45 protein-coding genes, 5 pseudogenes and 1 riboswitch are annotated in these 52,633 nt (G+C 40.4%); of the genes and pseudogenes, 32 read left to right on the top strand and 18 right to left on the bottom strand.

Annotated features, from left to right (window positions below):
• The 5 genes and pseudogenes from ACYTR8_RS05420 to ACYTR8_RS05400 all read right to left on the bottom strand — a co-directional run.
• Positions 1 to 812, bottom strand: a pseudogene (locus ACYTR8_RS05420) (IS3 family transposase); the annotation flags it as partial.
• Positions 813 to 932: 120 nt separating this feature from the next.
• Positions 933 to 1,580: an amino acid ABC transporter permease gene (locus ACYTR8_RS05415; protein WP_269760470.1), complete on the bottom strand. Its 648-nt coding sequence runs from the start codon at positions 1,578 to 1,580 to the stop codon at positions 933 to 935.
• Between the two features lie 14 nt (positions 1,581 to 1,594).
• On the bottom strand, positions 1,595 to 2,296 hold the full coding sequence (locus ACYTR8_RS05410) for an amino acid ABC transporter permease (protein WP_111715704.1): 702 nt from the start codon (positions 2,294 to 2,296) through the stop codon (positions 1,595 to 1,597).
• Between the two features lie 13 nt (positions 2,297 to 2,309).
• Complete coding sequence (locus ACYTR8_RS05405; protein WP_269760471.1) at positions 2,310 to 3,110, bottom strand: transporter substrate-binding domain-containing protein; 801 nt, start codon at positions 3,108 to 3,110, stop codon at positions 2,310 to 2,312.
• Entirely contained in the window at positions 3,110 to 3,904 is a 795-nt protein-coding gene (locus tag ACYTR8_RS05400) for an amino acid ABC transporter ATP-binding protein (RefSeq protein ID WP_479641797.1), read from the bottom strand. The genes ACYTR8_RS05405 and ACYTR8_RS05400 overlap by 1 nt, the downstream gene beginning before the upstream one ends.
• A 259-nt stretch (positions 3,905 to 4,163) precedes the next feature.
• On the opposite strand from ACYTR8_RS05400, the gene yycF reads away from it, so the two are divergent.
• The 9 genes and pseudogenes from yycF (at position 4,164) to ftsY (ending at position 20,443) form a co-directional block, all read left to right on the top strand.
• Positions 4,164 to 4,874: a response regulator YycF gene (gene yycF / locus ACYTR8_RS05395; protein WP_003049952.1), complete on the top strand. Its 711-nt coding sequence runs from the start codon at positions 4,164 to 4,166 to the stop codon at positions 4,872 to 4,874.
• Positions 4,867 to 6,219 carry a cell wall metabolism sensor histidine kinase VicK gene (gene vicK / locus ACYTR8_RS05390; protein ID WP_003049953.1) on the top strand — a complete coding sequence of 451 codons (1,353 nt, stop codon included), beginning with the start codon at positions 4,867 to 4,869 and terminating at the stop codon, positions 6,217 to 6,219. The genes yycF and vicK overlap by 8 nt, the downstream gene beginning before the upstream one ends.
• A 3-nt stretch (positions 6,220 to 6,222) precedes the next feature.
• Complete coding sequence (locus tag ACYTR8_RS05385) at positions 6,223 to 7,032, top strand: MBL fold metallo-hydrolase (protein WP_479640633.1); 810 nt, start codon at positions 6,223 to 6,225, stop codon at positions 7,030 to 7,032.
• Positions 7,033 to 7,789: 757 nt separating this feature from the next.
• The gene (gene rnc / locus ACYTR8_RS05380) at positions 7,790 to 8,482 is read left to right on the top strand and encodes a ribonuclease III (RefSeq protein ID WP_003057240.1); all 693 of its coding nucleotides are present in this window, start codon (positions 7,790 to 7,792) and stop codon (positions 8,480 to 8,482) included.
• Positions 8,483 to 12,028, top strand: a complete 3,546-nt coding sequence (gene smc / locus ACYTR8_RS05375; protein WP_479641796.1) for a chromosome segregation protein SMC — start codon at positions 8,483 to 8,485, stop codon at positions 12,026 to 12,028.
• 368 nt (positions 12,029 to 12,396) lie between these two features.
• A pseudogene (locus ACYTR8_RS05370) lies at positions 12,397 to 17,028 on the top strand (S8 family serine peptidase).
• Positions 17,029 to 17,267: 239 nt separating this feature from the next.
• A complete protein-coding gene (locus ACYTR8_RS05365) occupies positions 17,268 to 18,065 on the top strand; it encodes a Cof-type HAD-IIB family hydrolase (protein ID WP_111715712.1) in 798 nt (265 codons plus the stop codon).
• A 3-nt stretch (positions 18,066 to 18,068) separates the two neighbouring features.
• Positions 18,069 to 18,893, top strand: coding sequence for a Cof-type HAD-IIB family hydrolase (locus ACYTR8_RS05360; RefSeq protein ID WP_443597377.1), 825 nt, complete (start codon positions 18,069 to 18,071; stop codon positions 18,891 to 18,893).
• Complete coding sequence (gene ftsY, locus ACYTR8_RS05355; protein WP_111715718.1) at positions 18,893 to 20,443, top strand: signal recognition particle-docking protein FtsY; 1,551 nt, start codon at positions 18,893 to 18,895, stop codon at positions 20,441 to 20,443. Before ACYTR8_RS05360 ends, ftsY begins: the two co-directional genes overlap by 1 nt.
• 53 nt (positions 20,444 to 20,496) lie before the next feature.
• On the opposite strand, the pseudogene ACYTR8_RS05350 reads toward ftsY, so the two are convergent.
• Positions 20,497 to 21,769: pseudogene (locus ACYTR8_RS05350) on the bottom strand (MFS transporter).
• A 330-nt stretch (positions 21,770 to 22,099) separates the two neighbouring features.
• Between ACYTR8_RS05350 and licT the strand changes: the two are divergent.
• The 3 genes from licT to ACYTR8_RS05335 are packed head-to-tail and all read left to right on the top strand — an operon-like array spanning position 22,100 to position 26,249.
• Positions 22,100 to 22,942 carry a BglG family transcription antiterminator LicT gene (gene licT / locus ACYTR8_RS05345; RefSeq protein ID WP_479641795.1) on the top strand — a complete coding sequence of 281 codons (843 nt, stop codon included), beginning with the start codon at positions 22,100 to 22,102 and terminating at the stop codon, positions 22,940 to 22,942.
• Between the two features lies 1 nt (position 22,943).
• Entirely contained in the window at positions 22,944 to 24,806 is a 1,863-nt protein-coding gene (locus ACYTR8_RS05340; protein ID WP_479641794.1) for a PTS beta-glucoside transporter subunit IIBCA, read from the top strand.
• A gap of 18 nt (positions 24,807 to 24,824) precedes the next feature.
• Complete coding sequence (locus tag ACYTR8_RS05335) at positions 24,825 to 26,249, top strand: glycoside hydrolase family 1 protein (RefSeq protein WP_269760477.1); 1,425 nt, start codon at positions 24,825 to 24,827, stop codon at positions 26,247 to 26,249.
• A 99-nt stretch (positions 26,250 to 26,348) separates the two neighbouring features.
• Here the strand turns inward: ACYTR8_RS05335 and ACYTR8_RS05330 are convergent, their stop codons facing one another.
• The 3 genes from ACYTR8_RS05330 to ACYTR8_RS05320 all read right to left on the bottom strand — a co-directional run bounded on the left by ACYTR8_RS05330 (position 26,349) and on the right by ACYTR8_RS05320 (position 28,368).
• The gene (locus tag ACYTR8_RS05330; protein WP_115252720.1) at positions 26,349 to 27,164 is read right to left on the bottom strand and encodes a TIGR03943 family putative permease subunit; all 816 of its coding nucleotides are present in this window, start codon (positions 27,162 to 27,164) and stop codon (positions 26,349 to 26,351) included.
• Complete coding sequence (locus ACYTR8_RS05325; protein ID WP_003049962.1) at positions 27,164 to 28,066, bottom strand: permease; 903 nt, start codon at positions 28,064 to 28,066, stop codon at positions 27,164 to 27,166. The genes ACYTR8_RS05330 and ACYTR8_RS05325 overlap by 1 nt, the downstream gene beginning before the upstream one ends.
• 152 nt (positions 28,067 to 28,218) lie before the next feature.
• Positions 28,219 to 28,368: an SPJ_0845 family protein gene (locus ACYTR8_RS05320; RefSeq protein WP_164714918.1), complete on the bottom strand. Its 150-nt coding sequence runs from the start codon at positions 28,366 to 28,368 to the stop codon at positions 28,219 to 28,221.
• 174 nt (positions 28,369 to 28,542) lie between these two features.
• Here ACYTR8_RS05320 and ACYTR8_RS05315 point away from each other — a divergent pair.
• From ACYTR8_RS05315 to ACYTR8_RS05245, 15 genes and pseudogenes are all read left to right on the top strand, one after another.
• Positions 28,543 to 29,029: pseudogene (locus ACYTR8_RS05315) on the top strand (cupin domain-containing protein).
• Positions 29,030 to 29,115: 86 nt separating this feature from the next.
• Positions 29,116 to 29,823, top strand: coding sequence for a response regulator transcription factor (locus tag ACYTR8_RS05310; protein WP_111715731.1), 708 nt, complete (start codon positions 29,116 to 29,118; stop codon positions 29,821 to 29,823).
• Entirely contained in the window at positions 29,824 to 31,152 is a 1,329-nt protein-coding gene (gene pnpS, locus ACYTR8_RS05305) for a two-component system histidine kinase PnpS (RefSeq protein ID WP_479641793.1), read from the top strand.
• Positions 31,153 to 31,318: 166 nt separating this feature from the next.
• Positions 31,319 to 32,194 (top strand): substrate-binding domain-containing protein, encoded by an 876-nt coding sequence (locus ACYTR8_RS05300; protein WP_479641792.1) that lies wholly within the window; start codon positions 31,319 to 31,321, stop codon positions 32,192 to 32,194.
• Between the two features lie 117 nt (positions 32,195 to 32,311).
• Complete coding sequence (gene pstC, locus ACYTR8_RS05295) at positions 32,312 to 33,175, top strand: phosphate ABC transporter permease subunit PstC (RefSeq protein WP_479641791.1); 864 nt, start codon at positions 32,312 to 32,314, stop codon at positions 33,173 to 33,175.
• Positions 33,168 to 33,983: a phosphate ABC transporter permease PstA gene (pstA, locus tag ACYTR8_RS05290; protein WP_003060853.1), complete on the top strand. Its 816-nt coding sequence runs from the start codon at positions 33,168 to 33,170 to the stop codon at positions 33,981 to 33,983. The genes pstC and pstA overlap by 8 nt, the downstream gene beginning before the upstream one ends.
• 1 nt (position 33,984) lies before the next feature.
• On the top strand, positions 33,985 to 34,737 hold the full coding sequence (pstB, locus tag ACYTR8_RS05285) for a phosphate ABC transporter ATP-binding protein PstB (protein ID WP_111715740.1): 753 nt from the start codon (positions 33,985 to 33,987) through the stop codon (positions 34,735 to 34,737).
• A gap of 17 nt (positions 34,738 to 34,754) precedes the next feature.
• Positions 34,755 to 35,405 carry a phosphate signaling complex protein PhoU gene (gene phoU / locus ACYTR8_RS05280; protein ID WP_269760481.1) on the top strand — a complete coding sequence of 217 codons (651 nt, stop codon included), beginning with the start codon at positions 34,755 to 34,757 and terminating at the stop codon, positions 35,403 to 35,405.
• Between the two features lie 155 nt (positions 35,406 to 35,560).
• The gene (locus ACYTR8_RS05275; protein WP_479641790.1) at positions 35,561 to 37,693 is read left to right on the top strand and encodes a Tex family protein; all 2,133 of its coding nucleotides are present in this window, start codon (positions 35,561 to 35,563) and stop codon (positions 37,691 to 37,693) included.
• Positions 37,680 to 38,117 (top strand): SprT family protein, encoded by a 438-nt coding sequence (locus ACYTR8_RS05270; protein WP_111715747.1) that lies wholly within the window; start codon positions 37,680 to 37,682, stop codon positions 38,115 to 38,117. The genes ACYTR8_RS05275 and ACYTR8_RS05270 overlap by 14 nt, the downstream gene beginning before the upstream one ends.
• A gap of 63 nt (positions 38,118 to 38,180) precedes the next feature.
• On the top strand, positions 38,181 to 38,453 hold the full coding sequence (locus tag ACYTR8_RS05265; RefSeq protein ID WP_269760483.1) for a PspC domain-containing protein: 273 nt from the start codon (positions 38,181 to 38,183) through the stop codon (positions 38,451 to 38,453).
• A gap of 280 nt (positions 38,454 to 38,733) precedes the next feature.
• Complete coding sequence (hprK, locus tag ACYTR8_RS05260; protein WP_111715753.1) at positions 38,734 to 39,666, top strand: HPr(Ser) kinase/phosphatase; 933 nt, start codon at positions 38,734 to 38,736, stop codon at positions 39,664 to 39,666.
• Positions 39,663 to 40,442: a prolipoprotein diacylglyceryl transferase gene (gene lgt, locus ACYTR8_RS05255; RefSeq protein WP_111715755.1), complete on the top strand. Its 780-nt coding sequence runs from the start codon at positions 39,663 to 39,665 to the stop codon at positions 40,440 to 40,442. Before hprK ends, lgt begins: the two co-directional genes overlap by 4 nt.
• Positions 40,443 to 40,463: 21 nt before the next feature.
• On the top strand, positions 40,464 to 40,868 hold the full coding sequence (locus tag ACYTR8_RS05250; protein WP_111715758.1) for a DUF948 domain-containing protein: 405 nt from the start codon (positions 40,464 to 40,466) through the stop codon (positions 40,866 to 40,868).
• A complete protein-coding gene (locus ACYTR8_RS05245) occupies positions 40,865 to 41,302 on the top strand; it encodes a YtxH domain-containing protein (RefSeq protein WP_479641789.1) in 438 nt (145 codons plus the stop codon). The genes ACYTR8_RS05250 and ACYTR8_RS05245 overlap by 4 nt, the downstream gene beginning before the upstream one ends.
• A 163-nt stretch (positions 41,303 to 41,465) precedes the next feature.
• Here ACYTR8_RS05245 and ACYTR8_RS05240 read toward each other — a convergent pair whose 3' ends face one another.
• Positions 41,466 to 41,750, bottom strand: a complete 285-nt coding sequence (locus ACYTR8_RS05240) for a DUF3270 domain-containing protein (protein ID WP_003049989.1) — start codon at positions 41,748 to 41,750, stop codon at positions 41,466 to 41,468.
• A gap of 198 nt (positions 41,751 to 41,948) precedes the next feature.
• Between ACYTR8_RS05240 and ACYTR8_RS05235 the strand changes: the two genes are divergently transcribed.
• The 3 genes from ACYTR8_RS05235 to ACYTR8_RS05225 all read left to right on the top strand — a co-directional run bounded on the left by ACYTR8_RS05235 (position 41,949) and on the right by ACYTR8_RS05225 (position 44,683).
• The gene (locus tag ACYTR8_RS05235; RefSeq protein ID WP_479641788.1) at positions 41,949 to 42,875 is read left to right on the top strand and encodes a peptidase U32 family protein; all 927 of its coding nucleotides are present in this window, start codon (positions 41,949 to 41,951) and stop codon (positions 42,873 to 42,875) included.
• Between the two features lie 105 nt (positions 42,876 to 42,980).
• The gene (locus ACYTR8_RS05230; protein ID WP_111715765.1) at positions 42,981 to 44,267 is read left to right on the top strand and encodes a peptidase U32 family protein; all 1,287 of its coding nucleotides are present in this window, start codon (positions 42,981 to 42,983) and stop codon (positions 44,265 to 44,267) included.
• 203 nt (positions 44,268 to 44,470) lie between these two features.
• Positions 44,471 to 44,683 (top strand): YdbC family protein, encoded by a 213-nt coding sequence (locus tag ACYTR8_RS05225; protein WP_003049995.1) that lies wholly within the window; start codon positions 44,471 to 44,473, stop codon positions 44,681 to 44,683.
• A gap of 102 nt (positions 44,684 to 44,785) precedes the next feature.
• On the opposite strand, the gene ACYTR8_RS05220 is transcribed toward ACYTR8_RS05225, so the two are convergent.
• Together ACYTR8_RS05220 and ACYTR8_RS05215 are read right to left on the bottom strand one after the other, a co-directional pair.
• The gene (locus ACYTR8_RS05220) at positions 44,786 to 44,926 is read right to left on the bottom strand and encodes a hypothetical protein (RefSeq protein WP_003049996.1); all 141 of its coding nucleotides are present in this window, start codon (positions 44,924 to 44,926) and stop codon (positions 44,786 to 44,788) included.
• Positions 44,927 to 44,977: 51 nt separating this feature from the next.
• A complete protein-coding gene (locus ACYTR8_RS05215) occupies positions 44,978 to 46,105 on the bottom strand; it encodes an NAD(P)/FAD-dependent oxidoreductase (protein WP_479641787.1) in 1,128 nt (375 codons plus the stop codon).
• A 103-nt stretch (positions 46,106 to 46,208) separates the two neighbouring features.
• On the opposite strand from ACYTR8_RS05215, the gene ACYTR8_RS05210 reads away from it, so the two are divergent.
• The gene (locus ACYTR8_RS05210; protein ID WP_269760487.1) at positions 46,209 to 47,246 is read left to right on the top strand and encodes an ammonium transporter family protein; all 1,038 of its coding nucleotides are present in this window, start codon (positions 46,209 to 46,211) and stop codon (positions 47,244 to 47,246) included.
• Between the two features lie 76 nt (positions 47,247 to 47,322).
• Here ACYTR8_RS05210 and lysS read toward each other — a convergent pair whose 3' ends face one another.
• On the bottom strand, positions 47,323 to 48,816 hold the full coding sequence (gene lysS / locus ACYTR8_RS05205) for a lysine--tRNA ligase (protein WP_443597387.1): 1,494 nt from the start codon (positions 48,814 to 48,816) through the stop codon (positions 47,323 to 47,325).
• 173 nt (positions 48,817 to 48,989) lie between these two features.
• Here lysS and ACYTR8_RS05200 point away from each other — a divergent pair, with 173 nt between their 5' ends.
• Positions 48,990 to 49,892 carry an HAD family hydrolase gene (locus ACYTR8_RS05200; protein WP_111715824.1) on the top strand — a complete coding sequence of 301 codons (903 nt, stop codon included), beginning with the start codon at positions 48,990 to 48,992 and terminating at the stop codon, positions 49,890 to 49,892.
• 180 nt (positions 49,893 to 50,072) lie between these two features.
• Here the strand turns inward: ACYTR8_RS05200 and ACYTR8_RS05195 are convergent, their stop codons facing one another.
• The 5 genes and pseudogenes from ACYTR8_RS05195 to ACYTR8_RS05175 all read right to left on the bottom strand — a co-directional run.
• Complete coding sequence (locus ACYTR8_RS05195; protein WP_479641786.1) at positions 50,073 to 50,693, bottom strand: histidine phosphatase family protein; 621 nt, start codon at positions 50,691 to 50,693, stop codon at positions 50,073 to 50,075.
• 12 nt (positions 50,694 to 50,705) lie between these two features.
• Positions 50,706 to 51,071 (bottom strand): YccF domain-containing protein, encoded by a 366-nt coding sequence (locus ACYTR8_RS05190; protein WP_111715827.1) that lies wholly within the window; start codon positions 51,069 to 51,071, stop codon positions 50,706 to 50,708.
• Complete coding sequence (locus tag ACYTR8_RS05185) at positions 51,068 to 51,547, bottom strand: aminoacyl-tRNA deacylase (protein ID WP_111715829.1); 480 nt, start codon at positions 51,545 to 51,547, stop codon at positions 51,068 to 51,070. The genes ACYTR8_RS05190 and ACYTR8_RS05185 overlap by 4 nt, the downstream gene beginning before the upstream one ends.
• 91 nt (positions 51,548 to 51,638) lie before the next feature.
• Positions 51,639 to 52,202: an energy-coupled thiamine transporter ThiT gene (thiT, locus tag ACYTR8_RS05180; protein ID WP_111715831.1), complete on the bottom strand. Its 564-nt coding sequence runs from the start codon at positions 52,200 to 52,202 to the stop codon at positions 51,639 to 51,641.
• A gap of 47 nt (positions 52,203 to 52,249) precedes the next feature.
• Positions 52,250 to 52,346, bottom strand: a riboswitch (TPP riboswitch).
• Positions 52,347 to 52,406: 60 nt separating this feature from the next.
• Positions 52,407 to 52,633: pseudogene (locus tag ACYTR8_RS05175) on the bottom strand (hypothetical protein); the annotation flags it as partial.

Genomic DNA, 52,633 nt, shown 5'->3' with positions numbered 1-52,633 from the left:
AGCCTCTGTTACCAACTTGTCTTGCATACGTCGGCCCATTGCCCAACCAACAATCTTTCTACTATAAACGTCTATAAAGACAGATAAATAAAGTATTCCTTCTTGTGTAGGGATATAGGTTAAGTCTCCTAGACATAATTTATTCTTACCAGTCGCTTGGAAACATTGATTAACAAGATTGGGACGAGTTAATGAAGAACGTCGACGGTTATAGTATTTATATTTATATCGACTTCCTTTAGCATAGAGACCTAACTGATGAAGGAGTCTACCAACACGTTTATGATTGACATGCATGCCACGTCTACGAAGTTCTTGGGTAATTCGTACACTTCCGTAACGCTCTTTATGTTCATAGAAAATGGCTTTAATCATTTCCTTCAAAGCTTCATTCTCAACATGCCTTGAAGATGGACGACGTTTTAAATAAGCATAGAAACCTGAATGGGAAACTTGAAGAGTTTGACAGGCGTGATGAATATTCAAGCTAACACTATTTTCCTTCAGAAACCGAAATTTTATTTCCGGTTTGGCTTCAAGAAGACCTGGAACTTTTTTAGAAGAGCTAATTCCTCCTGTAGCAGTTTGTTCTCTTTTTCAAGTTTTTTTATCTCAAATTGAGCATGACGAAGTGCGCTCCCGTGTCCTGTGAACGCACTTTCTCCATATTTTTCATATTCTTGAATCCATCGATAAAGACTATTGGGATGAATTTCTAAAGTTGAACTAACCATTTTTACAGACTGCTCTTCCTCAAGGTTGAGTTTTACAGCAGAGAGTTTGAAGGCTTTATCAAAGGTTTTTCTTGGCATAATGACTTTTCCTCGTTTCCACTTAATTTTGTGTCTACTTTATTATACCAAGTCCACCCCAAAAGTTAGATTTGTTGTCAAACTTTTGGGGTGCAGTTCATTATCTCTTCTATTTTATATTTAGTTGGCTTGAGCCCATTTTTTAGCCAGGGTTCTAGAGAACTGGGAAATAGACATATTAATTAGAAAATAAAGCCCGGCTACTATGCCATAGAGAAGAAAAACGTCCTTTGGTTCAAAATAGCGGCCCATTAAAATTTGACTATTGCCAAAGAGCTCTTGAATAGCAAGAACAGAGTAGAGCAAGGAAGTGTCTTTAATAACAGTGACAAACTGGGAAATAATCGCTGGGAGCATTTTCCGGAAAGCTTGGGGAAAAATAATTAAGCGGAACACCTGAAAATGGGTAAATCCTTGAGATAAACCAGCTTCCGTCTGCCCATGATTAACGGCATTTAACCCTCCTCGAATGATTTCAGCTAGGGCAGCAGACGTAAAGACTGTAAAGGCAGTGATTCCCGCAGAGATGGATTCCATTTTAAACACTAAAAAAATGATAAAAATCCACAACAAATTGGGCACATTTCTGACAAATTCAATATAAATGCTAGCAATCAGACCAAGTGGCTTGGAGTGGCTATTACGCATCACCGCTAGAAGTGTTCCAAACAAGGTTGATAAGATAATAACGACTAGAGAAATAAAGAGAGTTAAGCCCAACCCTTCTAGCAAGAAAAGGAGATTGGAGTAAGTTAATAAGGGTGACATACATGGTCTCCTTTCTAAAGAGAATAAGTTTCTTTGTTACGCTCTTCTTGCCGACGTCCAAAGATGGCGATAGGAAAGCAGAGAATAAAGTATAAAAAGGCAGCTCCTGCAAACGCGGATACATAATAAGTCGTGTCATAAGCCCATACTTTAGCAGTAAACATAAGGTCTGCTCCTGAGATAATAGCAACGATAGAAGTGTTTTTGATTAGGTTAACCACTTGGTTTGTTAAAGGCGGTAAAATAGTTCTCACCGCCTGAGGGATGATAATCAGAGACATGGTTTGTAGACGTGTAAATCCTTGAGATAAGGCCGCTTCGGTTTGTCCTTTAGGAACAGCTTCGATACCAGAGCGGATGACTTCTGCAATGTAAGCCGCGTGATAAAGGCCTACACAACAGACAGTAGTCAGAAAAGCAGATGGCATGATGAAGCCTTTAGAGATGATAGCAAGACCATAATACATAAAGACGACTTGAACCAATAAGGGTGTGTTTTGATAAAACTCGACATATATTCTTGCGACGACACGGCTTCCTTTTTGCTTAGCGGTGGAAAGACCACCTATTATCACACCGAGCACCATAGCTAACAAAAGCGCTGCTAAAGAAACGCCTAGCGTATAAAGGAATGCCTTAAGAAATAGTGGAAAGTGGTTAAAAAAAGCTGTCCACTGAGGTAAGGCAACTGAACTCGTAGTTGTTAATAAAGTCATGGCTTCTCCTTTCTTATGGTTTTCTTGTGGCAGGTGTCAATCCATGCTTACGATAAATCTTAGCAAGGCTTCCATCTTTTTGCCATTGCGCAAGCAATTTATTGATACGGGTAATCAAGGCTTTGTTTGATTTTGTCGTAGCAACTCCGTAGGCTTGTTGATTAAACCCTTCGGTTAAGATAGTTGTTTTTTGATTGGTGTAACCTGATAAAATGGATTTATCCACACTAAAACTAGCGATGCGATTGGCGTACAGTGAGATGGCGAGTTCAGGATAAGAACCCAACTGGACAAATGAAAAGGATAAGTCGTGAGCTTTACCATATTCTTCAATAGCATTTTTAGTGGTTGATCCTTGGGCCACTCCAATTGTTTTTTGATCGAGCTCCTTAATGGATGTGATTGCATCGGATTTTTTGACTAAGAAACCAATTTCATCTAAATAATAAGGGTTAGAGAAGGCATATTGCTTTTGGCGTTCAGGTGTAATAGTATAAGTGGCAATAATCATATCTAACTGTTGATTATCTAGTAAGGCTTCTCGAGTTTGAGCAGTTACAGCAGTAAACTGAGGCTTAACGTTCAAAGCTTTAGCAATTTTTTTGGCAATATCAATTTCCATTCCTTCAAACTGACGGTGCTTAGGATGATAATACCCGAAATTAGGGACGTCTTGTTTGACACCGATACGGAGTTGCCCTTTCTTAGTAATTTGTTTTAAGATGTTAGGGGTTGTCAACTCGCTTGCCTGGCTTAAACTAGGGCAAATCAGTGTCAGCAAAAAACAGAGAACTAACAGAGAATACTTTTTCATTAGCAAGCTCCTTTACCGTGTTTTTTCTGTTTTGTGGTGACTACGGAATCACTTGTATGGTTAATCATTTTGCTCAAAAATTGTTGGGCACGAGGTTCCTTAGGATGATTGAAAAAGCCTTCGACATCGGTAGTATCTTCTAATATTTCGCCGTCTGCCATGAAGATGATGCGATCGGCGACTTCTTTTGCAAATCCCATTTCGTGGGTTACCACAATCATGTTCATTCCTTCGGCAGCAAGGTTTTGCATGACTGCTAACACATCACCAATGGTTTCAGGATCAAGAGCAGAAGTAGGTTCATCGAAAAGGAGTAAATCAGGATTCATGGCCAATCCTCTGGCGATAGCAATTCGCTGTTTTTGTCCTCCTGAGAGCATTGACGGATAAGCGTCTTTGCGATCCCACATGTTTACAAAGGTGAGGTATTTTTCCGCTGTTTTTTCCGCTTCCTCACGAGATACGTTTAAGACTTTCATTGGTGCTAATGTTATATTTTCTGACACCGTTTTGTGAGGATAGAGATTAAAATGTTGGAAAACCATCCCTACTTTTTGTCGAAGCGCTACCAATTCTTTCGAACCAGCATTGGCAACTTCAATGTTATTGACAACAAGGCTTCCAGTCTCAATGCTTTCAAGAGCGTTTATGGTTCTAATTAAAGTCGATTTTCCAGATCCAGAAGGACCTAGCAGAACAACAACTTGTCCTCGTTCGATGGTGAGGTTAATATTTTTCAACGCATGGTATTCCCCATAGTATTTTTCCACAGACGTAAATGTAACAAGTGTCATGGTAATCTCCTTTGTGTTAAGTTTTCTTACATAAAAGTAAAAATAGTTTATCACAGCTTTCCTTAACTGTCAACATCATTAGAAAATGGAAAGGTCAGTAGGGAGATTTGAGAGAAAAAGGGTTGCCGTTGTCAATTAGATGGAATTTTTGATATAATCAGATAGAAATAAATATAGGAAGATAAGTCTGTGCCTTTTAGCTAATGGCTTTGAGATACAAACTGTAATGACGATTACAAAAACTTTCTGAGGTATAAACATGAAAAAAATACTGATTGTGGATGATGAAAAACCGATTTCTGACATTATTAAGTTTAACTTGACAAAAGAAGGTTATGACATTGTGACCGCTTTTGATGGCCGTGAAGCTGTTACCGTGTTTGAAGACGAAAAACCGGATTTAATTATTCTTGATTTGATGTTACCGGAATTGGACGGTCTTGAAGTGGCTAAAGAAATCCGTAAAACCAGTCATGTGCCGATTATTATGCTGTCGGCTAAGGATAGTGAGTTTGACAAGGTCATTGGTCTTGAAATTGGGGCAGATGATTATGTTACCAAACCCTTTTCAAATCGTGAACTATTAGCGCGTGTCAAGGCTCATTTACGTCGAACAGAAACGATCGAAACAGCCGTAGCAGAGGAAAATGCTTCTTCAGGTTCACAAGAGTTAACCATTGGTAATTTACAAATTTTACCAGATGCTTTTGTGGCTAAAAAACATGGCAAAGAAGTGGAATTAACCCATCGTGAATTTGAATTATTACACCACCTGGCCAATCATATGGGTCAAGTGATGACACGAGAGCACTTGCTTGAGACGGTTTGGGGCTATGATTACTTTGGCGATGTCCGTACTGTTGACGTGACGGTTCGTCGTCTGCGTGAAAAAATTGAAGACACACCAAGCCGTCCCGAATATATTTTAACGAGACGCGGTGTTGGGTACTACATGAAATCTTATGACTAGAGATATCATTGGAAACTTATCCGCTTTTGAATTAGCGATTCTCTTATTACTTGTTTTTGTTGCCTTTTATTTTATTCACTTAGCGGTGCGTGATTACCGAAATGCCCGTATTATTCGAATGATGAGCCATAAAATCAGAGACCTGATTAATGGCCGTTATACCGACATGATTAATGAGAAGGCGGACATTGAATTGATGGAACTGGCAGATCAGTTAAACGATCTCTCAGACGTATTTCGCTTAACCCATGAGAATCTTGCCCAGGAAAAAAATCGCTTGGCCAGCATTCTGGCCTATATGTCAGATGGCGTACTTGCCACAGACCGTTCTGGGAAAATCATCATGATTAATGAGACTGCCCGCAAGCAGCTCAATCTGACCAAGGAGCAGGCCCTTGAAAAGAATATTACCGATTTGTTGGAGGGAGATACCCCCTATACCTATCGTGAATTGGTTTCCAAAACGCCTGTTGTGACGGTCAATAGTCGCAATGACATGGGTGAGTTTGTGACATTACGTTTACGCTTCGCCTTAAACAGACGAGAAAGTGGTTTTATTTCTGGTTTGGTTGTGGTGCTCCATGACACTACAGAACAGGAAAAGGAAGAACGTGAACGCCGGTTGTTTGTTTCGAATGTGAGTCATGAGTTGAGAACTCCTTTGACATCGGTAAAATCCTACTTGGAGGCTCTTGACGAAGGTGCCCTCAAGGAAGATATTGCCCCAAGTTTTATCAAGGTTTCTCTTGATGAAACCAATCGGATGATGCGAATGATTTCCGATCTTTTAAACTTGTCTCGCATTGATAACCAAGTAACTCAGTTATCTGTCGAGATGACCAATTTTACAGCTTTTATGACGTCTATCCTGAACCGATTTGACCTAGTTAAAAACCAGCACACCGGTACTGGCAAGGTTTATGAAATTGTGAGAGACTATCCGATTACTTCTGTTTGGCTGGAAATTGATAATGATAAGATGACGCAGGTTATTGAAAATATCCTAAACAACGCGATTAAATACTCTCCTGATGGTGGGAAAATCACTGTTCGCATGAAAACAACAGACACGCAATTGATTATTTCCATCTCAGACCAAGGTTTAGGCATTCCGAAGAAGGATCTGCCCCTTATTTTTGACCGTTTTTACCGTGTGGACAAGGCAAGAAGCCGTGCTCAAGGTGGAACTGGTCTAGGGCTTGCCATTGCCAAAGAAATTATTAAGCAGCATCACGGGTTTATTTGGGCGAAGAGTGATTATGGCAAAGGATCAACCTTTACCATCGTCTTGCCATATGAAAAAGATGCTGCCATTTACGAAGAGTGGGAGGATGACATAGATTAATTAATGATTGAAAGTGGTTTTAAATACAGTATTTTAGCATCCGGATCCACAGGCAATTGTTTTTATTTAGAAACACCTAAAAAGCGATTATTAATTGACGCGGGGTTGACTGGTAAGAAAATCACCAGTCTCCTTGCTGAAATTGACCGCAAGCCTGAAGATTTAGATGCTATTTTGATTACACATGAACATTCAGATCATATCAAGGGAGTGGGAGTGATGGCTCGCAAGTACCATTTGGATGTTTATGCCAACGAAAAAACATGGCAGTTGATGGATGAGCGTAATATGCTCGGGAAGCTTGATGCCTCCCAAAAACATATTTTCCAAAGAGATAAGATGTTGACATTTGGAGATGTTGACATTGAAAGTTTTGGCGTTAGTCACGATGCGGTTGATCCTCAGTTTTACCGTATCATGAAAGACAACAAATCGTTTGTGATGCTGACTGATACAGGTTATGTCAGCGACCGGATGTCAGGTATTATTGAAAATGCAGATGGCTACTTGATTGAATCCAATCATGACATTGAAATTTTACGGTCGGGTTCTTACCCTTGGAGTTTAAAACAACGCATTTTGTCAGACATGGGCCATTTGTCAAATGAAGATGGCGCTGGAGCTATGATTAGAAGTTTAGGGCATAAGACCAAAAAAATCTATTTGGGCCATTTGAGTAAAGAAAATAACATCAAAGAGTTGGCTCACATGACCATGGTGAACCAATTAGCCATGGCAGATTTAGCGGTAGGTACAGACTTTACTGTTCATGACACTTCCCCAGATACAGCCTGCCCTTTGACGGATATTTAAGAAAAGATGCTAAAATAAAAAAGAATACGAAAAGTAGCCCTGATTGCTAATATACCAGTCAGGGCTACTTTTTTGATGACTTAAAGAGTAATGTTTTTAGAATTTAACTCTTTGATATAGTTTTCTATTTGATAAAGATACTGACTTTAAAAAGTAACCATAACTGTAATACCTTTCAAACGAGTTAAAGTAATTATGATTGAGAATATATCATTTATTATACAACTTATTAAAAGTTATCGGTGACATCTAAAAAGTCATATAGCAATGTAATTATTAATAAAAGTTTAGATTGGAGCTAGCGGTGAAAGATAGAAAAGTTCTCGTCCTTTCAGTTATCATACTTGTTATAAATGTATTATTAGCTATCGTGAGTCGTGGTAACATGAGTATTTTTAAAAATGGTTTCCTTATGCTGAGCTAATTTGCATTCATGATAGGCTATCTTGTTTATATTATCTTTAAGTCGATACAAACAAGAGAGAATGGGAAATAAGAAGTTCTTTCTCTTTACAAGAATATTTCTACTTTGTCCTATTATCTAGTCTGGATGTTACAACATATAGTTATTCTATTAGTGTTAAATCATTATTTCTAGCATGATGATTACACTTCCAGCTTTATTATTGAGTCGAATGATGCTTCAAATCTCTTGTCAAAAGGTTTAAATTTATTAGAAAAATCCATTTAGAACCAGTTTTCTAGGTGGATTTTTGGTATACTAATAAGGTCTATGACAAAATGAAAGGGGTTTTTTATGAAAAAGCTTGAAGAGTTACTGGCAGCGTCTTTTGACATTTGTTTTGAAGACCACACCTTATTAGAAACGGCCTTTACCCATACATCTTATGCCAATGAGCATCGCCTCCTAAACATTTCACATAATGAACGTTTGGAATTTTTAGGAGACGCTGTTCTGCAATTAATCATCTCAGAATATTTATTTGCCAAATACCCTAAAAAAACAGAAGGTGACATGTCCAAGCTACGTTCTATGATTGTTCGTGAGGAGAGTTTGGCTGGCTTTTCACGTTTTTGTTCCTTTGATACCTATATCAAACTTGGGAAAGGCGAGGAGAAATCTGGTGGCCGCAATCGTGACACTATTTTGGGAGACTTATTTGAAGCCTTTTTAGGCGCTCTTCTCCTAGATAAAGGGGTTGATGAAGTTCGTCGTTTCTTGCAGCAGGTCATGATTCCACAAGTTGAGAAAGGGAATTTTGAAAAGGTCAAAGACTATAAGACCTGCCTTCAAGAACTCTTGCAGTCAAAGGGAGACATTGCTATAGATTACCAAGTAATTAGTGAGAAAGGCCCTGCCCATGCTAAACAGTTTGAAGTGGCTGTCTTTGTCAATGAAGAGGTTCTTAGTAAGGGGTTGGGCAAGTCTAAAAAAATGGCAGAGCAAGATGCTGCTAAAAATGCCCTAGTCCAACTGAGTGAGGTCTAAATGTTTTTAAAAGAAATTGAAATGCAAGGCTTTAAGTCCTTTGCAGACAAGACTAAGATTGAGTTTGATAAGGGAGTGACCGCGGTGGTTGGTCCAAATGGATCAGGAAAAAGCAATATCACAGAAAGCCTACGTTGGGCCTTAGGTGAATCAAGCGCTAAAAGTCTCCGTGGTGGCAAAATGCCTGATGTTATCTTTGCAGGGACTGAAAATCGGAGCCCCTTAAACTATGCTCAGGTAGCGGTGGTTCTTGATAACTCTGACCACTTCATTAAAGAGGCCAAAGAAGTGATTCGGATTGAAAGGCATATCTACCGTAATGGGGATAGTGATTACTTGATTGATGGTCGTAAAGTACGACTTCGTGATATCCACGATTTGTTTATGGATACAGGGCTTGGTCGTGATTCTTTCTCTATTATTTCCCAAGGGCGTGTTGAGGAAATTTTTAACAGTAAGCCAGAAGAAAGACGAGCTATTTTTGAAGAGGCAGCGGGCGTTCTAAAATACAAGACCCGCAAAAAAGAAACGCAAAGCAAACTGAACCAAACACAGGATAATCTGGACCGTCTTGATGATATTATTTACGAGTTAGACAACCAGCTCGTTCCTCTGGAAAAGCAAGCCAAGGTGGCTCAGAAGTTCCTTGATTTAGATGCTAGCCGAAAACAATTGCAACTTGATATCTTAGTAACAGATATTACGCTGGATCAAGCGAAGCAAAGTGACGACAGAGCTGCTTTAGAAAGCGTGAAGCAAGATTTAGCTACTTATTATGCCAATCGTCAGAGCATGGAAGCAGATTATCAACAGCTCAAGCAAAAGCGTCAATCGCTTAGTCATGAGTCTGATCAAACTCAAACGAATTTGTTAGAATTGACCAAGTTGATTTCTGATTTGGAAAAACAAATTGAATTGATCAAGCTAGAAAGTAGCCAAAAAGCAGAAAAAAAGGCAGAAGCCAAGCAGCGGCTGGACCAGTTACAAGACCAGCTACAAGGTTTTAAAGCGGAAGAAAGCCAACGTGCTAAGCATTTGAAAGCCCTCGATCAGCAACTGGAAGATGTGGCTGACCATTTAGCGAGCTTGACTCAAGAATTGGACCGCTTTTCAAGTGATCCAGATCAATTGATTGAACAATTGCGTGAAGAATTTGTAGGCTTGATGCAACAAGAAGCAGAACTTTCCAATCAACTAACAGCCTTAAAAGCACAACTGGAAAAAGAAAATCAAGATCGCCAAAATCAGGCTCAAGAATATCAAGACCTTATCGCCAAGACTGATAGTCTCACTCAGGCTTGTCAAGAAGCAGAAGAAGGTTACAAGGCCCAAAGTGAGCAGGTCAAAACGCTACTTCAAAGTTATCAAACCAGTGAGCAAGACATTAGCCATTTGGAAGGCCGATATCGAGCAGAACAGAGCCGGTTATTTGATTTACTAGATCAGAAAAAAGCTAAGGAAGCCAGACAAGCCAGTCTGGAAGCTATTCAGAGGAGTCATAGTCAATTTTATGCCGGTGTTAGAGCTGTGCTTCAAGCTGCCAAACAACTTGGTGGGATTTTAGGGGCAGTTAGTGAGCACCTTTCCTTTGATACAGGCTATCAAACGGCTCTTGAGGTTGCTCTTGGAGCTAGCAGCCAACACATTATTGTGGCAGATGAAGCTGCTGCCAAAAGAGCTATTGCCTACTTGAAAAGGAATCGACAGGGTCGAGCGACCTTCTTACCATTGACCACTATTAAGGCACGTTCCTTATCAGAAAATCACCAACGCCAATTGGTCACTTGTGACGGTTATTTAGGCACTGCTGAGTCCCTTGTACGCTACGATGCCAAGCTGTCAGCAATTGTTCAAAACTTATTAGCCAGCACCGCTATTTTTGAAACCATCGATCAAGCTAATCATGCCGCACGTCTACTTGGTTATAAGGTGAGAATTGTTACCCTAGACGGCACAGAATTGCGTCCGGGTGGGTCTTTTTCTGGCGGTGCTAATCGACAGAATAACACCACCTTTATCAAGCCAGAATTAGAGCAAGTTGATAGGGATTTAGCGCAACTGAACGAACAACTCAGAGCGGCTGAGAAAGATGTCGCTGCTTTACAGAGAGATGTAGCGGTCAAAAAAGAAGAATTAACTCAACTAAAACTGTCTGGCGAGCAGGCACGTTTAGCTGAACAAAAAGCTCAGATGGCTTACCAGCAACTAAAAGAAAAACAAGATGATTCGCAGGCCTTGTTACAGGCGCTTAGTGAACGTCAGGAAAATACTTCGGATCATGCTTTGATAGCAGAGCAAAGCCGTATCGAAGATGCTCTGGCTAGGATTACTAAGAAGAAGGCTGATTTGACCCATGATATTGGTAATATCAAGGAAAACAAGGACTTAATCAAGCAAAAGACGGACCAGCTTAGTCAAGTCCTGTCTCAGCGCCGTTTGGAGGAAAGAGATTTGCTCAATGAGAAGAAATTTGAGCAGGCCAATCAATCTCGTCTAAAAGCACAATTACAGCAATGTCAGCAAGACATTACCAATCTTGAGAATATCTTGACCAGTCATGTTAGCCAAGATAGTATCCAACAATTGCCGCAGTGGGAAGAACAATTACAGGATGCTTTGCAGCATAAGACGGCATCGCAAGAGCGCTTAGTCCAATTACGATTTGAAATAGAGGACTATGAGGCTCGATTAGAAGAATTGGCCGAGCAGATGACCAAAGAAGGTGAGAAGAACGAGGCCTTTATTCGTCGTCAAACTCAATTAGAAGCTAGCCTAGAACAGGTTGCAAATCGATTACGTACCTATGCTAAAAGTCTGTCAGAAGACTTTCAAATGTCTTTGGAAGAAGCAAAGCTGGCTGCCAACAGTATCGAACAGTTGCCAGCTGCCAGAGAAGAACTTCAGAGCTTACAAAAAGCTATACGCGCATTAGGACCCATTAATAGTGACGCCATTGCCCAGTATGAAGAAGTGCATGAGCGCTTGACTTTCCTAAATGGTCAAAAAGCTGACCTTATGAAGGCTAAAAATCTCTTGTTGGAAACAATTGGCAGCATGGATAGTGAAGTAAAAGCACGCTTCAAAGTCACCTTTGAAGCTATTCGAGATAGTTTTAAGGAAACCTTTACCCAGATGTTTGGTGGGGGTTCTGCAGATTTGGTCTTAACAGAAACAGACCTCTTATCTGCTGGTGTGGAGATTTCTGTCCAACCACCTGGTAAGAAAATCCAATCTCTTAATCTAATGTCGGGTGGGGAAAAAGCCTTGTCTGCACTTGCCTTGTTATTTGCCATTATCCGTGTTAAAACCATCCCTTTTGTCATTCTGGACGAGGTAGAAGCTGCACTAGATGAAGCTAATGTTAAACGCTTTGGTGATTACTTGAACCGCTTTGATAAGGACAGTCAGTTTATTGTCGTGACCCATCGTAAAGGAACAATGGCTGCAGCTGATAGTATTTATGGGATTACCATGCAGGAGTCGGGGGTATCTAAGGTCGTTTCTGTGAAACTGAAAGATTCTCAAAACCTGACTTACTTGTCATAACATTAATTACCTAAAGTTAATAGTACCCAGCCAAGAGGGCTAGGCACTATCATTTTAAAAGAAAGATACCTTTGAGCGAACTAGGAAATTGCTTAAGGGTATTTTTTTGATTTTAAGAGTGAAGAGTAGAGTAGGTCATGAGCGAGGGTGATTTTTTTCTTGTGACGTTGAGAAGGCTTCACTTTAGGAACGTAATGTCTTATTAGTTAAGCTTAAGAATGCTATCCTTTTTTAGAAAATAATGATTATTAAGAATGAATTTTCAGAAAATTGCAGAAAGTTTTTATTTTTTATTTTTAACAAGTTTATTACAACTAAAGGAGTTTTTTATGAACACAAAATAACGTTTTTCTCTCCGTAAATATAAAATAGGCGCTGTGTCTGTTTTGTTGGGAACCCTGCTTTTCATGGGTGGCGTTACAACTGCCTCAGCAGATGCCGTTACAAACGACAGTTCAGTCGCAAGCCTTGTTCAGTCAGCTTCTGCCCACGAAGCCTCCTCCTCTCCCATTGCAGCAATTGTTAAAGAAGAAGCCTCCGTTGCAACCGTTCAAGCTATGCCTTCTAGCGCTGATACAAGCGCTCAGGGAGGGGCGACGTCTATCACTAGTAACATGGCAGAAACTCCTAGCTCCAGTGAGCCTTTGGCAGAAGAAGTAAATCGTCTAGCTGTTGGTGAAAAAGAGGCCACTCCTCAAAACATCGACAGTAATGAGATTATTAGTATTCCTCAGGTTTGGGATAGTGGTTATAAAGGTCAAGGAACTGTTGTGGCTGTGATTGATTCAGGACTTGATAGTCAACATGACGTGCTTCAATTGTCAGATGTTAGTCAAGCAAAGTATCACTCTCAAGAAGAATTAGAAGCAGCCAAGCAAAAAGCGGGGATTACTTATGGCCAATGGTATAACAATAAGGTTATTTTGGGGTATAACTACGTGGATGTCAATACAGATCTAAAAGAAGCTGATAGGGAATCTCATGGGATGCATGTGACAGGAATTGCAACTGGTAATCCAACCAAGCAAGATACTGGTGAGCTAATCTACGGTGTTGCTCCGGAAGCACAAGTGATGTTTATGAGGGTTTTTTCCGACTTGAAAAAAGGAACAGGACCAGCCCTTTATGTCAAATCTATTGAGGATGCCGTTAAGCTAGGAGCAGATAGTATTAATCTTAGCTTAGGAGGGGCTAATGGCTCACTTATCAATACTGATGACCGTTTGACAGCAGCCATTGAAAAAGCACGCCGAGCAGGAGTTGCAGTGGTTATTGCAGCGGGTAACGACGGCACTTTTGGTAGTGGTGCTTCTCAACCATCAGCTCTTTACCGCGATTATGGTTTGGTGGGGAGCTCGTCAACTGCCAGAGAAGCTATTTCGGTAGCTTCCTACAATAATAGCAGTTTGGTTAATCGTGTGTTTACGATTAAAGGATTAGAAAATGATACCACGCTCAATAAAGGACTAGCTGCTTATGCCGATCCTCAATTGAGTGAGAAAACATTTGATTTAAACAAAGAATACAGTTAGGTCTTTGTCAATAAGGGTGAAGATAAGGACTATGCTGATAAAACCTTGACGAACAAGATTGCCTTGATTGAACGTGGAGACCTTACCTTTTCTGAAAAAGTAGCCAATGCCATTAAGCATGACGCTGCTGGAGTGATTATTTTTAATAATAAGGCTGGTGAAGCCAATATCAGTATGGGGCTTGATGAAACAGCACGTGCCATCCCAGCCATTTTTATCCAAAAAGAATTTGGTGATGCCTTGGCGAAGCAAGTCTATAAGCTTGTCTTTAACAATATGAAAGAGAAGCAAGCCAATCCTAAGGCTGGCCTCTTGTCAGACTTTTCAAGTTGGGGCTTAACTGCAGATGGGGAATTAAAACCAGATTTAGCAGCTCCTGGAGGTTCTATTTACGCCTCTATTAATGATAACGAGTATGATATGATGAGCGGAACCAGCATGGCTTCGCCCCATGTGGCAGGTGCTGCGGCCTTGGTTAAACAGTACTTATTGAAAACGCATCCTAATATGCCAAAAGCCGAGATGGAAACCACCATTAAATACTTACTGATGAGTACAGCAAGAGCTCATCTTAACCCAGAGACAAAAGCTTTCACCTCACCTCGTCAGCAAGGAGCGGGTATCATAGATGTTGCAGCAGCCATTCAAACGGGACTTTACCTGACAGGTGGTGAGGATGATTATGGTAGTGTGACTTTGGGAAATGTTGACAATCGCATCCAGTTTGATGTGACGGTCCATAATATTGGACCCGTTGCTAAAGAGTTGACTTATCAAACTTACTTGAATACAGATCAGATTAAGGAGGGCTTTGTCACCCTAGCACCCGAACAACTAGCTGTTATCAAAGGAGGAACTATCCGTGTAGAAGCAGGTCAGACCAAAACCATTACCATTGATATGGATGTTTCCGAATTTCATCATAGATTACATGAGCTTATGCCAAATGGCTATGTCTTAGAAGTTTTTGTTCAATTTACAGACCCTGTTGATGGTGGCGAGGTGGTTAGTCTACCATATGTTGGCTTTAAAGGAACCTTCCAAAATCTAGCAGTATTGGAAAAACCAATTTATAAGATCGTGGCCAATCAGGAAGCTGGTTTCTATTTTGCTCCGGATGCAACGAAAGAAATTCCAGAAGAGGAAAACTACACTGCCTTGATGACCACTACTGCAGATAAGATTTATTCAACAGGTGATACCGGTCCAGTGAGTTTGAAGGTTTTAGGCACTTACCAATCCCCTGACGGCAATTTTATCTTGGCATTGAACAAAGAAGGCAAGCCACAGTTAGTGATTTCTCCAAATAATGATCAAGAGCAAGATTCGTTAGTTCTAAAAGGTGTCTTTTTACGGAACTTTAACAATTTGAGGGCTAAGGTTTATCGTGCAGATGACAAAGCGTTTACTACGCCATTATGGACAAGTGATGCACAATTTGGAGAGAAAAATTATTATAGGAGCAATCCAGATAATCCTAAATCCACTCTTTTAGTCGGGACAGAGTGGCAAGGGACAACAACAGATGGACTCCCATTAGAAGATGGATGCTACAAATACGTGTTGAGCTATTATTCAGATGTGCCGGGCGCTGCTAAACAAGAAACTGTTTTTGATGTCATTTTGGACAGACAGGCCCCAACTTTGACCACTGCCACCTATGATCAGGAAAAACACCTCTTTAAAGCGCGTCTTGCCGTTGAACACGGTGAATCTGGCATTTTTAGAGAACAGGTTTTCTATTTAATCAAAAATCAAGACGAGCATTACAATGAGGTTTTGCGTCCAGATGGGGAAGTTCGTGTCCTTGTTCAAGACAATAAGGTCTTTATTCCTCAAGAAGCCGATGGTAGCTTCCTGTTGCCGGCAGATGCAACGGATTTAAGCCGTGTTTATTATGTGGTAGAGGATTACGCTGGTAATCGTGTGTTTGCGACTTTAGAAGACCTTGTTAGTGTCGGAAATGATAAGGGGCTTGTTAGCGTGAAAATCTTTAGCCCAGAACTCAATAGCAATATTAACTTGGAGTTTTCATATGCCGTTAAAGATGACAAGGGAAATGTCATTGCCAAAGAACATCACGGTCAAGACCTCAATACCCTTAAATTACCATTTGGCACCTACACCATTGATTTGTTCTTGTACGATGAAGAGCGAGCAAAATTAATCAGCTCTCCAAGTGCAACGGTGGTCCTTTCTGAAGATGATAGTGTTAAAGAAGTTGTCTTTACCGTTGATATTTTAACAAAGGCTTCTTACCTTGTTGACATAGATAAAGAGTTACCAAAAGGATCGTCTGTACATCTCCTTAATCAAAATGGGGCTGACATTAATTTACCACGAGCGAAATACTCACGCACAGATTACGGTAAATTTGTGCCGACTGGCGATTACAAATTATCCTTAATATTACCAACTGGTTACGATGTATTCGAAAACCTTGATGAGTTAGTGGTTTCCGTTCTAGATGATGAGGTAAATGTTACCAAATTAACACTAATTAATAAGACAACCTTGTTAGCAACTCTAGCAGATCAAAGCGATCTTATCTTAGATCCTGTCTTTTACAATGCTAGCACTGATGTGAAAACAGCCTACCTCACTAGTTTAGAGAAAGCCCAAGTCTTACTCAAAGACAAAGCTAAACAAGAGGTCATTGATAAAGCTGTTGCGACTTTAGTAAAAGCTCGTCAAGCCCTAAATGGTAAAGTAACAGATTTAACTGCCTTGAGTAATGAAATTCTTGAAGAAGCTAATGTGATAGCCAGCCAATCCTTTACAAATGCTAGTCCATTGAACAGGGAAACCTACCAAAACCAACTGGCAGTTGCTAAAGCATTACTTCAAAAAGCCAAGGTGAGTCAGGAAGAAGTGGAACAGGCTCTGGCAGCTCTGCTCACTGCCAAAGAGCATGTGTTAGGGCATCAGACAGATTACACTGCCCTCCGTCAAATGGTGACCAAAGCATCGGATCTCAAACAAACCGCAGCCAAGTATCAAATGGCAAGCTAGTCTAGCAAAGAAGCTTACGACAACTTGTTGATAGCTGTTCAAAACCTCTTGGAAACTCAAGGAGCTACTCAAGCAGAAGTGGATGCCCTTCTGGCTCAAATTAAAGCAGCAGAGAAAGCTTTAGATGGGCAAGGAAATCTGTCTTCTCAAGAAAACACTTATTATCCACAAGAACAGCTGTTACCAGAAGAATCACAAGAAGCCCCACCTCATTCCATATTGCTGGGTCAAAAAGACTTACGAGAAAGCGAGGTTGCTCAGAAGCGTGCCCAAAGGGTCTTTGCCTTGCTCAATGAGCCTCAAACGCCACTCGCTCGAGCTGTGGTAAATAGCAACAAGAAGCTAGAACACTTACCACAAACAGGTGATAAATCTCCTCAATTATTATTGATTAGTTTAGGTTTTGCCAGCCTATTAATGGTTATCCCACTAGCTTACAAACGCTCTAAGAACTAATACAAACACTTAGATTATCTCAGTTAAGTCACTTAAAAAGCATGGCTTCGTTTTCCGTTGAGGAAAGCGAACTCATGCTTTTTTGAGTTAGTTCTGGTTACTCTTTTTGACAAGATGCTATCCCAGGCAATATCAAAAAAGAAGTTGTTTAAGGCCTGTCTTAGCCCCTAGTTGCCCTATTTTTAGTCTTCTATGTTATAATAAAAGGACATGACTCAAAAGAAATAGCAGGAAATAACATGATTAAATTAATAGCAACAGATATGGATGGTACCTTCTTAGCTGAAGATGGGACATACGATCAAGCGAGAATAGCTGCGCTATTACCAAAACTAACAGAAAAAGGAATAGTCTTTACCGTTTCGAGTGGCCGCTCGCTCTTGGCCATTGATCAGCTGTTTGAACCTTTTTTGGATCAGATTGCTGTGATAGCTGAAAATGGCTCTGTTGTTCAGTACCAAGGCGAGGTGCTCTTTGCAGATGTGATGACACAAGCGCAGTATGCAGAAGTTGCAGAAAAGATTTTGGCTAATCCACATTATGTTGAAACAGGTATGGTCTTTTCTGGACAAAAGGCAGCCTATGTTTTAAAGGGAGCAAGCCAAGAGTACATTCAAAAAACCAAACACTACTACGCCAATGTTAAAGTTGTTGATGGCTTTGAAGATATGGAAAATGATACCATTTTTAAAGTTTCTACCAACTTTACAGGTGATACGGTCTTGGAAGGTAGTGATTGGTTAAATCAGGCCTTGCCTTATGCTACTGCAGTGACAACAGGATTTGATTCTATTGATATTATCTTAAAAGAGGTTAATAAAGGTTTCGGAATGGATCACCTTTGCCGAGCTTTGGGGGTTGAGCCTTCAGAAACCATTGCTTTTGGAGATAATTTTAACGATTATCAAATGTTGGAATTTGCCGGTAAGGCTATTGCTACGGAGAATGCAAGACCCGAAATCAAAGCGATTTCAGATCAAGTCATTGGACACTGCAATGACGGAGCAGTATTAACGTATTTAGAAGGATTAGTGTAAAGCATGGATATTAAGATTTTGGCGCTTGATTTAGATGGCACTCTATACAACACGGAAAAAATTGTGACGGATGCTAATAAAGAAGCACTTGCCGCTGCTAGAGAAAAAGGGGTTAAGGTAGTTATTACAACAGGTCGTCCCCTTAGGGCCATCGGTAATCTTTTAGAAGAATTAAATCTCCTAGATGAAGAGGATTACAGTATCACCTTTAATGGTGGACTGATTCAGCGTAACACAGGGGAAATTTTGGATAAACGTTCTCTTAATTTTGATCAGATTTACCAGATTCAAAAGGCTCTGGAAGCGGTTGGATTACCAACCGATGTTATCAGTGATGGGGATGTGTACAGCATTCCTAGTAAAGATGGTCGGCACTCTCAATACCGCTTAGCTAATCCTATGTTAAATTTTATTGAGGTAAGTTCTGTTGACGACTTGCCAACAGATATTTCTTATAATAAGATTGTAACAGTAACAGATCCAGACTTTTTGGATCAGCAGATTGCCAAATTGTCACCACGTTTATTTGAAGATTTTGAAGCTTTTAAATCACGAGATATTATTTTTGAAATCATGCCAAACGGTATTGACAAGGCATTTGGATTAAAGTTGCTTTGTGAACATCTTGGACTTGACGCTAAACACGTTATGGCCATGGGAGATGAAGCGAATGATTTTAGCATGTTGGAATGGGCAGGACTTGGAGTGGCTATGGCCAACGGCGTTTCAGGAGCTAAAGCAGCTGCTGATGCGGTGACGACCTTGACCAATGATGAGTCTGGTGTCGCAGAAGCTGTCAAAAGATTTATTTTAGATGAGGAGAACTAATGGGATTATTTGATCGTTTATTTGGGAAAAAAGAAACCCAACAAGTGACCGAAACCAAACCAGAAGAAGAACTTTTGGAAACATCAGCTAAAGAAGAGGCTGTTTCGACAACCAGTGAGCAAGATCAGTCAGACCTCACGCTGTCACAAGACGACGCTCCGGCAGTTGTTACTCTAGAAGAACAAGCTTCCAAAGACAGTTTAGAAGCATCGCAACAGCGTGAAGAAAAACTTGTTGAAAGCACAGCAGTTTCTCCAGCAGATTCTGCTAGCATGGTCGGTGACAAAGATGCCCTTACGTCAAGTCCATTCGGTCAAGCTACTGTATCAGATACAGAAGAAATCAAGGAACAGCCGATTGTAGACCAATTTCCAGTGGAACAAACTCAAGATGCTGAGTCAGCTAATTTCACGGAAGAGGATGAAACAAGTGTTTCAAAAGAACCAACCAGTAGCCAACAATTTATGGAGGACTATTACCGTCGTAAGGCTGCTCTTGAAAAAAGTCTTCAAGAAGCAGCTGCAGCAACTGTCCCATTGATGCCAGAGGAACTGGTTGAGGTATCTGTAGGGTCCGATATGTCAAAAGAGGTTGCACAAGACGACTCTTTGACTGAGGTGACGGAAACGGATGAGGAAAAATACAAGCGTAGCTTGAAAAAAACACGAACAGGTTTTTCAGCTCGCTTGAACAGTTTCTTTGCTAATTTCAGACGCGTGGATGAGGAGTTCTTCGAGGACTTAGAAGAAATGTTGATTCTATCAGATGTCGGTGTACATGTGGCGACAACTTTGACAGAGGAGTTGCGTTATGAAGCCAAACTGGAAAATGCTAAAAAACCAGATGCCTTGAAACGCGTGATTGTGGAAAAATTGGTAGACATCTATGAGAAAGATGGACACTATAACGAAGCTATCAATTATCAAGATGGCTTGACCGTCATGCTGTTTGTAGGAGTTAATGGCGTTGGTAAAACCACTTCGATTGGAAAGCTGGCTTACCGCTACAAGCAAGAAGGGAAAAAAGTCATGTTAGTGGCAGCTGATACCTTCCGTGCCGGTGCTGTTGCTCAGCTAGTCGAATGGGGACGCCGAGTAGATGTTCCAGTGATTACGGGTCCTGAAAAGGCTGATCCAGCGTCCGTTGTTTTTGATGGGGTGGAAAAAGCTGTGGCAGAAGGTACAGATATTCTTCTGATTGACACGGCTGGTCGTTTGCAAAACAAAGAAAATCTCATGGCAGAGCTGGAAAAAATGGGTCGTATCATTAAGCGCGTGATACCAGATGCCCCTCATGAAACGCTCTTGGCCTTAGATGCTTCAACAGGCCAAAATGCGCTTAGCCAAGCCAAGGAATTTTCAAAAATAACCCCTTTAACAGGTTTGATTCTAACGAAAATTGATGGAACTGCCAAAGGTGGGGTGGTCTTAGCCATCCGTCAAGAATTGGATATTCCAGTAAAGTTCATCGGTTTTGGTGAAAAAATGGATGATATTGGAGAATTCCATTCAGAAGACTTTATGAAAGGGCTTTTGGAAGGGATCATATAACAGCAAAAACCAGCCTCGTTCAATAAAACGAGACTGGTTTTTAGTATGTCATCTTAGGCTAATCCTTTTTTCCCCAAATGGTAAAACATAGCAAAGAAAAAGATAAAATCAAGTAGGGCAAAAATAGTAAAGAGAAGGTAGACAGACTGTACACCGCTTGTGAATTCTGGCTGACTATTAGCTATCAGTGATGCTAAAGCCGTTCCTAGAGCGCCAGCAAATTGCTGCATCATCTGAAAAATGGCCGTGGCGTCGGCATTTTTCTCGGCAGGTAATTCTCTAATGGCTGTGGCTAAACTATTATTAAAGCCCATGTTTCGTCCGAAGGTAAAGATGATATACAAGAGGGTGAATGCTCCAAGCATAAAATATTTGGTCTGTAAGGTCATTATCAGTAGATACAAGTTAAAGAGAGCATTACCTAAATAAAAGGATAATCTGGCTCCTTTTTGATCATAAAGCTTACCAAAAGCAGGTGCTAACAGAGCTCCAAGTAAGGTACCAGGTAGGAGTACCATACCGGCTTGAGAACTGTTAGCAATCTTTTCCATCACAATAAAGTTTGGCGTTAGAAAATTAATGCCTAAATTAATTAGCTGAAAGACAAAAAAGGGAATTAAACCAAAGGTCAGAGAGGGAATTTTGAGAATGCGAATATCAAGAAATGGTTGCTTGGCTGTGAGATTCTTGTAGAGGAAGATGATTAGGCTAATGAGAAATAGTCCCAGATAAAGCCAATTGATATGTCCGCTTTCGAGGCTAGTAATGGTCAGCACGGATACTGGCTATTAACGGCACTGGTAAAATACCGATAAAAATCCATTGTCAGCTAAAATGACTAATCATAAAGCCGCCGTAAGTAGGCCTAAAGGCAGGTGCCAGACTAATAATTAATCCGCCAAACCCCATGAAAAATCCAGTCTTGTGCATAGGGACCCGCTCAAGGATGATGTTAAATATTTGTGGCATAATCATACCAGACCCAATGCCTTGAAAAATGCGGGCTAACAACATGACCGCAAAGGACTGGGTCAGCACGGCCAAGATGGTCCCAAAGGTAAAGAGACCTGTGGCCATAAAAAAGAGGGGTCTTTCCCGCACATTTTTCTTGAGTGTAGCCGAAGTGGTCATCATAATTGCCACTGCTAGTAAATAAATGGTAGTCATCCATTGCAAGCTATTTAAGGGTAACTGATAGACTGACATCAGGGTTGGGAAGGTAACATTCATGCTGGTTTCAGATAAAATTCCTGAAAAACCAATGAGTGCTATGGCAACAATGGCCATAATCGTTTGTTTTGAAACTGTTTGATAATGATTTGACATGATAACTCCTTTATCTAACCGTTTGTTATTGTACCATAGAATCTTAAACTTGTCAGAAAGTCTCTTTTGGTAAAAAGGAAGAGATAAGATTGGCAAGAGTGCTCTTTTCAGAGAATTTTTTGAAAACGCTTGACAGGATTTTAAGGAGATGATAAAATTAAAGCGTTCTCAGATGTGATTACTTCGGGTAAGCAGGCTAGAGACAGAATCATCAGAATATTAAAGGATGTTATCACAGTCTTGTGAGCAGGGACCTATTCGAAAAGTGCCTTTTAGGCGGCTTTTGGATGGGTCATTTTTTATTGTGATAAATGAAGGACTAGGACTTTTATGATTATAAAGCGGGTTTTAAACCATAATGCGGCCATTTCGACCAACCATCAGGGTTTAGACATTTTGTTGATGGGAAAAGGTATCGCATTTAAGAAAAAAGTTGGAGATAGTATTGATGTCAACGCTATCGAAACATCATTTGTTTTAAAAAACAGCGAGAATATGAACCGATTTACGGAATTGTTTATTACGGTTCCGCCAGAGGTTGTGGCGTGTTCGGAAAGGATTATCAATTTAGGGAAAATCAAGCTAGGGAAGACGCTGGATGAGATTCTCTATATCAATTTGACGGATCATATCCATTCTGCCATCGAACGGCACGAGCAAGGGATGCTGATTCAAAATCCCTTGAGGTGGGAAATTCAGCGGTATTATCCGGATGAATATGCGATTGGCGTCAAGGCGCTCGAGCTGATTGGGCGTGATTTGGGGATTTCTCTTGCGCTTGATGAGGCGGCCTTTATTGCGACACATTTTGTCAATGCTGGCTTGGACAATCCATTTAATGAGCCTCAGAAAATCACGGAAATTGTGTATTCTATCGAGCAAATAGTGAAGACAACCTTTAAGACAGAATTGGACGAGGATTCGATTGACTATTATCGTTTTATGACCCATGCCAAACTGTTTGCACAACGGGTCTTGTCAGGAACAACTTACGACGATGATGATGCGGATTTACTCTTGGTTGTCAAGGCAAAATATCCTAAAGCCTACCAATGTGTCAAGGAAATCGGTAAGGATATGGCACGAGACTATCATTACCAGCTGAATGCAAGTGAGCAATTGTACCTAACTGTACATGTGAAACGGTTAGTGAAAAATTTAAAGGAGACTTAATATGACTTATAAAGAAACTGCCAAGGCTATTTTAGCGGCAGTTGGCGGCGAAAAAAATATTCAACATGTGACGCACTGTGTGACGCGTCTACGTCTCGTCCTCAAAAATGATGAACTGGTAGATGACCAGATTGTCAAAGCCATTCCAAATGTGATTGGCGTGATGTGCAAAAACGGCCAGTACCAAATTATCTTGGGGAATGATGTCAATAATTATTACCAAGCCTTTTTAAGCCTAGGTCATTTTGACAATCAAGATGAAGCCCATCTTACAAAAGCGAAAGGTACTATTATTGAGCGCTTGATTGAAACCATTGCGGGAGTGATTACACCGCTGATTCCAGCCCTTCTTGGTGGCGGAATGCTCAAAGTGGTGGGCATCTTGCTTCCTATGCTTGGCTTAGCGGGAGCAGATTCTCAAACTGTTGCCTTTATTAACTTCTTTGGCGATGCGGCTTATTATTTTATGCCTGTGATGATTGCTTATTCAGCAGCAGCGCGCTTTAAGGTGACACCTGTTTTAGCAGCGACGGTCGCAGGGATTTTGTTGCACCCATCCTTTGTCGCAATGGTAGCAGAAGGTAAACCGTTGGCCCTATTTGGAGCACCAGTCACTCCTGCTAGCTATGGCTCATCTGTTATTCCGATTTTGATCATGGTTTACTTGATGCAATACATTGAAAAATGGGTCAATCGCTTAGTGCCAAGCGTGATGAAGAGCTTCTTACAGCCAACTTTAATCATTTTGATTTCTGGCTTTTTGGCCTTAGTGGTTGTAGGTCCTCTTGGTGTGATTATTGGTCAGGGATTATCCAATACCATGCTTGCTATTTATCATGTGGCTCCGTGGTTAGCCCTAGCCATTTTGGGAGCGATTATGCCACTTGTTGTCATGACAGGGATGCACTGGGCTTTTGCACCAATCTTTTTAGCCGCTTCGGTTGCGACACCAGACGTTTTGATTTTACCAGCCATGTTAGCTTCTAACTTAGCTCAAGGAGCAGCAGCGATTGCGGTGGCTTTCAAGGCGAAACAAAAACAAACACGTCAAGTTGCCCTTGCCGCGGGAATTTCAGCTTTGTTGGCGGGGATCACGGAACCGGCACTTTATGGTGTCACACTGAAATTTAAAAAGCCGCTCTATGCAGCCATGATTTCAGGTGGTTTGGTCGGAGCTTTTATTGGTTTTGTCAATATCGCTTCTTATACCTTTGTTGTTCCTTCTATCATTGGTTTGCCACAGTATATCAATCCAGCAGGCGGGGCTAATTTTAGAAATGCTGTAATTGCTGCCGTAGCAACGATTGTATTAACCTTCATTTTGACTTGGTTCTTGGGAATTGATGAAGAGTGCCCAGAGCAAGCAAGTGGTTCAGCAGACATTTCCCAAGTTAAGAGTGGTTTGTCAACCAAACAAACTCTGTATGCTCCGATGGCAGGCGAGGTGCTTCCTTTGGCAGCCGTTCCTGATGAGACCTTTTCTTCCAAGTTATTAGGAGAAGGCTTCGCTATTTTGCCAAGTCAGGGAGAAGTTTATGCTCCTTTTGATGGCGAAATCATCACATTTTTCCCTACCAAACACGCTATTGCTTTGAGAAATGAAGCTGGTGTAGAAGTCTTGATTCATGTCGGTATTGATACGGTTGAGTTAAAAGGGGAAGGTTTCGAGCAGTTAGTATCTGTTGGGGATGTCGTGAAACGCGGTCAGCCACTCTTGCGAATGGATACTGATTTCATTGCTTCAAAAGGGTATTCACTCATCAGTCCTGTGGTCGTAACCAATTCGGCTGAGCAGTTGGAGATTATTGTCCAAGATGATAACAAAATGGTGAGCAAAGAGGATGCTTTGTTAGTAATTTTATAACATAAAAGGAGAAGAAGAATGGAAACTTTTCCAAAGGATTTCTTATGGGGTGGCGCAGTGGCAGCCAACCAGGTGGAAGGAGCGTTTGAAGCAGATGGAAAAGGTTGGTCCGTACAAGACGTCCTTCCAAATGGTGGGCTAGGAGAATTTACAGACAGTCCTACCAGCGATAATTTAAAATTAGAGGCGATTGATTTTTACCACCGCTACAAAGAAGACATTGCTCTTTTTGCCGAGATGGGCTTTAAGGTCTTTCGAACTTCCATTGCTTGGTCTCGTATTTTTCCAAATGGTGACGATGATCAGCCCAATGAAGCTGGTTTGCAATTTTATGATGATTTATTTGACGAGTTATTGAAATACGGCATCGAGCCCTTGGTGACCTTGTCGCATTATGAGACACCTCTGCATTTGGCCAAGACCTATAATGGTTGGACAGATAGACGTCTAGTTGGCTTTTTTGAGCGCTTTGCTCAGACAGTCATGGAGCGTTACAAGGGTAAAGTCAAATATTGGTTGACCTTTAACGAAGTCAACTCGATTTTACACATGCCCTTTACCAGCGGTGGCATCATGACGGAAAAAGAACAGCTGAGCCCGCAAGATTTATACCAAGCCATCCATCATGAATTGGTAGCATCTGCTAGTGTCACAAAACTAGCGCATGAAATTAACCCTGATGTTAAAGTTGGGTGCATGATTTTGGCGATGCCTGCTTATCCAATGACCTCTGATCCAAGAGATGTGCTTGCTGCGCGTGAATTTGAAAACCTTAATCTCTTATTTTCAGATATTCATGTGAGAGGCAAGTATCCTTCATATATTAATTCTTATTTTAAAGAAAATGGGATTGAGATTATTTTTGAAGACGGTGATAAGGAATTATTGGCACAACATACGGTTGATTTTCTGTCTTTTAGCTATTACATGAGTGTCACACAAGCCCGCAATCCAGAAGCTTACACATCTGGTCAAGGAAATATTCTAGGCGGTCTGGCCAATCCGCATTTAGAATCTTCAGAATGGGGCTGGCAGATAGACCCGATTGGTCTGCGTTTGGTCTTGAATCAGTACTATGATCGCTACCAAATTCCTTTGTTTATTGTTGAAAATGGCTTAGGGGCAAAGGATCAGCTGGTGCCAACCTCAGATGGTAGTTGGACAGTGGAAGATGATTACCGTATTGACTATATGAATCAGCACCTCGTACAAGTTGCCAAAGCAATTGAAGATGGCGTCGAAGTCATGGGTTACACTTCTTGGGGATGTATTGATTGTGTCTCTATGTCAACAGCCCAATTAAGCAAGCGTTATGGCCTGATTTACGTTGACCGAGATGATGATGGCAAAGGTAGCTTGGCACGGTATAAAAAACGCTCGTTTGATTGGTATCGACAAGTCATTCAGACCAATGGACGTTGCCTCAAGGATGATTTTTCCTAAATCGGTCCTGCCTAACAGGATGACTCTGGTCGTATGCTAACTGAGAAAACTCAAAAACCAGTTGTTTTGATTAAAAAACAACTGGTTTTTTGTTAATGTTTAAAAAATACGATAAACATAAGGGTTGTCAGGTTCTTGAACTTGGTGAACTTCAGACAGTTCAAGAACAGGTAGATTTTGTTCCAAGTTTTTATCATATTCCATATGAAGGCGACCTTTAACCGTTAGCCATGTGTTGTTAGGGTAGCTGGCTTGGCTGCCTGTTGTCAAAAGCCCATACACTCCTGAGTCGGCAATACAGTGAATAATGCCGAAACGGAAAAGGAATTGGTAGTTGTCATGGCCCGGTTCGTTGTAAACGAAACCAGTGTACTGGATGTCACGATCAACAAACTCATCGGGATAGAGATAGATCAATTCCATCACTTCCATATAATTTTCAGTGGTAATGGTGACCGGTTTCTTGCCTTTATACTTATTGAGTTCTTGACGCATCTCTTTTTGGTAGGCAGACTTTGTAAAGTAAAGGCTGGTGTCAGGTTTGAGGTATTGAATGGTGGTACCGTCATCACTGACTCCCGTTTTAGAGGCTCCCGCAGCTAAAGGAAAAGTGTAACCCTTGGCAGAAACCGTGGTGGAATCTAGGGTTACGGTCGGCACAAGGAGACCGACCAAGACAGGAAAGACCAAGATAAAAGGACTCGTCAGCTTTGCGATTTTTCCTGTTAAATGGCTATGCACCTTAATGTTTTTCATCCAGGTATAGAGTTGAACAAGAGCTAAAATGAAAGATAAAACCATGGAAATATAAGCAAGGTAAGAATACCGAACATTGATGTACTGGTCCAGTTTACCAGACAACTGGAGGTACATGGTTAATTCAAAATAGCCAGCTAAAATTAAGAAACGAATCATTAGAGCACCCCCACAAGTAAACAATAAACGGTAATCATAATGACGGATACGCCGATAAATTGAACAATGAAGCGTCCTTTAAAAGCCTTTACCATCATCATGAGGTTTTTAATATCTACCATTGGACCGATTAAAAGAAAGGCAAGAACTGGAGCCACTCCAAAGGTTGATAATAAGGAAGCTCCGATAAAGGCATCGGCTTCACTACATAATGACAGAATGAATGCCATAAGCATCATGATCAAAATGGCTGTCAAGGGATTGTGCCCAATCGTTGTCAACACACGGGTTGGGACATAAATTTGCATGGCAGAGGCAATCAAGGTTCCAAATACTAGATACCTACCGGTGTCGAAGAATTCATCAATAGCATGTACCAGTGCTAGATAAATGCGTTTTGGCAAGGTTTCATGAGAATAATCATGAAAATGCACGGGCTGAGCATTTTCCTTAAGAATATCCTCATCGACCAGGAATGCCAACATCATGCCAAGCGCGATAGCCACTAAGATGGCACCAAAGAGACGAAGCATGAGGAAGCGAAGAGAATTCCCAAAAGCGGAATAGGTTGCAAACAAAACAATAGGGTTAATAATAGGAGCCGTAGCAAGGAAGGGAACTGCTGTATAGCTAGGCACCTTTTTTTCCAAGAAACGATTGATAATAGGAATAATCCCACATTCGCAAGAGGGGAAAACAAATCCAACAAAGGTTCCAAATAGGATGCGCAAGAACTTTTGCTTAGGTAGGTATTTTTGAACTAAGTCTGGCGTAACAAAGACTTCAATGCAGCCAGAGAGAATCGTTCCTAAAAGAACAAAGGGCAGCGCCTCAATGATAATAGATAAAAAAATCGCAAACCATTGTAGGACACTGGGAGGAAGAGTTGAAAACAGTGACATGCACCATATCCTTTCTAAATGACAAAAGAGAAGGCTGGAGCACTACTGCTCAGCCTAAATCAATAACCTTTATTAGCGGTATCACAACTAGAAATCACGCTCACCTTCAGAGATTAAAGAAACTGTGAAGACAGCGGACAAGAACGTTAGGATTAACTTGGTTTAGTAGGGTTATTGGGTTTGTTATTAGTCACTAATTTACCATCAGTAGAAACGTCAAGGGGAGCATTAAAATTAGGCAATGAAGCAAAACCTGCCATCATTTTCTCAAGTTCATCATTTTTTTTATGGGTAATTGCCATGGGTATGACCTTCTTTCATTCAAGATAAGTCTATTATACTATCATTTAGAAACAATGCCAAAGCCAAAGTGTTTTTCGAAGCAAATGGCAGATGAGATGGCTATGAGTTTAGCTATCAAGAGCTGTGAGTTTGCTTTTGTGATAAAATAGAACAAAATAAAGAGGAGGAAAATGATGATGATGACAAAAGAAGATTGGGTGAGAAGGTTAGGATTAGAACCACATGTGGAAGGGGGCTATTTTAAACAAACGGAAAAAGCTTCAGAGCGTTTAGATTTTTCTGGTAAGGAGCGAGCGCTTTACACTAGTATTTATTTCTTTCTTATTAGAAGAAACTAATCCTTCTCATTTTCACCGGTTAACGGCTGATGAAATTTGGTATTTCCATGCAGGAGAGGCCTTGACAGTCCATATGATTACACCAGATGGACATTATGAAGCAGTCACTTTAGGTTTGGACTTGTCCAAAGGGCAACGGCTTCATTACTGTGTCCCTAAAGGAACTATTTTTGGCTCAACGGTCGAGAAAGATTATGCCCTAGTATCTTGCCTTGTGGCGCCAGGTTTTGAATTTGATGATTTTGAATTGTTTAAAAGAGCAGATTTACTGGCTACTTATCCAGAACATCAGGCTATCATTGAGCGCTTAACGAGAGATTAGACGTTTTTGAGACAACCTATGGGTCAGAGCAGCAGTATTAGAATTTCTGATAAGTATGTTATAATGTGACCAATAGGAGATAATAGATGACAAAACAAATCTTATTAGTGGATGATGAAGAACACATTTTGAGGCTACTGGATTATCATCTCGTTAAAGAAGGGTTTTCCACACAATTGGTAACAGATGGCCGAAAAGCATTGACATTGGCAGAAACAGAGCCTTTTGACTTTATCCTACTGGATATTATGTTGCCTCAGTTAGACGGCATAGAAGTGTGTAAGCGACTGAGAGCTAAAGGAATAAAAACTCCGATTATGATGGTTTCTGCTAAAAGTGATGAATTTGATAAGGTTTTGGCCTTAGAATTAGGAGCTGATGATTACCTGACAAAACCTTTTAGCCCCAGGGAATTAGTGGCGCGTGTCAAGGCTATTTTACGTCGAACCAGTAAAGAGCAGCAAGAAGATGACACAGATGATTTCAGGGATGATTATCGGGTATTTGGGGCCCTGACCGTCTATCCAGACCGGCATGAGGTGTATAAGGCAGATCATTTATTGAGCCTTACCCCAAAGGAATTTGAACTCTTGCTCTATCTTATGAAACATCCCAACATGACCTTAACTAGGGAACGTTTACTCGAACGGATTTGGGGATATGATTTTGGACAAGAAACCCGTTTAGTGGATGTTCATATTGGCAAATTGAGAGATAAGATAGAGGATAACCCTAAAGACCCTCAATTTATTCAAACGATTAGAGGCTATGGGTATAAGTTTAAGGAGTTATAGATGAAACGCTATCTTCAGTTTTTACTGGTTAGTTTTGGGCTTTCTTTTTTCATTCTGTTAGGAATGGCAGTCGCTTGGCTGAGTAAAGGAGTAAGTCTCTTTTTGCTAGCCTTGTTGCTAGGAAGCAGTGCTTATTGGCTCTGTCGACTATGGAGGTGGGAGCAGGCCTTTGAAACCCTCCATCAGCCCCTCTTAACCAGTAATGACCACTTTTTAGAAAAAGGACAGGAGGACCTCACGTTTCTTGCCAAATATATGACGGATTTAAAAACAGATTTGGTACAACAAGAGCGTCACTACAAAGATTTATCTGAGAAAATGGAGACCTTACTCTCTCATTTAACAATGGGAATGTTTTTGGTCTCTTCAAAAGGACAATTATTATTATCCAGTAAGTCACTACCTCATTATTTTCCTGATATGACTGAGGAAATGACGTCGATTGAAGACCTCAAACGGATGGATATTCGTAACCTCATTCATCAAGCTTTCGATCAACAACTCAACGTCAAAAAGGAAGTAGCAGGTTTTCATGAGGATGATTTGGTATTAGAAGTGACCGCAGTTCCTATTATCAATGACGCAAAATCTGTGTCAGCTGTTTTAGTCTTGCTTTATGATTTGACCACAATCAGAACCTATGAAAAAATGAATTTGGATTTTGTGTCAAATGCCTCACATGAATTAAGAACACCGGTAACGTCTATCAAAGGATTTGCTGAGACGATTAAGGCTATGCCGCCAGAGGAAGAGGCATTGAAGGGTGATTTTTTAGAGATTATCTATAAAGAGAGTTTACGGTTGGAGCACATTGTCGAGCATCTTCTGACCTTGTCTAAACTGCAACAAATGACCCTGCAGTTAACAGAGATAGAGTTGGCTGCTTTTGTCGAAGAATTAAAGCAAAGCTTGCAACCTCAACTAGGAAAAAAAGACTTGCAGTTAAACCTGCAAGTACCAGATGACTTAATGCTTGTATCAGACCGTCAATTACTGTCACAAATCTTGCTCAACCTGTTGTCCAATGCCATTCGTTATACGGAAGAAGGTGGCCACATTAGTGTCGAGGCTAAGAAAGTAACCGATGGGTTAGCGATTTCTGTCACAGATACAGGAATTGGGATGAGCCAATTGGAATTGAGCCGTATTTTTGAACGCTTTTACCGAGTAAATAAGGGACGAAGTAGGCAAAATGGTGGAACAGGACTTGGCCTAGCCATTGTCAAAGAACTCAGTCAACTATTGGGAGGACAGGTTACAGTCACCAGTCAGCTCGGCAAGGGCAGTCGTTTTACCCTTTTATTGCCAGAACAAATCTCACTTGATTAGTGATGTTTATGGAAAGCTATGTTAGCGCAGATAATTGCCTAAGATAGCTTTTTTTGATTCTTTACATAATCTTTACATGAATCACGGATAAACCTTTACAAAGGCTTGATACACTATAAGTGTAGTAATCCTACACAAAAAATAGTTAGAAATAAAGGTGATTGTTATGAAAGTCAAAAAAATGCTCGCTCTTGCAGCGATTAGTTTAACAGGATTTGGACTTGTCGCCTGTGGTAACACAAATTCTGGTAACGGTCAGTCCGCTTCAGGTAAAATTGAAGTGATTTCACGAGAAAATGGATCAGGGACACGTGGTGCTTTTACAGAAATCACAGGTATTCTCAAAAAAGATGGTGACAAAGAAACAGACAATACTACTAAGACAGCTGTGATTCAAAATAGCACAGAAGGGGTTATCTCAGCAGTTCAAGGCAATGCGAATGCTATTGGTTACATTTCCTTAGGGTCCTTGACCAAATCCGTCAAAGCCTTAGCAATTGATGGGGTAAAAGCTAGCCGTGAGACAGTTTTAGATGGGGAATACCCTCTCCAACGCCCTTTTAATATTGTATGGTCTTCTGATTTATCCCAAGTAGGACAAGATTTTATTAAGTTTATTCACTCTAAACAAGGACAACAAGTCGTCACAGAAAATAAATTTATTGAAGCTAAAACTGAAACCGCAGAGTATACTAGTCGAAACTTATCAGGCAAGTTGTCTGTTGTAGGTTCGACTTCAGTGTCTCCTTTAATGGAAAAATTAGCAGAAGCTTACAAAAAAGAAAATCCAGAAGTGACAATTGACATTACTTCTAATGGGTCTTCTGCAGGGATTACAGCTGCTAAAGAAAAGACAGCGGATATTGGCATGGTTTCTCGGGAATTAAGTCCCGAAGAAGGTAAGAGCCTAACGCATGATGCCATTGCTTTAGATGGTATTGCGGTTGTGGTTAACAATGATAACAAGGCGAGCCAAATCAGTATGGCTCAACTGGCAGATGTTTTTAGCGGTCAATTGACCACATGGGACAAGTTGAAATAAGTGATGTGCTGCTGTTAGCTCCACATTATTTCTCAAAAAATCATTTATCACAAGATAAGGAAGGTTAATAGGGAGATACGGTATCTCCCTTACTTTCTTCACTAGAAAGGATAACATGTGACAAAACAATCCTTCAAAGAAGCTATTTTCAAAGCCATTTTCTTTATGAGTGCAGCTGTAGCCGTTGTGGCTATTTTACTCATTTGTTATTTTATTTTTAGGAATGGCTTACCTTTTATGGCGGATTATGGCTTTTCACGTTTTTTGTTAGGCAGTGATTGGTCCCCAACCAACAATCCAGCTAGTTATGGCATTTTACCGATGATTATTGGGTCCTTGCTGGTTACGTTTGGAGCAATTCTTATCGGGGTCCCAACAGGTGTTCTAACTGCCGTCTTCATGGTTTATTATTGCCCTAAACCCATATACGGTTTTTTAAAATCAGCTATCAACTTAATGGCAGCCATCCCTTCCATTGTGTACGGATTTTTTGGGCTACAATTATTAGTGCCTTGGGTTAGGACCTTTTCAGGTAACGGCATGAGTGTTTTCACAGCTTCTGTATTACTAGGAATAATGATTCTTCCGACAATTATCAGTTTGTCAGAATCAGCCATAAGAACAGTTCCAAAAACCTACTATTCTGGTAGCTTGGCCTTGGGCGCTAGTCATGAACGTAGTATTTTCAGCGTCATCTTACCAGCAGCTAGATCAGGGATTTTATCAGCAATTATTTTAGGAATTGGTCGAGCTATTGGAGAGACCATGGCAGTCATCTTGGTTGCGGGAAATCAACCGGTGATTCCAAGTGGTATCTTTGAAGGGACTAGGACACTAACCACCAATATTGTTTTGGAAATGGCTTACGCATCAGGTCAGCATAGGGATGCTCTTATTGCGACATCAGCAGTTCTCTTTTTCTTTATTATTCTGATTAATGCGGGCTTTACTTATTTGAAAGGAAAATCGTCTTATGAGTAAATACGTGTTAAAAACTCTCGTTTACTTTTTCGCAGCCTTGACCTTTGTGTCCCTCTTTGTGATTATCGGCTTTATTCTGATTAAAGGATTGCCACATCTCAATATGTCTTTATTTTCTTGGACCTATACTTCAGAGAATATTTCCCTAATGCCTGCCATTATTTCCACTGTTATATTGGTTTTTGGTTCTCTTCTTCTAGCTTTGCCAATAGGCATTTTTGCGGGGTTTTATCTCGTGGAGTACGCTAAAAAAGATTCTCTTTGGGTGAAGATGATGCGGCTAGCTTCAGACACTTTATCTGGGATTCCTTCCATTGTGTTTGGTTTATTCGGCATGCTCTTCTTTGTCGTTTTTCTGGGATTCCAATATTCTCTTTTATCAGGAATATTGACGTCGGTTATTATGGTTTTGCCAGTCATCATTCGTTCAACAGAAGAAGCGCTTTTATCCGTTAGTGATAGCATGCGTCAAGCTAGCTTTGGACTTGGAGCAGGGAAGATAAGAACGATTTTTCGGATTGTTTTGCCAGTTGCCATGCCAGGAATTTTAGCAGGTGTAATATTAGCTATTGGTCGTATCATTGGTGAAACAGCTGCTTTGATGTATACCTTAGGAACATCGACGAATACGCCAACTAGTCTCATGTCTTCAGGCCGTTCTTTAGCTTTGCACATGTATATGCTGTCGAGCGAAGGACTGCATGTCAATGAGGCTTATGCGACCGGTGTCATTTTGATTATTACGGTCTTAATCATTAATACCCTATCAAGCTTATTATCTCGGAAACTTGTGAAAGGAGCTTCCTAGTATGGGAACATTTTCAATTAGACAGTTAGATTTATTTTACGGTGAGTTTCAGGCTCTAAAAGATATTTCTATTGACTTACCCGAAAAACAAATAACAGCTCTCATTGGGCCGTCTGGATGTGGTAAATCAACCTTTTTAAAAACTCTCAATCGGATGAATGATTTAGTACCATCTTGCCGTATTGAAGGAGAAGTGCTGCTAGACAATCAAGACATTTACAGTAGCAAATTCAACCTTAATCAGTTACGCAAGCGTGTTGGAATGGTTTTTCAACAACCAAATCCTTTTGCCATGTCTATCTATGACAATGTCGCTTATGGACCAAGAACACATGGGATTCGCGACAAGAAAGAACTAGACGCTTTGGTTGAGAAATCGCTAAAAGGAGCTGCCATCTGGGATGAAGTCAAAGATAACTTGAAAAAAAGTGCCATGTCTTTATCAGGTGGTCAGCAACAACGCCTTTGCATTGCTAGGGCATTAGCAGTAGAACCTGATATTTTGCTAATGGATGAACCTACCTCAGCTCTAGATCCTATTTCCACGTTAAAGATTGAAGATTTGATTCAAGACCTGAAAAAGGACTATACGATTATTATTGTCACTCATAACATGCAACAAGCGTCTCGTATCTCCGATAAAACCGCTTTTTTCTTAACAGGAGAAATTTGTGAATTCGGTGATACGGTGGATATCTTTACGAATCCAAAGGATCAGCGCACAGAAGATTATATTTCAGGACGTTTTGGCTAAGGAAAGGAAACAACCTTATGAGAGACCAATTTGAATTAGAACTACAAGAACTAGAACATTCTTTTCTAGAGTTAGGGCAGCTTGTTCTTGAAACGGGTTCAAAAACGTTATTGGCACTGGCGTCGAAGGACAAGAACATGGCAGAGCAGATTATTGCTCGAGATCAGAAGATTAACCAAAGGCAAAGTGCCATCGAATTGGCATGTGCCAGAATGTTGGCCCTACAGCAACCCCAAGTATCTGACCTTCGCTTCGTGATTAGCATTATGTCTTCTTGTTCGGATCTTGAACGAATGGGGGATCATATGACAGGTATTGCTAAGGCTATTTTACAATTAAAAGGAGACCAACTAGCCCCCAGCGAAGACCAATTACATCTGATGGGGCAATCAGCACTTCGCATGTTAGCTGATTTATTAGAAACCTTTCCTTTGCATCAGGCATCAAAAGCAGTTTCTATTGCACAAACAGATGAACAGATTGATCAGCACTATTATGCCTTATCAAAAGAAATTATAAGCCTTATGAAAGACCAAGAAACCTCCATTCCAAATGGTACTCAGTATCTCTATATTATAGGGCATTTGGAACGCTTTGCAGATTATATTGCTAATATCTGCGAGCGTGTGGTCTATTTGGAAACAGGAGAATTAATTGACTTGAATTAGGTTTGAGGTCATAGAGCAACTTATTCTAATCCTAAAAACGAGCACCTATAATATACTGACCCCAAAAGTTAAACAAAAAATCTAACGATTGGGGTGTTTTTGTTTCTATTCAACTATCTTCTCCTAAACGACTTTATGCTATAATAGATACTATTATGGAAAATAAAACGAATCAAACAATTGCAGAGGCTTTGTCTGTTAACCTTAATCAAATTGAACAGGTATTGGCTCTAACAGCAGAAGGCAACACCATTCCCTTTATTGCACGTTACCGAAAGGAAGTGACAGGGAATTTAGATGAGGTAGTGATTAAAGCTATTATTGATATGGACAAATCACTTACCACCCTCAATGAGCGGAAAGCGACTATTCTGGCTAAAATTGAAGAGCAAGGAAAACTTACCAGTTCATTAAGAGCTAGTATCGAAGCAACTGAGAAACTCGCTGACTTGGAAGAATTGTACCTGCCTTATAAGGAAAAACGCCGTACAAAGGCAACCATTGCACGTGAAGCAGGTTTATTCCCATTGGCGCGTTTGATTTTACAAAATGCTCAAAATCTTGAAACAGCAGCAGAACCCTTTGTCACAGAAGGTTTTACTAGCCCAGAGGCTGTCCTTGCAGGAGCTGTGGACATTCTTGTGGAAGCCATGTCAGAAGACAGCAAGTTACGTTCTTGGACTTACAATGAGATTTGGCAGTATAGCCGCTTAGTATCAACGCTTAAAGATGAGCAGTTGGATGAGAAAAAGGTTTTCCAAATCTATTACGATTTTTCTGACCAAGTGTCCAACATGCAAGGGTATCGTACTTTAGCCTTGAATCGTGGTGAAAAATTAGGCATCTTAAAAGTATCTTTTGAACATAATTTGGAGAAAATGCAACGCTTTTTCAGTGTGCGTTTCAAAGAAACGAACCCTTATATTGAAGACGTCATCAATCAGACCATCAAAAAGAAAATTGTTCCAGCCATGGAAAGACGGGTTCGTTCAGAGCTAAGTGACGCCGCAGAAGATGGGGCCATCCACCTCTTTTCCGAAAATCTCCGTCACCTTTTGTTGGTATCCCCATTAAAAGGGAAAATGGTTCTTGGGTTTGATCCTGCCTTTCGAACAGGTGCAAAATTGGCTATCGTTGATCAGACAGGTAAACTCTTAGCGACACAAGTCATTTATCCAGTAGCACCTGCTAGCCAAACGAAGATTCAAGCAGCCAAAGAGACACTGGCTCAACTCATTGAGACTTACCAAATTGATATTATTGCTATTGGAAATGGAACGGCTAGTCGGGAGAGCGAAGCCTTTGTGGCAGACGTTTTGAAAGATTTCCCAAATACTTCCTATGTCATTGTTAATGAAAGCGGAGCTTCGGTTTATTCAGCATCAGAGTTAGCGCGTCATGAGTTTCCAGACCTCACAGTGGAGAAGCGCTCTGCTATTTCTATTGCTCGCCGTCTACAAGACCCACTCGCAGAATTGGTTAAAATTGATCCTAAATCTATCGGAGTTGGTCAGTATCAGCATGATGTAAGTCAGAAAAAGTTGAGTGAGAACCTTGACTTTGTTGTAGATACCGTGGTCAATCAAGTCGGAGTTAACATAAATACTGCTAGCCCATCGCTTTTAGCCCATGTGTCTGGCTTAAACAAAACAATCTCAGAAAATATTGTTAAATACCGCGAAGAAAATGGAGCGCTGACATCGCGCGCTGATATCAAAAAAGTGCCTCGATTAGGTGCCAAAGCCTTTGAACAGGCCGCGGGCTTCCTACGTATTCCAGGAGCCAAAAATATTTTAGATAATACCGGTGTCCATCCAGAATCTTATCCAGCAGTCAAGGAACTTTTTAAGGTGCTTGAGATTCATGATTTGGATGAGGATGCTAAGGCAAAACTGGCTGCCGTAACAATTCCTCAAATGGCAGAAACCTTAGGCATTGGTCTAGAAACGCTTAACGACATTATTACTGACCTCCTCAAACCAGGTCGTGACTTGCGTGATGATTTTGAAGCACCAATCTTGCGTCAAGATATACTTGATTTGAAAGATTTAGCTATTGGTCAAAAACTAGAAGGAACTGTGAGAAATGTGGTTGACTTTGGTGCTTTTGTAGACATCGGTGTTCATGAAGATGGGCTTGTTCACATTTCTGAAATGAGTAAAACCTTTGTTAATCATCCAAGTCAAGTTGTTTCAGTGGGGGACTTGGTAACTGTTTGGGTCTCTAAGATTGACTTTGACCGCCACAAGGTCAATCTCAGCCTATTGCCACCGCGTGACACTCACTAATTATGTCCAAGAAGTTTCCCTGGCTGATTTTGGCAAGCCGTTTCGACATCAGGCTTATTGGAACAAGCGTCTAAAAACAACTGGCGGTCGCTTTTTCCCAAAAGATGGTCATTTGGACTTTAATCCTCGAGTAGCTGAAGAGCATGGAGAGTTTATTTTTCGACAAATTGTCCGTCACGAACTTTGTCATTATCACCTCTATTTTGAAGGGAGAGGGTATCACCATAAGGATAGGGATTTCAAAGATCTGCTAGCTCAAGTAGATGGGCTTCGTTATGTCCCAACTAGCTCTAATCCAAAGGATAATCATGATTATAGTTGCCAAACATGTGGGCAGGTTTATCAACGAAAAAGGCGTATCAATCTGGCTAAATATGTTTGTGGAAATTGCCGTGGAAAACTTATTGAAAAAAATCAGTCGTAAGGCTGATTTTCTTTTGCGAAAAATCAAGTAAACTATTATTATAGAATGAGGAGGTAAGGAACCGTGGAAACTAAATTTTATAAACAACGAAAAAATCGATTAGTGGCTGGTGTCGTTGCCGGATTAGCAGACAAGTATGGTTGGGACCTTACTTTAGCCCGTATCTTGGCAGCTCTTCTCATCTATGGCACTGGTTTTGGACTATTACTTTATATTCTGTTAGCCCTCTTCCTGCCCTACAAAGAAGATTTACTTGAAGAGCGCTATGGTCGCGGTCCCCGTCGTCGTAAAGATGCGAATGTCTTAAATGAAGACGAAGACGGTTGGTTTTGGTAAACAAATGAGAAGCCTTTGAGAATTAACAGGAACTTGAAGGTTTTCTCAGTTATGGAATATGTTGTAATCTCCTAACATACAGCTATGTTAAAGGCCTTTATCTATTAAGATAAGGTCTTTTTTGGTAGTTCTAAGACAGATATTTTCTCATAATAGCAAAAGAAAACCTCACCCTGAAAAGTATTTTTAACCTTGTTTTCTTTAGTTTGGTAGTACAAAGTTGAGTATTTGTAAGGGCTTAGATAGTGATTTGTGTTATAATATTGAAAAAGGAGAAAATATGACGGTTACTGTAAAGATGTTAGTCAAAAAAGTCAAATTGGACGTGGTATATGCTACAGATGAGTTGTTAGAAAAAGAAATCACAACATCAGATATCTCACGTCCTGGACTTGAAATGACTGGTTATTTTGATTACTATGCTCCAGAAAGGTTGCAGCTATTTGGCATGAAAGAGTGGTCTTACCTTACTCAAATGACCTCTCATAATCGCTATTCTGTTTTAAAAGAAATGTTTAAAAAGGATACGCCAGCTGTCATTGTTTCAAGGGCTTTAGCTATCCCAGAAGAAATGATTCAGGCAGCAAAAGAAGAAGGGATTTCCCTTTTGAGTAGTCGAGTGTCGACCAGTCGTCTGGCTGGGGAAATGTCCTATTTTCTAGACGCATCTTTAGCGGAGAGAACCAGTGTCCATGGTGTTTTAATGGATATTTATGGCATGGGGGTACTTATTCAAGGGGATTCTGGTATTGGTAAAAGTGAGACCGGATTAGAGCTGGTCAAACGAGGCCACCGCTTGGTTGCCGATGACCGCGTGGATGTTTACGCCAAAGATGAAGAAACACTCTGGGGAGAACCGGCAGAAATCTTACGCCACTTGCTTGAAATTCGTGGAGTTGGGATTATTGATGTTATGTCTCTGTACGGGGCTAGTGCCGTTAAAGATTCTTCCCAAGTTCAATTGGCCATTTACCTTGAAAACTTCGAGGCTGGTAAAGTCTTTGATCGCCTTGGAAATGGGAATGAGGAGATTACCTTCTCAGGTGTCAGCGTTCCTCGTATCCGTATCCCAGTTAAAACAGGTCGTAACGTTTCGGTGGTTATTGAAGCTGCTGCTATGAACCATCGTGCTAAAGAGATGGGATTTGATGCTACCCAGACTTTTGAAAATCGCCTGACCCAGTTAATCACTAAAAATGAGGCAAGCCGATGATTAATCCCATTGCCTTACAACTTGGTCCACTGGCCATTCATTGGTATGCTTTATGTATCTTATCAGGCCTTATTTTGGCGGTTTACTTGGCATCAAAAGAAGCCCCCAGAAAAGGCATGATCTCTGATGATATCTTAGATTTTATTCTCATTGCCTTTCCCCTAGCTCTCATTGGAGCAAGATTCTATTACGTCATGTTTGAGTGGTCTTATTATGCACATCATTTAGATGAAATTATTGCTATTTGGAATGGTGGCATTGCTATCTATGGTGGTCTCATTACAGGTGCTCTAGTTCTTTTGGTTTATTGTTATTATAAAGTGCTAGATCCTATTCATTTTTTAGATATCGCTGCACCAGGAGTTATGATTGCCCAAGCTATTGGGCGTTGGGGAAATTTCGTCAACCAAGAAGCTTATGGTAAAGCTGTCAGTCATTTGAACTACCTGCCGAGCTTTATTCAAAAACAGATGTTTATTGAAGGAAGTTATCGTATCCCGACCTTTCTTTATGAATCCCTTTGGAATCTTTTAGGGTTTATTATCATCATGATTTGGCGTCGCAAGCCTAAAAGCCTTCTCGATGGCGAAATTTTTGCGTTTTATCTGATTTGGTATGGGTGCGGACGTCTAGTCATTGAAGGGATGCGAACAGATAGTCTGATGTTCTTAGGCTTCCGTGTTTCCCAATATGTTTCTGTATTATTAATTATCATTGGTCTGGTCTTCGTCTTTAAAAGACGTCGTCAAAAGGGAATTCCTTATTATCAAAAATAGGGATAGAAAGAGGAGGAATTTATGGATTTGGTTGGAATTGCACTTATTATTATTGCGCTAGCATTTGTTGCTTTGGTTGTTTTTTTAATTCTTGTTTTGAAAAAAGTTTCTGAAACAGTTGATGAAGCGAAAAAAACCATCTCAATTTTAACTAGCGATGTGAACGTTACTCTCTATCAAACTAACGAAATTTTGGCGAAAGCAAATGTTCTTGTTGAGGATGTCAACGGTAAAGTTGCCACAATTGATCCTTTATTTGTGGCTATTGCGGATTTGTCAGAAAGTGTATCTGACTTAAATCTTCAAGCGAGACATTTTGGTCAAAAAGCAAGCAGTGCGACAAATAATGTCACAAAAGCTGGCAAAGTTGCTCTCGTTGGTAAGATGGCATCAAAAGTATTTGGTAAAAAAGGGGAAAAAGCATGAGTAAATTCTTTAAAACATTAGTAGTGGGTGCTGCATCTGGAGCAGCAGCAGCTTACTTCTTATCAACAGAAAAAGGTAAGGCTTTGAAAAATCGTGCTGAAAAAGCTTACCAAGCCTACAAAGAAAATCCAGATGATTACCACCAACTTGCTAAAGAAAAAGGTAGTGAATACAGTCATTTAGCATGTGACACTTTCTATGATGTGAAAGATAAGCTGGCTACTGGAGAGGTGACAAAAGAGGAGATTCTTGAGTTGCTCAAAGATAAAACAATAGCTTTCGTGCAAAAAACAAAAGAAACCCTTGCCGAAGTTGAAGCGAAAGAAAATCAAGACGATGTTATCATTGATTTAAATGAAGACGACATTGTCATTGACTATACTGAACAAGATGAGCATCTTAGTGCCGCTGACACTTCACAAGATAAATACTAAATAAGATAACCTAAAAAACAAAAAAAGAAAAGATTGAAGGCTTTGCTTACCAGTCCCCATAGTTAGTTTTCGGCTAACTGAAGAAGGGAGGTGGTTATTGTGGCTTCAATCTTTTTTTGTTTTTGGCAAAAGAAAAAGAGTCACACAAAACGGACTCTAGAAGTTACATTAGTAATGATTTGATTCCTTTAGCTAGTAAGGAAGTGATCCCTAAGCTGATGATGCTGGCGAATAAGAAAGCCAAAACCGGCGCTAAGTTCATCACGAGTAGGACAAATGCAAATAAAACAGTAATTAGGCTAAAGCAAGCAATCCGAGCGAAGAATACTAACTCTTTTAATTTAGCACTCTGACCATTGAACTCTTGAAAATCTTGGAATTTACCCTGGGATTCTTGATAGGAATCGTCGTGTTCGAATGCGTCATGCTTCTTTAACGGTGTTGGCATAGTCCTCTCCTTTCCTTCAGATACTAAGCTATTCTACCACAAAAGTCCCATTTTGTCATCTTTTTTTAAAAAAATTGAAAAAATTCAATAACCTTGACGAAGTAAGCTGCGACAGGAAAAAATTACCGAATCGGAAGTTGACAGATTTTGCAAGAAATATGCTTGACGCTTAGAATTTTTTGGTATAATAAAGGTTATATGAAAAAAATAATTATTACAGCCACAGCTGAAAGTATAGAACAAGTCAAGGCTTTATTAGCTGCTGGTGTCGATCGTATTTATGTTGGTGAAGCGAATTATGGGTTACGTCTCCCCCATAATTTTTCTTATGACGAATTGAGACAAATTGCCAAACTAGTCCACGAGGCTGGAAAAGAATTAACAGTAGCTTGCAACGCTTTGATGCATCAAGATATGATGGATCACATCAAACCCTTTTTAGACTTAATGGCAGAGATTGCTGTTGACTATCTTGTGGTTGGTGATGCAGGTGTGTTTTATGTCAATAAAAGGGATGGCTATAACTTTAAATTGATTTATGACACATCTGTTTTTGTGACGTCTAGTCGCCAGGTAAATTTCTGGGGGCAACATGGTGCTGTTGAAAGTGTCTTGGCTCGAGAAATCCCATCAGCAGAGTTATTCACCTTAGCTGAAAATTTGGAATTTCCAGCAGAAGTGCTTGTCTATGGTGCTTCAGTCATTCATCATTCGAAACGTCCCTTGCTAGAAAATTATTACCATTTTACCAAGATCGATGATGAGGTTAGTCGTGAACGCGGTCTTTTCTTGGCAGAGCCAGGAGATGCTAACAGTCATTATTCCATTTATGAGGACAATCATGGCACTCATATTTTCATTAATAATGATATTGACATGATGTCTAAATTGGGTGAGCTTTATGAGCATGGTTTAACTCATTGGAAGCTGGATGGTATTTACTGTCCTGGTGATGATTTTGTAGCTATTACTAAATTGTTTATTCAAGCAAAAGAGTTATTAGAAACAGGGCAATTTACCCAAGAGAAGGCTAAAAAGCTTGATCAAGAGGTACATGCCCATCATCCATCTGGCCGTGGTCTAGATACTGGTTTTTACGATTTTGATCCAAAAACCGTGAAATAAACACGTAACCCTTGTCTTGAGTGAGTTTACTATTTCAGGGCAAGACAGGGTTATGACACCATTACACAGGTAATCTACCTATCTTGAAAATAGAAAGAATATCACATGTCACATATGAAAAAACGTCCAGAGGTTTTATCACCTGCTGGAACACTGGAAAAATTAAAAGTTGCGATTGACTATGGCGCAGATGCTGTTTTTGTCGGAGGACAGGCCTATGGTCTAAGAAGCCGTGCTGGTAACTTCTCTATGGAGGAATTGCGAGAAGGCATTGATTATGCTCATGCGCGTGGGGCTAAGGTCTATGTTGCTGCTAACATGGTTACCCATGAGGGGAACGAAATTGGTGCGGGTGAGTGGTTCCGCCAACTGCGTGATATGGGACTTGATGCGGTCATCGTTTCAGACCCAGCCTTGATTGTCATTTGCTCAACAGAAGCTCCAGGTTTGGAAATTCATTTATCAACTCAAGCTTCATCTACCAATTACGAAACCTTTGAATTTTGGAAAGCGATGGGGTTGACGCGTGTTGTATTAGCCCGTGAGGTCAATATGGCTGAATTAGCAGAAATCCGTAAGCGGACAGATGTGGAAATTGAAGCCTTTGTCCATGGAGCTATGTGTATCTCTTATTCAGGCCGCTGCGTCTTATCCAACCACATGAGTCACCGTGATGCTAACCGAGGTGGTTGTTCACAGTCTTGTCGCTGGAAATATGATCTCTATGATATGCCATTTGGGGCTGAACGTCGTTCTCTAAAAGGAGAAGTTCCTGAAGACTACTCCATGTCTTCTGTTGACATGTGTATGATTGAGCATATTCCTGACCTGATTGAAAATGGGGTTGATAGCCTAAAAATCGAAGGCCGGATGAAATCCATTCATTACGTCTCAACCGTAACCAACTGTTACAAGGCGGCTGTAGATGCTTACATGGAAAGTCCAGAAGCTTTTTATGCCATCAAAGAGGAATTGATTGACGAACTATGGAAAGTGGCTCAGCGTGAATTGGCAACAGGTTTTTATTATGGCACTCCAAGCGAGAATGAACAGTTGTTTGGCGCTCGCCGTAAAATTCCACAATACAAATTTGTCGGAGAAGTAGTTGGGTTTGACTCAGCTAGCATGACAGCGACTATTCGTCAGCGTAATGTCATCATGGAAGGCGATCGGATTGAATTTTATGGACCAGGTTTCCGTCATTTTGAAACGGTTGTTAAGGATCTACATGATTCGGATGGCCAAAAGATTGACCGTGCCCCAAATCCAATGGAACTCTTAACCATCTCTTTACCGAGAGAAGTTAAGCCAGGGGATATGATTAGGGCTTGCAAGGAAGGTCTGGTTAACCTCTATCAAAAAGACGGTACAAGTAAAACTGTCAGAGCTTAATTGAAATAAATATGAAAGGCCCTTTTTCCCTAGTGGCGTAAAAGATGCGTTTGGGATAAAAGAGCCTGTTTTTTGAAAATTAGATACCAAGATAGCTTATTTTCTCAAAACTTGATAAAATAAGGTCATCATAACTAAAAAGTTGAAAAAAAGATTGCTTTTGTCAATTTATTTTCGAATAGTATAAGTAAGGAGGAAAAATAATGGCAGAATTTACGTTTAAAATTGAAGAACACTTACTCACCTTGTCAGAAAATGATAAAGGTTGGACGAAAGAATTGAACCGCGTCAGCTTTAATGGCGCAGAAGCCAAATGGGATATCCGCACGTGGAGTCCAGACCATACGAAAATGGGGAAAGGCATTACTCTTACCAATGAAGAATTTAAAACCATCTTAGATGCTTTTCGTAAGTAAAACCTCTCTGTGGTTGTAAAAAATAACCCTTCTAGTCAACTGCACCTTGACATCTTGGCCATTTTAAGGCTGGTAATCGGGTGCAGTTGACATGGAGAAGGGTTATTTTTTAGATTGAAGACGGTCAGCAAGGCCTACAAAAACTAAGATTAGACCTAAGCCTATAAAAATCCACTTCGCAGCTAGAAGACCATAAAGGACAAAAATAGCAGCACTTATATAAGAGATATATTCTTTTGTCATCACGTTTTCATTACTTTCTTTAGGATACCCTCTATTATAGCATAAAAGCCATTAACAATCACAAGTGACTTCGCAGCAGTCTAGGCGATCAAGGTGCATTTGGTTAGCTCTGTAAAATTCCAGAATATCAGGGTCAAGCTGCCAACCTTCTCGGTTAGCAATTTCAGTGATAAGTGGCGAGAAGCGTTGACGGAATTTATAAATATAGCAGAAAATGATATTTCCTTGTCTCAAACTAGGACCAATCAAGAAACAGTTTGGGTTTAGGGTGGATTCGTCATTCTCTGTTACTAGGGGAATACCATCTTGATTGTAGTCAAAAATGGCTTCTCCGCCAATAAGGTGACAGGTGTTTAAAAATCCAGTGGCCAAGATAGGTTTGTGGCGACTATAAGCAGTACTGCCATCTTGAAAAATGACTTGATAACCTTTTTCGGTTTGATGGATTTCTTTGGCATGTTTTCTTTCTGTGATGTGAATGTGATAGTTGGGATTGTCTTGAATATGTTTGAGTCTCTCTTGGGTAATCGGTGATAAGGAAATACTAGGATCGGCAGCTGTTTCGCTTTTTCCAAAACTATCGGTAAATAAATGAACCTCATTACCAAGATAGGCTAAATGAGTGAGGGCATCACAGGCACTCTCATTTCCCCCAATAATAATAAAAGGATCTTCAGATTTGACATTAAAGGAGTCAACTTGACCATAGTGCATCCCTAACTCAGCCCCCTTGATTCCTTGATTATTTGGCAGTTGAAATTCTCCAGTTGCCATAATGAGGTAACGGCAGCTAAAATCGCCTTGGCTAGTTTTTACTTGGTAGCCTTTAGGATGGCGTTGGATCGTTAGTACCTGAGTATTCGTTTGAATCGGTATGTTGTCATTTTTAGCAACTAAGGACAAGTAATGAGCATATTCAGGTCCAGATAGGTGCTCCTTATTGAAGCTAAAAGCGGGTGAAGTATTAGGAACAACAGCATTAATATCTGGAAAACCAAAACCATTTGTAGTAAAGGAAGGCGTAATAAATTGTGTAGTTCTTGGCCATTTCAAAAAGCTATCTCCAACAGTTCCCTGCTCAAGAATCAAAAAATCGTTAATGTCGTATCTTTTTAAAGCGGCACCGAATCCAATGCCGGCAGCTCCTGCCCCAATGATAATAATCTGATAATGTTTCATATGATTCTCCTTGACAAGTGAATAAGCATGCGCTAAAATACTTAACTAGTTAACTATTTTACAGTTTAACAAAACTTAGAAACTTTGTAAAGAAAGGAAAATCATGTTTCTATTAATATGTATTTTAGTAATGTGGGTGATGATCTTTGGAGTTGCCTGCTTTTATTTTGGAAGCTTAGATAAACAGCTTACTCCGCAAGTGATTTATCGTTTTACCTTAGCCATTCTGATGGCAACTCTTATTTGGATTTTAGGCGCTTATTTTTTCGCCTTTGAAGGGAAAATGCAAACCTTAATGACGGTAAAATCAGTTTCTTTAGAAAGAGCCTTGGACTTGTTATTCCAATTATGTTTTTGCTTGTATGCAGTGGTTATGCTTATTGGTGCCATCATTGATCGGGTCAAAACCAGTCATCTCCTCTTGTTAGTTGGAGTATGGATTAGTTTAGTCTATACCCCTTTAGCCTACTTGATGTGGAATACAGAGGGTCTATTAGCCAACTTAGGTGCTAGAGATTTTTCGGGAGGTATGGTGGTTCATTTATCGGCTGGACTGTCAACTTATATTTTGGCTCATTTTGCTGGGAAAACTCCTCACCAGCATGAAAAGATTCGCCAAGAATGGTTATATCTGGGTATGATTTTGGTGACCTTTGGATGGTTTGGCTTTAATGTTGGACCTGTTGGACAATTGAATGCTCTGGCGGGTCAAGTTTTGCTTAATACCCTTTTAGCCATTGTTTGTGGTGGCTTTTCTTGGAGTCTAGTAACCTTTTTAAAGCATAAGGAAGAATCAACCGTTGCTTTGCTCAATGGCATGATTGTTGGCCTAGTGACCAGTACGGCAGGCGTAGGGTATCTTAACACAGGAGAGATTAGTCTTTTGACCTTTGTAGCAAGTGGTTTGACTTGTCTTCTGACGGATTATCTTAGTCATCAATTGCCTGTTGATGATGTTGTGGATTCATTTGCCATGAACGGTATAGGAGGTTTTTTAGGAAGCTTAGGGCTTGCGCTATTGAGACCTCAGCTTCTATTGCCGCAAATACTTGCCATCTTTGTAACGATTTTTCTATCTACTCTAGTCTCTTTTGTTCTTGGGAAAGCTCTCTTACAACATAAGACCAAAAAAGTTGAATAAATAAGACAAGAGGCAATATAAAAAAAGTAATCCACTTGAAGTAGGACTACCTTTTTATTGTCATAAGTTTTTTATATTAAGGTTTCATGGTTGGGAAAAGTAGCACATCTCGGATAGTTGTTGTGTTTGTTAACAACATGCAGAGACGGTCAATACCAATTCCAAGTCCACCAGTTGGCGGCATACCATATTCAAGGGCTTCAACGAAGTCGTAGTCAATGCCAGTTGCTTCGTCATCACCAAGTTCTTTGGCTTGTGCTTGTGCTTCAAAACGAGATAATTGGTCAATTGGATCATTTAACTCTGTGAAAGCATTCGCGTATTCTTTGGTCATGATGAAAAGTTCGAAGCGGTCGGTGAAGCGGCCGTCTTCAGGATTCTTCTTAGCCAAAGGTGATACTTCAACAGGATGACCAAAGACAAAGGTTGGTTGGATCAAGGTTTCTTCAACGAATTCTTCGAAGAAAGCATTGATGATATGTCCAACACTTGTGAAGTGTTTTTCGAGTGGTACCTGTTTTTCTTTGGCAAGTGCAATAGCTTCTTCGACAGTCATTTCAGGCCAGAAATCAACACCCGTCACTTCCTTGATAGAATCTACCATGTGGACACGTTTGAAAGGTTCATTGATACGGATTTCAGTTCCTTGATAATCAATAGGCCCATCACCTTTAACAGCTTTAGCGGCATGTTGGATTATGCCTTCTGTCAAGTTCATGATGTCAAGGTAATCTGCGTAAGCTTGGTAAACCTCGATAGAAGTGAACTCAGGATTATGCGTGGCATCCATTCCCTCATTACGGAAGATACGACCAATTTCATAAACACGTTCCATACCACCAACAATCAAACGTTTCAAATGAAGTTCTGTTGCGATACGAAGCACCATATCAATGTTTTGAGCATTATGGTGAGTAACGAAAGGACGAGCAGCAGCACCACCAGCTTCGTTATGAAGCACAGGCGTTTCTACCTCTAGGAAATCAAGTCCGTCTAAATAACGACGGATTTCTGAAATCATTTTGGAACGGGTCACGAAGCGGTCAAAGCTTTCACGATTTGAAATTAAATCAAGGTGACGCTTACGGTAAATGGTTTCAATATCAGTTAATCCGTGGAATTTTTCAGGAAGAGGGCGAAGAGACTTAGAAAGGTGAGTCAACTTGGTGGCCTTGATGGAGAGCTCCCCCATATCAGTCCGCATAATTTCTCCCTCAACGCCAAGAAAGTCTCCTAGGTCAGCCTTTTTAAAAATTTCATAGTTGTCTTCGCCAACAGAATCCTTACGGACATAAAGTTGGATCTGCCCTTCACGGTCTTGAAGATGAGCAAACCCAACCTTACCTTTACCACGTTTAGTCATCAAACGACCAGCCACGATAGCTGTTTCGTTTAACTCATGTAAGTCTTCTTTTGTTTTGTCAGCATACTTTTCTTTTAATTCAGCAGAGTTGGCTGTGCGGTCAAAGCGTTTACCGAAAGGATCAATTCCTTGTTCAGCCAGCGCCGTCATTTTTTCACGACGGACAATCTGTTGGTCATTTAATTCTTCGATGTGTTGATTAGACATATTTTCCTCCAATATGATTTCCTTTCCATTGTATCATAAAAGGGGCTAGAATACACCTATATTTCGTTGGAAAATGCGACTGCAGCGGGGCACTTTTTTGAAAATGAAATTGAAAAGCCTAATGGAAAATAGTATAATGGTTGGGATATTAAACTAGAAAAGAAGAGAGACTCATGATTACTGCTATTGTTTTTGATGTGGATGACACAATTTACGACCAGCAAGCGCCTTATCGAATCGCCATGGAAAAGTGCTTCCCAGATTTTGATATGTCAGTAATGAATCAAGCTTATATTCGCTTTCGTCACTATTCAGATGTTGGATTTCCAAGAGTAATGGCAGGGGAGTGGACGACCGAATATTTTCGATTCTGGCGTTGTAAAGAAACACTACTTGAGTTTGGCTATCGAGAAATCGATGAAGCTACGGGAGTGCATTTTCAAGAGGTCTATGAACACGAACTTGAGAACATTACCATGCTAGACGAGATGCGCATGACCCTGGATTTTTTAAAATCAAAGAGTGTTCCAATGGGGATTATTACTAATGGGCCAACAGAACATCAGCTGAAAAAAGTTCGTAAATTAGGGCTTTATGATTATATTGATCCTAAGCGTGTCATTGTGAGCCAAGCAACAGGGTTTCAAAAACCAGAAAAAGAAATTTTTAACCTAGCGGCAGAACAGTTTGACATGAACCCACAAACCACACTATATGTTGGGGATTCTTATGACAATGATATCATGGGGGCTTTTAACGGTGGATGGCATTCGATGTGGTTTAACCATAGAGGACGTCAGTTAAAGCCAGGAACTAAGCCTGTTTATGATGTGGCTATTGATAACTTTGAACAACTCTTTGGTGCTGTTAAGGTTCTCTTTGATTTGCCAGATAATAAATTTATTTTTGATGTCAATGACAAGAAAAATCCAATTTTACAGATGGGTATCAACAATGGTTTGATGATGGCAGCAGAGCGTTTGCTTGAAAGCAACATGAGCATTGACAAGGTGGTTATCTTGCTTCGATTAACCAAGCAACAAGAAAAGGTTTTGCGCTTAAAATATGCCAGATAAAGAGTATCAGAGCCGTTTCTTTCGCTAAAGACTAAGTAATAAGGAGGCTAGCAAGTCACGTTTTCCTTAAGAGGAGAGGCCTACTTGTTGTCTTTTTTAGAAAACAACTGGAAAGATTATAACTCATTGGCACTCATAGATTTAAAAAACCGTCCTAACACTAATATAGGACGGTTTTTGTTATTCTGTAAAGGATTTACCGTTCCACTCTAAGCACTGAAAGTCTTGACCATTCTTGGTTTCAAGTATGGTTAAACTAGCATTGTCCAATCCACCTTTGGCCAACAGTAAAGCGGGTTCGAAACCTAAGAGTGATCGAATGCTAGCAGTTAAATTGGCTCCATGTCCCACAATAAGGACATTATGGTAGTTTTTGTCACCAAATGATTCAATCAGTTGCCTCACGCGCTGGGTGGTTTGGTAGATGGATTCTGCTTCAAAGTGATGCGGTTTGAATTGGGCTAAATTATGACGAAAAGCTGACATCTGTTGAGGATAAATAGCTGCCATAGTGGCTATCTTTGCCCCTTCCAATTTGCCTAATCGCCACTCCCGAAGTTGATCAGTATGGTAAAGACTGGGTTCTTGGTCAAAAGAGTCCAAAATAATGGCTGCCGTAGCCATCGCTCTAGGAAGGTCACTGGTATAGACAGCATCAAAGGAAATTTTTGATAGCGACTTTCCTAATAAGCGAATCTCGTCTTTGGATTCTTCAAGTAGGGGTGAGTCACCGCCAGCTCCCTGAAAGCGCCCTTCCAAATTCCAGAGGGTTTTACCATGTCTTACAAAATATAATTTCATGAAAAGATCCCTTTAAAGGTAAGTAATTCGAGCACCAAAAGGAAAGAGACTGATGAGAGCTAACTTGAGACACTGACCTGCAAAAGGAATTCCGATAATGGAAATACAGAGTAAAAGAGCAGAGGTAAGGTGCATCACCGCTAGGCTCAAACCACAGATTAACATCCAGAGGAGATTTAAGATGAGGCTATCAGTTCCTGTACCGATGTCGATAGTTTTACCGAAAGGAAATAACCCAAAGTTGCCGATTTTAAAGCATTGAAGACCAAAAGGGATACCAATAACCGTTAAGCACAGCAAAATACCGATAAAAGACCAGGCCAACCAAGCCCAAAAACCAGAAAAGATAAACCAAATCATATTTGCAATAGTTCTCATTTTTTCTCCTTTAAATCAGCAAAGCTTGCCCCAACGAAATCGGCTAAGGTGTGACTGTCGATTTGAATAGAACGTCCAATCTCACCAGCAGAGACAATCATCTGTCCCTTCTCGAGGGCTGTTTCATCAATAAAAATAGGAAAGGAATGCTTTTGACGAATCCCAACAGGATTGTTTGCCCCGTGAACGTAGCCAGTTGTCTTTTGCAAGTCTTTTTGAGGAATCATGGAGACCTTCTTATTACCAGAGACTTTTGCCAGTTGCTTTTCAGACAAGTGTTCTGTCAAAGGGATAATCCCAATCAGAGGTCCCGTTTTATCCCCGATGAGGGCGAGGGTTTTATAAATATCAGAAGCTTGAATGCCTGAGGGCAAATCACCTTCTAAAGCGTTAAGACTCAGTCCCTGATGAGCTATGTGAGCCTTATCTAATATTTGTTCCACTAAGGTTTTTTTGCGTTTTGTTTTTTTAGCCATGATTAAGTCCTTATCATTGTCTTAAACATAAAAAATAGTATAACACTAACATTATACCATTTTTTAAAGTTTGCTTTCAAATTGTTAAAGCTTAGTCTCTTGGATCAAAAAATTGAGGTTGGGTTGGCAAGATAAGCAAGAGGACCAAAAGCGTGACTAATAAAGTAAGCAATCCAGCAGTTCCATTGACAGTAAAGGAATACCAGATGGCAGACATTCCTTTTGGAGCATAGCTTCCCCAGAAAATAACACCTGCGATAAAGTGCCAGAGGTAGCGTATCCCAACGGCTAAGATAGTAGCCATTAAGGCGATAAGCAAGGCAAAAGGTTTTTTTTGTTGTCTTAAGGTTTTGACAAGACTATCAGAGAAGATTCCTGCTAATCCCATTGAAATAAAGGCTAAAATATACTCGATAAAGACTTGGGACATGCTGAGATAGTAAACTTTTCCAAGTGCAAAATGTAATAGTCCCCAAATAAGTCCCGCAAGCAATCCATATTTCAACCCACGTCTCAAAGAGAAGATAACCAGAGGAATAGCACCATATGAAGGGCTAAACCATCCTGCAAAATCTGGAATGAAGGAAAGTGCCATTGCTAGGGCAGCAAAAATAGCAGCTTCGATAAGGTATTTGACATTTGTGTTTTTTGACATAAAAAACTCCTTTTCAGAGACAAAAAAGAGCATTGTTTTCCCAACTATTATCGTTTGGTCACAATCCCTACGCTTGTACTAGCAAGATCAGGTCCTCAGGATTTCGCAATTGCGATCTCAGCCAAAGCACTCCTTTGTGAATCATTATATTTTTCTATATTATATGACGCCGTGAAAGCCCTGTCAAGAAAATTGGCTTACCATCTAAACTTTAGAATAACAAGACGAGCAAGAGCAGGAGTTATCAAACGTAAAAAAGCCAGTTTCTAAACTGGTCTTCAGATTGAAGACAAACATCGATTTGGTGTTTGTCTTTTTTAGTGTTTTTAGATAAAAATGGCTGTTTCCGTGCTTAAACCACCTCATCTGAACAAAATAAAAAGGCTCTCCCGCCATCCTTTTGACCAGTTTTTTGAGATTTAAGCATGCCA

It is taken from the genome of Streptococcus sp. F2 (genome assembly GCF_056500955.1).
The sequence above is the reverse complement of the archived record's forward strand: the minus strand, read 5'-3'. Positions and strand labels throughout refer to the sequence as shown.

Coding starts and splice junctions, on each gene's coding strand:
- ACYTR8_RS05415 (WP_269760470.1), bottom strand. CDS start 1,580: ATGTCACCCTTATTAACTTACTCCAATCTCCTTTTCTTGCTAGAAGGG.
- ACYTR8_RS05410 (WP_111715704.1), bottom strand. CDS start 2,296: ATGACTTTATTAACAACTACGAGTTCAGTTGCCTTACCTCAGTGGACA.
- ACYTR8_RS05405 (WP_269760471.1), bottom strand. CDS start 3,110: ATGAAAAAGTATTCTCTGTTAGTTCTCTGTTTTTTGCTGACACTGATT.
- ACYTR8_RS05400 (WP_479641797.1), bottom strand. CDS start 3,904: ATGACACTTGTTACATTTACGTCTGTGGAAAAATACTATGGGGAATAC.
- yycF (WP_003049952.1), top strand. CDS start 4,164: ATGAAAAAAATACTGATTGTGGATGATGAAAAACCGATTTCTGACATT.
- vicK (WP_003049953.1), top strand. CDS start 4,867: ATGACTAGAGATATCATTGGAAACTTATCCGCTTTTGAATTAGCGATT.
- ACYTR8_RS05385 (WP_479640633.1), top strand. CDS start 6,223: ATGATTGAAAGTGGTTTTAAATACAGTATTTTAGCATCCGGATCCACA.
- rnc (WP_003057240.1), top strand. CDS start 7,790: ATGAAAAAGCTTGAAGAGTTACTGGCAGCGTCTTTTGACATTTGTTTT.
- smc (WP_479641796.1), top strand. CDS start 8,483: ATGTTTTTAAAAGAAATTGAAATGCAAGGCTTTAAGTCCTTTGCAGAC.
- ACYTR8_RS05365 (WP_111715712.1), top strand. CDS start 17,268: ATGATTAAATTAATAGCAACAGATATGGATGGTACCTTCTTAGCTGAA.
- ACYTR8_RS05360 (WP_443597377.1), top strand. CDS start 18,069: ATGGATATTAAGATTTTGGCGCTTGATTTAGATGGCACTCTATACAAC.
- ftsY (WP_111715718.1), top strand. CDS start 18,893: ATGGGATTATTTGATCGTTTATTTGGGAAAAAAGAAACCCAACAAGTG.
- licT (WP_479641795.1), top strand. CDS start 22,100: ATGATTATAAAGCGGGTTTTAAACCATAATGCGGCCATTTCGACCAAC.
- ACYTR8_RS05340 (WP_479641794.1), top strand. CDS start 22,944: ATGACTTATAAAGAAACTGCCAAGGCTATTTTAGCGGCAGTTGGCGGC.
- ACYTR8_RS05335 (WP_269760477.1), top strand. CDS start 24,825: ATGGAAACTTTTCCAAAGGATTTCTTATGGGGTGGCGCAGTGGCAGCC.
- ACYTR8_RS05330 (WP_115252720.1), bottom strand. CDS start 27,164: ATGATTCGTTTCTTAATTTTAGCTGGCTATTTTGAATTAACCATGTAC.
- ACYTR8_RS05325 (WP_003049962.1), bottom strand. CDS start 28,066: ATGTCACTGTTTTCAACTCTTCCTCCCAGTGTCCTACAATGGTTTGCG.
- ACYTR8_RS05320 (WP_164714918.1), bottom strand. CDS start 28,368: ATGGCAATTACCCATAAAAAAAATGATGAACTTGAGAAAATGATGGCA.
- ACYTR8_RS05310 (WP_111715731.1), top strand. CDS start 29,116: ATGACAAAACAAATCTTATTAGTGGATGATGAAGAACACATTTTGAGG.
- pnpS (WP_479641793.1), top strand. CDS start 29,824: ATGAAACGCTATCTTCAGTTTTTACTGGTTAGTTTTGGGCTTTCTTTT.
- ACYTR8_RS05300 (WP_479641792.1), top strand. CDS start 31,319: ATGAAAGTCAAAAAAATGCTCGCTCTTGCAGCGATTAGTTTAACAGGA.
- pstA (WP_003060853.1), top strand. CDS start 33,168: ATGAGTAAATACGTGTTAAAAACTCTCGTTTACTTTTTCGCAGCCTTG.
- pstB (WP_111715740.1), top strand. CDS start 33,985: ATGGGAACATTTTCAATTAGACAGTTAGATTTATTTTACGGTGAGTTT.
- phoU (WP_269760481.1), top strand. CDS start 34,755: ATGAGAGACCAATTTGAATTAGAACTACAAGAACTAGAACATTCTTTT.
- ACYTR8_RS05275 (WP_479641790.1), top strand. CDS start 35,561: ATGGAAAATAAAACGAATCAAACAATTGCAGAGGCTTTGTCTGTTAAC.
- hprK (WP_111715753.1), top strand. CDS start 38,734: ATGACGGTTACTGTAAAGATGTTAGTCAAAAAAGTCAAATTGGACGTG.
- lgt (WP_111715755.1), top strand. CDS start 39,663: ATGATTAATCCCATTGCCTTACAACTTGGTCCACTGGCCATTCATTGG.
- ACYTR8_RS05250 (WP_111715758.1), top strand. CDS start 40,464: ATGGATTTGGTTGGAATTGCACTTATTATTATTGCGCTAGCATTTGTT.
- ACYTR8_RS05245 (WP_479641789.1), top strand. CDS start 40,865: ATGAGTAAATTCTTTAAAACATTAGTAGTGGGTGCTGCATCTGGAGCA.
- ACYTR8_RS05240 (WP_003049989.1), bottom strand. CDS start 41,750: ATGCCAACACCGTTAAAGAAGCATGACGCATTCGAACACGACGATTCC.
- ACYTR8_RS05235 (WP_479641788.1), top strand. CDS start 41,949: ATGAAAAAAATAATTATTACAGCCACAGCTGAAAGTATAGAACAAGTC.
- ACYTR8_RS05230 (WP_111715765.1), top strand. CDS start 42,981: ATGTCACATATGAAAAAACGTCCAGAGGTTTTATCACCTGCTGGAACA.
- ACYTR8_RS05225 (WP_003049995.1), top strand. CDS start 44,471: ATGGCAGAATTTACGTTTAAAATTGAAGAACACTTACTCACCTTGTCA.
- ACYTR8_RS05220 (WP_003049996.1), bottom strand. CDS start 44,926: ATGACAAAAGAATATATCTCTTATATAAGTGCTGCTATTTTTGTCCTT.
- ACYTR8_RS05215 (WP_479641787.1), bottom strand. CDS start 46,105: ATGAAACATTATCAGATTATTATCATTGGGGCAGGAGCTGCCGGCATT.
- ACYTR8_RS05210 (WP_269760487.1), top strand. CDS start 46,209: ATGTTTCTATTAATATGTATTTTAGTAATGTGGGTGATGATCTTTGGA.
- lysS (WP_443597387.1), bottom strand. CDS start 48,816: ATGTCTAATCAACACATCGAAGAATTAAATGACCAACAGATTGTCCGT.
- ACYTR8_RS05200 (WP_111715824.1), top strand. CDS start 48,990: ATGATTACTGCTATTGTTTTTGATGTGGATGACACAATTTACGACCAG.
- ACYTR8_RS05195 (WP_479641786.1), bottom strand. CDS start 50,693: ATGAAATTATATTTTGTAAGACATGGTAAAACCCTCTGGAATTTGGAA.
- ACYTR8_RS05190 (WP_111715827.1), bottom strand. CDS start 51,071: ATGAGAACTATTGCAAATATGATTTGGTTTATCTTTTCTGGTTTTTGG.
- ACYTR8_RS05185 (WP_111715829.1), bottom strand. CDS start 51,547: ATGGCTAAAAAAACAAAACGCAAAAAAACCTTAGTGGAACAAATATTA.
- thiT (WP_111715831.1), bottom strand. CDS start 52,202: ATGTCAAAAAACACAAATGTCAAATACCTTATCGAAGCTGCTATTTTT.